Raw genomic sequence first — 47,578 nt, 5'->3', positions numbered from 1 at the left:
GACCTTCCAGCACGATCCGTATCTTCTCTTCCGCGCTATACTGTTTGCGGGTCGCTCTGCGGATATCTTTGACCACCGCTTGCGCGGGGGCTTTTGAGTGTTTTGGTTTCATTTCCGTTCCTTACAGTCACTGCAATGAAACCAAAACACTCACTTATTTTATGCAGCCAGTCTGTCTATTGAATGCTGACGGGGGACATATTACAAGTGTAAATACACCTTCTGCTTCATACATGGGATCCTCAGCAGCTTGCCGTGGGGCGATGGCTTGATCGATTGCTTCCAGATCCGATATTTCATATTCGCCTAAAAGCGACTCCGAAATCGTTCCGAATAAGGCGATATCGGGCACGACCTTGCGGATAGCTTCAAGTGGCTTGTTAATATCTTCGCCGGATAGAAAATGCGCCGTTTTTTATTCGCTGTACGGCAGCCATGGCTCGGGCACTATCAATTTCAACCAGGGGAACTTTTCGGACGGTCTAGCGTTTGTTGGTAAGTACCATCATTGGGAGATTATTATGACCAAACAGCCCACAAATAATGTTTCCGGGTCTGGAGACAAAGATATCGGACACCATGAATATAAATTGCCTGCAGATATTGTTACTGATCCCGATCTTGATAAAGTTTCCAAACGAAAAATGCTTGTAAGCTGGAAAACCGATATCGATAATCGTCTCATAGCCGAGGGCGAGGGCATGAGTGCATCCAATCCAATATCAGCCAAGAAGGAGGCAAGTTTGGCAGACCAAGAACGATTAGTTAATGAGGCTTTGGAAATGTTGGATAAGCAATAGCTATTGGTACATTTATCGAGCATCGACATTAGCGGATTTCGTTTTAGGTTTTCGCAATAAATAGCGATAAACCCCAAATATATTGATCCCCAGCAAAACCAGGTTTTGGGTAGCCAGTGGATTATTACCATCAAGCAGTGCAGCCACAATCCAAACTATCGACGAGCCGGTGAAAATAACGAATCCAAAGCCTGTAATTTTCGCGCTGGCATTCAGCGCCACCAGAACTGCAGCGACCATTCCCGAAATGCTGGCTGTCCAGCGCAAGATTTCCATCTCACTTATCACTTCAAACTCCATAATTTGGGACAAAAATTGGTTTGCGAGACGAAATACCTGATCCAAGCTATTGGATGCTGGCTTTGTTACATAAGGAAACCGCTTTTTCGCTATCTCTGATTAACATGTGTTTCTTAGCTGGAGTTTTCATGGGCTCTCCTTTTCGATCTTAATGGCTAACGCTCGAAAAACTGAATTGGTTCCCAGTCAAAAACTATATGCTTGGTTTTGCGCGCAACAAGGACCGTACGCTCATGCATATTATCGAAACCGCCGAAACATTCTAAAGAAAGATGTCAGCATGTTTTTTGACAATGATGGGCGCAATATCGGCTGCCGCGGTCCGAGTGGAAGATACAGCCTTCAGATGGTTTGCGCAGGCTCACTGCCATATCCACAGCCCAGATCGCCTGATCCTGCTTGATCCCTATGCAGATGAAGGACTACGGCGAGGTACAACCACCCCTCTGCGGTCAACACATAACTGATATCGCCGACCCATTTGCGGTTCTGCGAGTCAGCGGAAAAGTTTCCCTCCAGCATGTTCGGAGCAATAGCCAATGATGGTTGCTGTTGGTAGTTACCTTCCTACACGGCGCTCGTTAACATCGAGGTGGGCCTCTATTAAGTTCCATTGTCATCCTCGGTCTGACGTAACTGCTAAGGCTGAGGCCATACTACTCACGGATAAGTCTTGTGCGTAATCGTTTCTGAAGGACCCGCAACGAGAAGGCACAAGGGTTGCTGATCAAATGGCCGGTTCCGGGAAGCAGCTTCTCTGGCGGAAATGACTTGAATTGGAGCGCTCCTAGAATTGTCGCTTTTTACGTTTCGTTGCCAAAGGCTTTCTTCTAGGATTGCTCTCCTTTAGCGTGCAATTTTCTGCACGTCTCGAACCGGAGCGGGTGTCGCGTTCGCGTATCTATATCGGATGTATCGCATCTATATTGGCGCGCCGTCATTGCGTTGAATGGCAATCACGGATGGGCGCGGAGGTATTCCTGGAGAAAAATCTGGCCATCCGGTTAGTGCTTCACCGACATTCATCGCCTTTTCCGAGGGGTGCTGAATGGACAGGAACATCGTCCTACCATCCGGCGTGAAAGCGGGACTGCAGCATTCAGCCTGAATCGGCGGTGTATAAAAGAGGCGCGGTATCGGGGCAGCCGTACCGTGCGTGTGCATGGCCCAAAGGCCGTCCATCTTGCGCGAACCGGGGCCGTCGCTACATATCCATAGTCGTCCTGCCGGATCGAACCCGATATTGTCGGGTTCGACAAACCAACCATTTGCCGATGTGGCCGGATGAAAGTCGGCACCATCGGATGCGTTTTCCGGATTTCCGCATAGCAGGAAGACATGCCAATCGAATTGTTCCGCTCCATGATCGACTTTGCCGCAGACCATCGGGGGCACTAACTCCAGTATATGACCATGTTTATTGGCCGGTCTCGGGTTGGCACAATTGATCTCACTCACCTTGCGCTCCTCATTGCCGGTTAAGGCGATAAAAACATGGCCGCTAATCGGGTCCGGTTCAAAGCCCTCTGGCGAATCCATCGGGGTCGCGCCCATCAAATCTGCCGCGCGACGGGTGTAGAGCGAGACATCGGCTTGATCGGCAAAGCCGTTGTCAGGGGTCAACGGACCCTGTCCCCAGACCAGCGGCAGCCAGCGCACTGTGCCGTCGGTGTCGAACCGTGCGACGGACAGAGTGCCATGATCGAGTAGATCTCGGTTGGCAGTTCGGTTCACTGGGTTGACCCGTCGGTCACTGACGAAGCGATAGCAATATTCATATTCCCAATCGTCGCCTAGATAAACAACGACGCGCCCATCCGCAGTGAGGGCGCAATGCGCGCCTTCATGAGCGAAGCGACCGAGCGCTGTGCGCTTTACCGGTGGAAGATCGGGATTGAAGGGATCGATCTCCACCACCCATTCGAAGCGATTGGGTTCATTGGGCTCGGCATTAAAATCGAAGCGCTCGTGAAAACGCGCCCAGCCATAACGGCCATAGGCTGAACTCTCATAATGATTGCGCTTCATATGCGCTCGATCCGGATGTCGATCGACATTGCCGGCAAAGAAATCCGCTGAACCTTCTTCACAGGTCAAGATAGTGCCCCAGGGGGTCAGCCCGCCATTGCAATTGTCATGTGTGCCCGACACACGTGTCCCCTGAGGATCGGCGCTGGTTCGAAGCTTCTCGTGACCGGCCACAGGCCCTGAGATATTCACTGGCGTGCCAGCCGTGATCCGGCGATTATAGGCGCTCGCCGTATCGACCTGCCACGCGCCACCGCGTTGGCGGACTTCCATTATCGAGACGCCGCAAGACGTCATGCAGATGTCAACCTGTTCGCGACTAATGGAGTCAGCGACCTTATCAGCATTTAAATCCGGGAACATCAGCTGCGGCAGAGGATACTCATGATTGATGACCAAAAGGCCATGATCTGAGCGCTCCGAGCCAAAGGGCAGAGGTATGAAGGCGGTATAATCATTATTATAGCCGAACTGCCGGCGCGCCCTTTCCGCGGTCTGCCCAGTGAAATCGAAGCCGTGCGCGTCAGCGAACAGCGGATCGCCCCACCGGATCACGATCTGTCGTTCATAGCCGGGCGGCAATCGGTCCTGGGACGCCGCAATCGCTGCGATCTCTTCAAACGCGAACGGTGGCGGTTTGGCAGCGCCATATGCTCGGTCGGTAAAGGGGACTATGCTGGTCACAGCGACTGCGGCCGCGGCCCTCATCAGCAGCTGCCGACGATCGATAAGAGCTGAAAGCGGCAGCGCTTTAGCTGGTGAACGCGCTGCGACCCGCCCGCATTTGTCGTTGCGGACAAATGCGGGCCAATATGAGGGATCGGTGTCGGTCATGTCATTCAAAACGAGGCGTTGATACCGAAAGTTATGGTCCGCCCGGTATAGGTTGCGCCCTCCAACAGCCGGCTGCCCTTGCCATAACGCTCGTCCACGATCGGATCTTTGCCAGAGTTCAGCACGTCGACGGCGTTCACGAACAATTTGAACTGCGAGTTTACCGCATAGCGGATCTGACCGTCGAGTGAACCATAAGGCTCTTCCACAATCCGTATGTTGTAGCTTGAGAAACGCACAGCTTGCCGATCCCGCCAGCTATATGCCAATGTTCCCTCAATCCCGTATTTCTGATAAGTTCCGGCAGCAGTGAAGATAATATTTGGAGCATTGAAGAAGTCATCCTTTGAGACATCCTCGATACCGGTATCGGCCTTGCTGCGCTGAAAAGTGGCATTGGTATAAATGCCCAGCCCGCCTAGCGCGCCGGGTAATTCGGGGAATTGGCGGACAACGTTGAGTTCGATACCATAGATTTCCGCGCTTTCGCCATTGGTATAGGTGGTGACATCGTCAATCACCTTGCCCACCAGCCGAGGATCATTTTCAAATCGCGCGCGGTCGCCCTCCGTTTCCGGGGCAATACCGCTGAATATGAAGCGATCAATCTTCTTGTAGAACAGCCCGCCGGAGATGAGCCCGACTGATCCAAAATAGCGTTCTACGCTGAGGTCAAAATTTTTGGCATAGGCTGGCTTCAGGTCCGGGTTGCCTAGAGTCACATCCACTTCTCCATCATCTTCCTCAATCTCTGTTGCTCCAGAGATATAGAGTGGTTCAGGTCTTGCGATTGAGGTGTAGAAGGCGCCCCGCAGCACAAGATTGTTTGATGCGCGATAGTTAATCTGCAAACGCGGCAAGACGCTGGTGTAGTTCGCCTTGCCCTTTACCCTATTATATATGGGATCCTGGCCTTCCAACTCTAACAGCTCGAAATTATCCGACGAGATGCGGGTGTGATCGAGGCGAACGCCGCCGATGACCTCCAACTTGTCCCATACACCCTTTGCCATGATATAGCCGGCATAAATATCCTCGTCGCTGGTGTAGCTATCCTCGTCCTGCGGAATAGCGCCGTCCTCGACATATTCGTTCTCGAAACCCGGGCTGCCATCAATCAGGCCCTGTGCATAGTTTTTCCAGTCCTTGAGATTAGCGATATTAAACGAGAGATAGGGTGCATAGGGCGCGCCAACCACACCTGTGTCCACGAGTTTTCCGGTGCCGAATTGACTGAGTGTCAGCGGCCCACTCAGTTCCATGACATTGCCCTCGAACAGGGTTCGGCTCGAACGCTCGACCTTTACACCGGCCTTGATTGTCCGCAGCCACGATGAGGTCGGCTCATAAGTAAGGTCCAGATGCGCTGCATAGCGGGAGTTTTCCGATGTATCGATGTCAATATCATTATAGCCTAGCTCATAACCGTCCGGATCGGCGATAGCGGCGATATCGGCCGCCGACAGGTTTGGCCGCGGAAACCGGCCGGAGAAATCATAGCCGAACAGGTTGCTGTCCAGCTCCTTGGTGAAGGCTATTTCGTTGTCAAATGGCTCTTCCCGCTTGCCTGTGGAATAACCGATCCCATAATCGAAGGTGAATGCACCTGTCCGGGTGACGCCGTTCAGCACATAGCTTTGCTGGGTCAGTTCAGTCTCTTCATATTGGTTGAAGACATTCGCAGTGCCCGGTTCGGTCAGGATCAGATTACCATCGTCGTCATAATCCTCCGTGCCACCTTCGAAATAGAGCGCGCGGCTTAATTCCTTGTCGAACAATCGATTGAAGCTGCCCTTGAAGGTAAATTCGGTAGTATCCGTCGCAGCCCAGTTCAGCGCGATATTGGCCGAGACATTCTCGCGATCATTTTCATATTCGGTCAGATGATATTGGAGCGGGGTGACGCCACTCGACGGATCGTCCTCGACAAAGCTCAGATAATCTTCGTCCTGATAAAAAACAAAGCCCTTGGTCTCGCGTTTCGACCAAGCGCCAGAGACGAGAATGCCGAATCGATCATCCGCACCGAATTTGGTTGCCAGTGTGGCCTGAACCTGTGGCGAGAATTTGTTTGCCAGATCATGGTAAAAACCGGCCACGGTTATATCGATCACAGGCTTACGGTAATCGAATGCTGTTGCTGTCTCCAGCACCACTGCGCCGCCGATCCCATCCGCTTCTTGGTCCGGCAGCAGCGTCTTATGTACAGTGATCGAAGAGAGAGCGCTGGTCTGGATCATGTCGAGCGGAACGCGCCGGTTTTCTTTTTCCAGCTGCGCTGCGTTCATCCCGTTTACCTGTGTGTTGTTTAGCCCGCTATCGAGACCACGGATCGAGATGTAACGACCCTCACCGCCAGCGACCTCGCGTTGCACAGAGACGCCGGGCACGCGGCGTAACGATTCTGCTGCGTTGAAATCGGGGAAACGTCCGGCTTGATCGGCCGACACGACGTTGCGGACATTGTCCGATGCGCGCTGTTTGCTTAATGCTTTCGCCTGTGCCCCGCGTTGACCGATCACCAGGATAGTGCCGCTCTCATTCTCCCCTAGCTTAATATTCCAACCGGTATTGCCACTTGCGACAGTGACCCGTCCGGTGCGTGTAGGATAGCCGATATAGTCCACACTTACCGTGTAGCTGCCGGGTTGAATACCTCCGAAACGATAGAAGCCTTGATCGTCGGTGACAGCAGTTTGCCCGGTCTCTTGGATGGTTACGACTGCGCCGGAAAGCATCGCTCCGCTATCGGCCTGCGATATCTTGCCAGAAAGCACTGTGTTGGGAGATTGTGCCAAGACAGCAGTGAATGGTGCCATAACAGAAAGAGCCGCCGCTCCCCCGATCAAAGTAGACCTAAGACGCGTAACGTAGATTAATTCAGAACGCATAATTTCTCCCTCGCCCCGGCAAGACGACAGGGCAGTTGATGCAGATAACCGCAGTTTAGTGAATGGCAGCCTCTAAGCCCTGGTTCGCGTTATTCGCCCTGTCGCTCGCTTGGGGAGCGGATAGGATGGGCGGACGCACGGAAAGTTGCCGGCAAGCTGTAAAAAGCTTGTTAATAGCGATCTAGGTCGTTTTTGTTACAATGTGGGGTTTATCCAGAACCAACTAGATCAACCAGGTGCCGGAGCTTGTGATGGTACGATCAGCGCCTAGCCCTGTCTCGTCTCTGTCATCATCAGTCTAGCCTAGCTAACTCAATTTAGTAGGAAGGTCTCCGACCCGAAATAGCAATAAACGGGGGAACCTCGCAAACTGGGGCGTAAACAGTAATTGTGAGGCCCGATGACCCAATGCCCGATTTCAAGCCTAGTTTTCCAAAACCCAGAAGTCCGCAATCAGCCCAGTTGCGCAAATTTATATTGGCAACTGAAGTCACGGTGAAATTTCGACATAACCTTTATTATTCCGGCAAAACAACTGAAATTTCCCAATGATTTGAGTGCCCATTATTATGATGTCGAGTGCACCAATCCTTCTTTCATTCTTAACCGCGCATCGCCGTATCCAGCAATTCTGACGTGATGGGATATCCTCGCCCTTCTGGAATGCACAAATGCATTCCATCATCGCGCTGCTCGACCGTAGGAGATACCATCGATACAGGATATTGGCGGCTATGTTCCACAGCCTCTGCAAAAGATCCAAATTGTGCAAGCCGTTCTAGATTGCGTCTGGTCGGGAAGATGATTTTTATTTTTCCGGCATCAGCCTTTCCCAGCACGGCCTCTGCACTGTTCCAGAACAGATTGTAATTTTCAGTTTCGTCGACAGTGGCCTCTGCGCCGTGATCGTCATGGGCAATGAGGTAGAAACGCGTATCAAAAATACGGTGTTCGGCAAAAGGTGGACACCAGCGAGCAAATGGGAGCAGCTTGTCCAGACTTAACTGCCAGTCAAACTGGTTACATATATCAGCCAAAACCGTGCCTTCATGCAGCGCGGCGCGGGCGTCAATGATCCGACGCGGTGCGATGTCACCATCCACCGCAACCGCTATACCGGTTTCTTCAATCGATTCACGGATTGCGGCAATGCGTGCGCCATATTCATCGATATCGTCATGGCCCAAATCTTTGGCAAAAACATAATCGGCTTCATCGATCCGGCCACCAGGAAACACGGCTGCTCCCGCAGCGAAGGCCATTTTGGGCGAGCGTTCCACCATCAACAGGTCCGGAGCCGCGCTACCCGGTTGATCGCGAAATATTACCAATGTTGAGGCTGGAATCGGTTTTGACATTGGTTTTCCGGTTAAGGCATCCACTCTATTCGGCTTATTTTTATCAGTCATGTTTGTATATGAACAGCATGGCTGGCGAATGTAAACCCATAGCGCAAGTGATCGCCACCGTGTCGCGATTTGCCAACGGGCGCCGATCGTGGCAATCAACAGCCATGGGAATTATCGAAATTCTGGGATTGGCTGGTAGCGTAAGCCTTTTATCTGGTTGGCGACTATATTTGACGGTCTTTGTGACCGGCCTTGCTATGCGATTACATTGGATCAGCCTGCCCGAAAATCTACAAATGCTCGACGCTTTGGCCAATCCGTGGGTTCTTGGTATCAGCGCTCTGGGCGCGTTGGCGGAATTTTTTGCGGATAAGATATTATGGCTGGATAGTGTCTGGGACACAATTCATACCTTTATCCGGCCATTAGGCGGCGCGCTGCTGGCACTGGCTGTCGTCGATTCTGGAGACCCCGCATGGCAGGTCATTATTTTCCTGTTAGGTGGCGGCGCGGCGTTGATCAGCCATGGCGCGAAAGCCGGCGCGCGGGCGATTGTAAACACCAGTCCCGAACCCGTCAGCAATGCCGTCGTTTCAACCGGCGAAGATATTGCGGCTGGCGGATTGCTCATCCTCGCGTTCACTAATCCGGTCGCGGCGCTGATCATCGCGTCCGTGCTGCTCATCCTCTGCCTGTTTCTGGTTTATAAAGGCTATCGGCTTTGGCGAAAAATTGTTTCGAGCGGTAATTAGCGCTCATCCGATTTCCGCCCAAGCGGCGTAAATTTCTGAGATCATCTGATGCGCCGCACGGTTATTTCTTATCTGGTTGTCCGCATCTTTTGCGGCGATTAATTCGCGGACCTGTCCATAAAGCCGGTGCAGGGTCATTGCCAAATTGCCGCCCTTTTCGAAATCCAGACTGACCATCAACGAATCCACAATGGTCAACGCCATGGCTTGCTGATCCGGTATGGCGCTGGATTTATCACGCTTATGGATCACCAGAATCTCATCCAGCAAGTTAATCAATTCGTCGAACAAAAAGGCGATTAATTCATGGCTATTAGCATTTAGCACCCGCGCTCTTTTTCCGGCTGATGCGTAGCTGGATTGGGCAAAGCTCATATTATACATCACCATATTCCTTCACGGAGGGGCTAGTTATCGCTGTTATTCCAGATCGCAATCTGCTGGGTCAAATAGCTTTGCGTAGCGTTGAGCAGAACCAACTGACGGTCCATCGTCGCGAAACTGCGCCGCAACTGAATCTCATATTGCTCGCTATCTTCGTTCAGCTTTGTCCAAGCGCTCGCCAGGTTTTCCTTAATCTTGTCTAGTCGTTTTTTTGACGTTTCGAGCGCGCCATTTTCATCCTGCAACCGGTCTCTGATGGCTTGTAACACCCCTGATATTCCAGGATTGCTTGCATCCTTCACTAACGGATCGAGCATGTTGGAGACCGCGTCGGAATCATTTGCGAGTACCGCATCCAGCCGGACCTTATCTATCGAAAGCGTTCCGTCGCGGTTGGTTTTTACACCAATGTCGGACAAGGTCCGATAGGGGCCGCTGCTTGCCAATGTAGCTGTATTAATTTGCCCCAGCGACCGCAACATCTCCCTAATCCCGGCATCACCAGCCAGAGGCCCGGAAGTGTCGCTGCTCGCCCCCGCCGCAGTTGCGTCGTTCAGGGCCGTGCGCAACTGATTATAGGCATCGACAAATTCGGAAACCAGATCAGCCACAGTGCTGGTCGGCCGGTCTCCGCTTATATGAATTGCGGTCCCCGGCGATGCGGCATTCAGATTAATCGACACGCCCGGAATTGCGTTTTCAATAAGGTTGCTGCCATAGCGCAAATCCAATCCATCGATATTGATAAGGGCATCGGCGGCCTCGCTCATCAACGTCATTGTACCGCCGGGCGGATAGTTAAAATCGGTAAAATCACCGCTAACTTCAAAGGTTTGATCGCCCCCTACCGGTCCCTCTAACACCAGACGGGCACCGGCATTATCCGTGATAACGGAAGCGGAAATACCCGATGCCGCACCGTTGATCGCCGCGGCCAGATCGGCAAGGCTATCGGTACCGGCGGTCAATATAACATCGAAACTTTGACCGCCATTGGTGATAGTCATTGTCCCGGGACCGACCGAAACATTGCTATCCGTTACCGGCTGTGATGCCAGTCGGCGTGCAGAGGCGATTTGGTTTATTTTGAGCGTTGCAGGAAGTCCCTGCGGGCGGGTGCCGTCAATGAAGTTCACACTGGCCAGCGACGGTTGGCTCGACGTCAGATCACCGGCAAAGGCGCGGCCATCCAACAGCGCGCTTAACGCAGCCGCAAATGTATCAAGCGAAGATGCGGCCGACGCCAAAGCGGATATTTTCAGATTATTCGCATTTTCGCGTCTCTGTAAAACGGCTTCCTTAGGTTCGCGGGTAGCGGCGAGTAGGTCAGCGACAAGCTGGGCGCTATTCACGCCGGTGCCGGAACTGATCAGATTGGATATTGAATCAAACATGTTCCTAAGTACGACAGCTGTTGGAATAGGTTTAGATTAGCGATCTGGCTTTTGATTTCCGTTGCTATCAAAATGCAATTCCTCCGGTAGATCGACATGGGGCCGGTCCTGCTGCTCGGCCATTTGTGCATCGAGCCGGAACAGAAATGCGAGCACCGTGGCAACCGCAACATATAGCCGCTCGTCAATCATACCGCCGACCGGTGTTGTAAAATAAATGGCGCGCGTCAGCATTGGATATTGCAGCATCGGCACGGACCTTTCTTCGGCCAATGTCCGGATAGCATCGGCAGCTTCCCCCCTGCCCCGCGCGACAACGATAGGGACCGCATCCATCCCCGGACGATAGCGCAAAGCCACAGAAAAATGGGTTGGATTATTAAGGATCACCGTCGCCTCTTCCATCGCCTTGCGCGCAGAACGAGACAGGGTTTCCTGCTGTTTTCGGCGCATGGCGGATTTCAGTTCTGGCGACCCTTCGCTATCCTTATACTCGTCTTTCACCTCTTGCTTCGTCATCCGCAGCCGGTTTCCACGCTGGAATATTTGGGCAGGCACATCAATGCCCGCAATGACGAAAAAACCGATGGCCATGAACATAATGATCATGATGAAAAGATCACCAAATTGCCCGACTGCCAATCGGATATCCTGACTGCCCAGTGCGAACATATAGGGCAGATTGGAATAGACCAGCCAAAGCCCGATACAACCGAGCAGGATTACCTTCGCCAAGGATTTCGCCAGTTCGATCAACCCGCGTGTGCCGAACATCCGTTTAAGCCCATTGAGCGGATTCAGCTTGTCCCCTTTCGGTTTTATCGCGGACCAGCGGAAGCCTAGTGAGCCAAGAAGCATAGGTGTCGCAATGGACGCCACTATCGTTATTCCAAACAGGCCGATAAACGGCAGAATGATTTTGGCAAGATGGCGATAGGCTTGATCAGCAGGATTGAAATATTCGATATCGCTGCGTTCTATGGCCAAACCGCTAGCGACCATCTGTGCCAGCGCATCCATTAAAATCCCACCCATCATCGCAAAGCCCAAAGCGCCCGCAGCGACAATCATCGCCCCGCCCAATTCTTTCGATTGCAGGACATCACCTTTTTTCGCACTGTCCTGAAGCCGTTTGGATGTTGGCGCCTCGGTTTTCTCACCGCCGCCGGATGGTCCCTCTGTCACTATCCGCCCCTTGCCAGATCATCGCTAAATTGCAGCGATTGGCTGAGCGATTGCGCGATGCCGTCGATCATCAAGGGGGATGCCATCGCCAGCATAACTAGACCCAATGTCAAAGTTGCCGGTAATCCCACCGCGAATAAATTCATCGACGGCGCGGATCGTGCGAGCAAACCCATGATGATCTGCACCAATATCAATGCTGACCCCATCGGAAAGGCAATGGCCAGCCCCGCAACGAACAACGACCCACCAAAATTCGCTAACCGAAACGCGGCATCAGCCGACATCAGGCCGCTACCCGGCGGCAAAAATTCGTAACTGCGGACGATGGTGGAGGCGAGGATCAAATGGCCATCCATCGCGAGCAAAATCAGTGTTGCGATGATCGATAAAAACTGGCCAATGACGGGCGTCGACTGACCGGTTTGCGGATCAGACATAGACGCGAAGCCAAGACCCATCGCGTTGCTGATGGTTTCCCCCGCGACGAATGCAGCGGCATATCCGATCTGGACCGCAAATCCGATAGCGAGACCGATGAGCAGCTCTCCCAAGATAAGCACAAATCCTGAAATGCTCATAAGCCCGTCAGCGGGCATTTTAATCTGGCCGCCGCCAATCGCCGCGATGCCAATCGCCAAAGAAACGATCAGCCGCAATTGGACTGGGACCAACTTTGCCCCCGTAACCGGCGCGGCAAAGAGCGCTGCGCCGGGCCGGATCATCGCAAAAAGCCACAACCAGAGCTGTTCCTCCAATCCTGCAAATCCCGGAGCGATCATATCGGCAAATTAAACCAGCAGCGCCGGAATCCGGTCATAAACATCACGGGTAAAATCGACGATCAGATATAATATCGATCCGCCAAAAATGCCCAACATGACGGCTACGATGAGGAGCTTGGGAACAAAGCTCAACGTCGCTTCGTTGATCGAAGTCGCGGCCTGAATCATGCCCATCAGTAATCCACCGAGCAGGGCCGGAACCAATATCGGCGCAGCGGCCAGCGCGGTTATCCAAAGTGTTTGCTGCGCCATGCCAATTAGAAATTCGCTACTGTCTGTCATGTTCGCCTCCTTGCGCTAAACCGCAAATGATCCAGCAAGCGTCCCCATCGTCAGCGCCCATCCATCCACCAGAACAAAGAGCAGCAGCTTGAACGGCATAGAGATGATCGTCGGTGACAACATCATCATGCCAAGCGCCATCAGGGTTGAAGCGACCACCAGATCAATGATGAGGAACGGTAAAAATATCAGGAAGCCGATCTGGAAGGCGGTCTTTAATTCGCTGGTCACAAAGGCGGGTAACAGGATTGAAAATGGAATATCGGCTGCACGCGCGATGGGCGGGGACTGCGCCAGTTCCATGAAGAGTTTCAAATCCGATTGTCGCGTCTGTTTCATCATGAAGCCGTGGAAGGCGTCGCCTGAACGGCTGATCGCTTCTTCAATCGGGATATCCCCTTCCCCATAAGGCGAATAGGCGTCGACGTTGATCGTATCGATCACTGGCCGCATGACAAAGAGCGACAGGAATAATGCCAGCCCTACCAGCACCTGATTAGGGGGCGTTTGTTGCAACCCCAACGCCTGACGCAAAATGGATAGAACGATGATGATCCGGGTGAAGCTGCTCATCATCAAGATCATGGACGGCAAAACCGTGAGCAGGCTCATCAACAGCAAAATCTGCAGCGATAGGCTGAGCGGCCTACCGTCACCGGAAATATCGCCAAGCGCCTTGCTCAATGCCTCACCGCCGCCTTGTGCAAACGCAGGTTCGGCCAAACCCAGAAACAAAGTCGCAATGGCACCGATAAAGAACAATAGTCGGCTCATGATGCCTCGGTCTTTTCAGCGACCCGTTCCACCCGCCCTCGTGTTGCAGAAAGCAGGATCTCCCGCCCGTCAAATTCTATCAGAACCAACCGCCCGAAAGTTCCAATCGGAAGCGTTTCCAGTATTTTCATGCTGTGAACATTGTGCCTGCTGAGAAGCCTTGGTTGATATTTGCGATAGGACCATAAGGCCGCATATATCAGCCCGCCCATAAGGGGCATGAAGACCAACAGCTTGATAATATAGGCGGTCATGATCATCGTCTTTCCACAGCTGGATAAGCCATGTCTTGATCGGCCAGTTCCGCGATACGGACGCCGAAGCGGCCATCAATAGTAACGACCTCCCCCTTGGCAACCAAAGTGCCATTGACCTTGATGTCGAGCAGGTCGTCGGACTGCCTGTCGAGCTCGACAACTTCGCCCTCATGAAAAGCCATAATATCCGCAAGACGGCGGGACACCGAGCCCACTTCGACGGAAAGCCTGACCGGAATGTCGGATAATAGCCGGAAATTATTGTTCTCGGGATCAGGCCCCTGCTTGGCCGGTTTGATGTCTTTTGCCGTTGGCGCTGCTTTGGAGTCACTCATCGCGCGTTCCTTCGTTCCATATGGTCTATCTTAAATGCGGCACAGCCGTTTTTCTCACCCAAAGTGCCGGTCGCGAATTTATGATTGGCAACAAACAGGGGCGGCTTTGCCCACGGTGTGATCGGGATAATATCACCCGGCTTCATCGCGAATACTTCCGGCAATCGCATGGTTGGCTGCGCTAATATTGTGCGCAGAGGTAGATGGATTTGTTGCAGCGCACGGGACCATTGCTGCTGCCATTGCGGATCGGATATTGCAGGTATCTCGGCATTGCCGTTTTGGATTAACTCGATCAGACTGTCTGAGGCTTCTGCTGAATAGACAAGTTCAACAGGCCATGCGTTATCTGCATCCATCACGATCCGGAACGGCTGACACATGACCTGTTCATTGGCCTTAAAGCCGGTGACATATGACGGGCTGGTTTCATGCCCTAACATCGCCGATTTCATCAAACCAAGATCCGACAAATGAGCGCAAAACTGTTCCACAACCGATTGTACAAGCCGTTCTATCAGCTGCCATTCAGTCTCCCAGAAACCATTTTTCAGGCGCTTCACTCCGGGGCAAAGAGCGCCGCCGAAATAGAGATTGACCAGGCTGTTGATCATCGATTCTTCCATATGCAAAATGATTGACCCGCGCAGCGGCAATAGCCGGAAAACCGATAGGCTGGATAAGGGCCCCAGAGCCTGCGCCCACTGCGAGTAGGTCTTGAACCCGATTGGTTTCGCACTGGCCTTCGCCGCCTGCCCGATCACCTGTTCAATAGCCGTTTCGATACGCACAACAAACCGGTCTGATATCCGTTGCAGGGGCGACATATCAGCCGGACGATGGGCAGTTTTTTCTGCAAAACTATGAGGCTTTATCTTCGGCATTATTGCACCACAAAGCTGGTGAAATAAACATTATTCACGCCGCCAAAGCCAGTCTTTTCATCAAGCACTTTATTAATCGCATCGGTCAATAATTGTTGCAGATTTTCCTTGCCCTGATGCGTGGCCAGCGCTTCCATTTCCTGATCTGCTAAGGTGAGCAAAATGGCGGACCTAAGGGCCGTCTCATGCTCCTTGATATTTTCCAGCACCCGCTCGTCATAATAAGTGGTGATAGAAAGAGAGATCTGCGCGAAATGGTTGCTGTTTTTCAAGTTGGATGTGAAGGGAGTTTTAACGGGATAATAGCTTGCCTGAAGCGCCGTTTCCGCAACATTGGGGTTTTGTGTTTCACCCGTCAGCCCCGCCAAAGTCGTAGCAATGGCATCGGCCTCTTTTGACACGAGTTGGGGCTTGTTTAAATCAGCTTCGGTCTCTTTATCCTTATGGATACCGCCAGCCGCGAAATAACCGGCAGCAGCTCCGCCACCACCTAGCGTCATCAGTAGTAATATCCCAACCGACAATTTTTTTATCCGCCCACGCTTTTTCGGACTCTCGACTATGGAAGCCAAATCTTCAGCCATTTACATTCTCCAATATTCTATGTGCTGGTTCAGGCGTATCGCGCGCCGGTTTCGCCGCGATTTTCCGCAGCCTCGTTTTTCGCAGATAAACTCTGTTGCGGCGAATGCTCCTGAAAATAATTGTTTCGATCCCGCCCCGATTCCGTCCCGCGCTCCTGTGCGCCCGAACCGCGCTGGTCCGAATGCGTCCCCGCATTATCGTGCAGAGCGACATCGACCCGCGCCAGTTTCATTCCCGACAACCGGATGTCATGCTCCAGCCGGACCTGCGATCCGATGATCCATGTCTTTGCATTTTCGCTCTCGGTTTCCAGTCGGACTATGTCTCCGGTTGGATCGGTTGAAATCTCCACATGCAACTTACCCAGATGCTGCGGTTTTAACTGGAAGGTCAGCGTCGATTTATCGCCTGATATTTGTCCCAAGTCCTGAACCAATCGGGAAACCCATTGCGGGTCTTCCTCGACATTCAAGACAGGAGTCGTAGAAGTTGTGGGCGCTGAGTTCGCCAAGACTGTTATGGGCGGAGCTGCCAGTGGCACCATATTCACGGTTGGCGCGGCCGCTGATATTGGCGCAACGTCACCGGTGGGTCGCGCTTGGGAAATCTGTTGGGGCGCTTCAGAAGATGGCACGCGCCCTTCCACCGAACCGCTTGCCCTCTCCGGCACTTTTTCGTTTGGCCGCGAAAATACAACTTCCGAATTCTCCTCGTCAACGGTCGCGATTGCCTTTTCCTGAATTGGTCGAAAAGCATCCTTGTCCAGACGATCTGGGGAAGGCAGCATGGGTAGCTGCGCCTTGCCGTTCATCACCGGACCGGCTTTCACACCGTCCACCTGTAAGGGCTCTGCCCCTATTTCCGCGGCTATGACACCGCGTGAAATCATATTGGACTTTTGGGTGGCTTCATCAGAAGGCGGCGTTTCTTCTGTCTGTGGTTCCATATTCTGGGGCCAAACCACCCCGATAAATTCCGCGTTTTCGGCTATGGGAATTTCAATTCCGTCGGACTTTGGAAACCCGATCTGAAATGGCTCCGATTCGATTGTCTCCAATTCGGATATCTCCGGCTTCTCTTCGTCTGAATCCGGGCTATCGGAAATGGCGGCTTCTATCTCGTCACCCTCCATAGATGCGAAAGCATCCACAAAATCCGATATAAACTGATCACCTGTAATCAAGCCCGACATGCTTTCCAAAGGCTGCTTGATGGGACTAGAATCGATAGGCAATGCCAAATGAATAATGCTATTCATAGCATAATTCCTTTCCTCAATTTTTGCCCCGGACGAACATGGTTCAAAAATCCAAACCGTTTCCCGGGATCGCCGTTTTCTGCCTGTTTTTTTGCTTTTCGGAAATCCTGCTCCACCCGCTCCACCCTTCGCGCGGTTAAGCGAGCCGCCGACTGCAACCGGATGGCCGCCTGCCGGCCTTGCACAATTTTGACTTGTTGAAGACCCGCAAGCCGGATCAAACGATGCCCAAATTCAAGCTTCGCGGACAGCAATGCTGCGTGCATAGCGCCTCGGTTTTCCAGCATTTGGTCCGCCATCACATCAAGCTGGTCCCGTGATATTTCCAGCCTCGCGATATTTTTTTCCGCACCCAGATAGTCACGCTGCGCCAATTTTTGCTGCAATTTACAAATGTTCAAAAGCCGCTTTTGGCTGTCTATATTCTTGCTCATTCGCCAAACTCCTGCACAAGGTTTTGGATCGAAACGCCAAGGCCGATTTTCTCGTCTACCTGTTGTTTTAGAAAACATAGCTGGTCAGCGCGTCTCACAATGGCCTGATCCAGATGTTCATCGCTTCCGGCGCGATAGGCACCCATAGTAATCAGATCGCGATTTTCCGCGTAACGGCTCCACAAGGACCGGAAATTTTGCAGCGCTATCGCATGCTGCCCCCCGATAATATCCTGCGCTACCCGGCTAACGGATTTCCCGATATCTATGGCTGGAAACACACCCTGCTCGGCCAATTCTCTCGACAATATAATATGCCCATCTGCAATGGCGCGCGCGGCATCGACGATCGGATCGTCAAGATCATCGCCGTCGGCAAGCACCGTGTAAAAGGCTGTGATAAAACCACCCGTTTCCGAGTCCGGTCCGGCACGCTCCAAAAGCTGCGGGATCAATGCAATCGCGCTGGGAGGATAGCCTTTTGCAGTCGGTGGCTCTCCAGCGGCGAGCCCAATTTCTCGCTGGGCATGCGCAATGCGGGTCAAGCTGTCGATCATCAGCAAAACGCTTTTGCCCTGGCTTCGAAAATATTCCGCAATGGCAGCCGCACGCCGCGCCGCTTTTATCCGCAATATCGGGCTATGATCTGCGGGAACGGCCACCGTGATCATTTTGCCTGCTATTCCGACATCCTGACTCGCGGCAACAAAATCGCTCAGTTCACGGGCCCGTTCGCCAATTAATCCGACCACGATAATATCCGCCTGCGTGCCGGATACAAGCTGCCGCATCAACACGGTTTTCCCGACGCCAGATCCAGCGATCAACGCGACGCGCTGCCCACATCCGATGGGAAGAAGGGCGTTAATCGCCTGAACCCCGACATCCAACGGCTCGGTGATCCGGCCTCTATGGAGAATATTGGCCTTTTTGCCCGACAGCGGCCATTGAGCGCCAGAACCTACTGGCCCCTTGCCATCAAGTGGATGTCCCAAGGGATCAATGATCCGCCCGACCAGCATCGGACCAACATCCACTTGCGCGCTATCCAATCTAGGCTTCACGACAGCATCCATCCGTATTGCGGCATGTTCGTCAAACGGGGCAAGCGTCGTCATGCCGCCGTCAAAACCGACCACTTCCGCACCGATGTCTCGCCCATCTGCCAACGTTATGGCTGCACCGAAGCCAATCGGATAATCAAATCCGCTCACATGGATTAAACCGGCGGAACAAGCCTTCACTCTTCCCCATTTTTCGGGGGCCGCGGTAATTGTTCCGGTCTCGATCAATATCCGGGAAAGCCGATCGTAATCCAAATTTAACATGATGGATTCCCCGCCGATATAATCCGACTTTCCAACGCTTGCACCATAGGCAGGCTACCGGATATAATTTGCCCCGAAGGATAGACGAGCTGCACAGCACCGGGGAGTAATTCAGATGTGGCTATGATCGGGATATCGCAATCATAGCCCTGCAATATTTTGGCATCGCTTTCGGCGACATGCAGGCAGGCTCCAACAGTGTCCCCTTTCAGCATATCCAACGCGGCTTGGCATCTCTGCTCCAGAAATATTCTGTCAATTTTTGCGTTGCCAACGGCCTCTTGAAACAGGGACAAGACCGCTTCCAAAAGCTTTTTTGTGAGCATTTTATCGTCGCTGGTTTTCAACCGGTTTAGGGCTTCAGCCAAGCCATCTTCCCGTTGCAGATGTTCGTCCGCGTGGACCATCGCTGCCTGCTGTCCGTTGAGATAGCCTTGTGTATAAGCATCGGATATTCTCTGGTTTAACGCGTCATCGGGTGACGCAATATTCTCATCCCTATCATCCGGTTCTATCGCATTTGTTCTAAGCTCCAAATTCGCAGTATATTTGGGAAGGAAACCCGTATCCTCAAACCGGAAAGGGCTGGGTATGAAAACGGATATGCTATCATCCAGCGGTGAGAACCCTTGGTTAGACAAATTCATCACCCTGTCCTCCCAACACTATTTTGCCCTCTTCCGCCAATATCCGCGCCTGAGCGACGATATCCTTTTGGGCAGCAATCACATCTTCTTTTGAGACTGGGGCCATTTCGGCAATTTCATCCTGTATCGATTGCGCCGCGCGTTTTGACATGCAACTGAACATCTTCACGGCAAGATCCGCAGTCGCGCCCTTTAGTGCCAAAACAAGCATGGCATTGTCGATGGACCGAATAATCGTACCCAGACTTTTATCTTCGAGATCAATAAGGTCCGTAAAGACAAACATCTCTTCTTCGATGACCCGCGCAATGGCTTTATCGCGTTTCGCCAATGCTTTAATGATGCGCCGCTCGGCCTGTTTTTCGACATTATTCATGATCGCTGCGGCTTCGCTTGTCCCGCCTGTTTTCGGACAGATCACGACGTCCGGCTTTTGCACCTGACGGGATAATAAGGTTTCGATATCTGCAAAGGCAGCCGCCGGGATAGAACCCATGGTAGCGACGCGAAAAATAACATCATCCTGAATATCGACAGGCAGCCGCTGAAGCGTATCACCGGCCATTTCCGGGTCGAGAAAGGATAGAACCACCGCCATCATCTGGGGATGTTCCTCGGCAATCATTGTCGCTATTTCATCGGCCGACATCCATTTAAGCTGGTCAAATTGAACATGTTCCTTTTGCGGGATAATCCGCGAAAGCATGGTCGCAGCGCGATTGGTCCCCAGCGCCTTGTCGAACATGCCCTTGATCTGCCGGTCTGCGCGATAGCCGATTGTCGTACGGCTGCGGGCTCTTTCGACGAAACGATCAAAGACCAGATTCACATCTTCTTCGCTGACATTGCGGATCGCAAACATCGCTTCGCCCAGGCTTTGCACTTCTGCGGGCTGGAGCCTTGTTAGTATATCCGCGGCTTCGTCTTCTCCGAAAATCATCAATAATATCGCGGCCGTTTCGCGGCCCGACAGATGTTCGTCGACGCTAGATTCAACAACAAGCAAAGCGTTTTTTGCTGTTCCATTATTAGGCACGGTATTAGCCCCATTATCGGTCACGCCATCAACCATTGACGGGCTCCGCATCCAACGGCGCGTCGGCCAGCAATTCTTGCACGGTCAGCGCGGCATGGTCGGGATTTTGCCGGACAAAATTCTGGATGAGCGCCGCGCGCTCTGAATAGCCGTTTGCCGAACTGATCATATCGAGGGAGACCGGGCGAACCGGCTCTTTGCCAACTACGCCGGACCGACCAATTTCCTGATCAATATCGGATGCCAGCCCCGATGCTGCTCCGCTGGACAGCTTTGCCCGGTCAGAGCGAATTTTCTTCAACAAGGGTCGACCCATTCCGAAGATCAAAGCCAGCGCAACCAACAGCGCCGATAGATTGCGGACGAGCAATGAAACCCATCTAGCTTCCCACCAGTTTTCCACAGTTTCTTCCACAGTTATGAATTCGCGCGCCTCAATCGCCACGACGTCGCCTCGTACCGCCTGAAACCCCACAGCACCCTTTACCAGTGCCGCAATGGCTGCCAGCTCTTCCTTCGAACGCTGTTTTTTTCCCATAGGAGAGCGCAGCGCAACGGCGACCGACAATCGGCTGAGCGAGCCGGATGGTTCTTTCGTCACCGATATTTCGCTGCCTAATTTAAACTGGCGGGCAAAATTCTCTGACGTCCGGCTGCTATTCTTTTTCTCTTCCTGACCATCATTACCATTAAATTCGTCGCTCAACGTTGCGTCTTCTGGCGGGCGGTTAGCCAAAGCGCCGGGAATGCCATAGCTTGCTTTCTCGCCGGGTTCGTTCGACCAGCTTCCTTCTTCTGACCCGATCCGCGCATCTTTCTCGGGAAAGCTTTCCCGGGTTGCCTGATTTTCGGAAAAATCAATGTCGGCCGTCACTTCAGTGGTAAAATTATCAGCCCCTAACATGGGGGTCAGCAAAGATACGATCGTACGGCGATAGCGGTCCTCGATCCGGGATTGCACCATCAGATGCTGCTCCGCCTGATCTGTAGAACTATTACCGCCAGTGCCTGACATCAACCGTCCGTTCTGGTCCACGATGCTAACGGCATCGGGCGAAAGGCCGGGGACAGAACTTGCCACGAGATGGGTGATCGATTGTACCTGTGCGTCCGAGAGAATTTGTCCGCCAACGAGGTTGAGCATAACCGACGCGGACGGCTGTGACCGGTCTCGCACAAATATGCTGGGTGCTTCGACTGCAAGATGCACGCGGGCCGAAATGACCGTATCTATGGCCTCTATTGTACGGGCCAAATCCAGTTCCCGTGCGCTGCGCAATTTTTCATTTTCTACTGCCCGGCTCGCTCCCATCGGCATGGCGGAAATAAGGCTGTCTCCATCCGGTGCCGATTTGGGCAGGCCTTGCGCCGACAGGGATAATTTGGCCTGATGATAATCATCTTCCGAAACCGTCAGCGCGCCCGTTGCGTTATCAATATTATAACCGATATTTGCCTGTTGAAGTGCCTCGGCAACGGCGGCCTTGTCGGAATCAGGCAAAGCGCGGAATAAATCACGCTGGGGCGGTTCGCGCAGTGCCAACCACAAGCTACCCGCAAGCACCGCGACAGCAAGCAAGCCCAACAAGGGAAGCGCACGTACAACCGCCGGTTGCCGGACCGCTGCACGCAAACGGTTACGCCAATTGGCATTGGCGACAAAATCCTGCTTGGTGCCATGCATAGGGATTGCGGGCGTTAGATCGCGTATGGGTTCGCTGACCTGCTGATCTGCGGTGAGGCTCAGTTCGTTCATATCAGACCGGCATGGTCATGATGTCTTGATAGGCGTTCATCAGCTTGTTCCGGACTTGCAGTGTCAGCTCGAAACCGAGTGACGCCTTTTGCTTGGCCATCATCACGCCCGCAATATCGTTGGTTTTTCCCATCGTATAATCCCGGGCGAAATCTCCGGCGGCATGCTGTGTTTCGCTGATCTGGGCAAAGGCCGATGCCAATGCAGCACCAAATTCGGGTTGTGGCGGGGCGACATTATTGACGGCAATAGATGCCGCTTTTTTAAGCGCCTCGTTTTGCGCGATTATATTCTCGCGCATCGCCATGACTTGGGAGCTATTGATGATATTCATGCGCTTTTCCTATCGGTCAATTCCGCTGCACATTGTTCCGGCACCGGTGGGGTTAGTAGTAAACCCGGATCAATGCGCAGCGGGTGACCATTGCTCTCCCGGACCAGACGGGAGGAACGCGAAATAGGGTTAATGATAGACTCGCGACATTTGGCCCCATTGCCTCCACGTTTAATATCCGCACCTGTGTGGGAATAAATTTGGCGCGCATATTGTCCCGTAGACACAATGGGTAACCGAAGACATCCCAGCCAATTTTTAATTGGCCTAAGACCTGTCCGGCGAACATCGCTTGATAATATTTTGGTCATCATCTTCCCCAATTTCTGGTCCTGAAAAGCCGCGTAAATAAAGGGAGATCGCGGCTCATCTTACAGTTCGCAAATGCTGTGCCAGTTTAGGGAATTTTATATTTTCTATATTTTTCAGTTAGTTACATATCGTGGATCTATAGAGAGCCAATTTTCTGACTCGGGTTCGCCAAATCACTGACGCACCGCCATTTTAATGGCGCGCCAAATTCTCCGCTAAACCAATTCCGACCCAATCCGTTTTTGTGGGATGAGACCGCCACCGTCCGTTTCGTTGGTGACTCATTCGCTTTTGAAAGGAAGAATATATGACAATTATCGGAACCAATGTTGCCGCAATGCGCACCAACCATGCTGCCAATCAAGCGGACGCAAGCCTAGCGCGATCAATCGAACGTTTATCAACGGGTCGCCGTATCAACAGCGCCAGCGATGATGCTGCGGGCCTTGCCATCTCCACACGAATGACATCCGATATTCGCGGACTCAACATGGCGACCCGCAATGCCAATGATGGTATATCACTGACCCAGACCGCCGAAAGCGCCATGGGTGAGATTAACAACATGCTGCAACGTATGCGTGAATTGTCTGTCCAGTCTGCCAACGGAACGCTTTCAGCGGGGGATCGCACCAATCTGCAAACCGAAGTAACCGCTCTTATTGCCCAGATTGGTGATGTTGCATCGCGGACAGAATTTAATAATGTCGCTTTACTGGATGGCAGTTCCCCTACTGTCAATATCCAGACAGGTTCCGCTGCCGGTGAAACCGTCGTTATCACTTTGACCGATGTTACGGCAGCCACTTTAGGCGTCGATACGCTTGATATTAGCACGGAAGCAGGGGCTACTGCGGCTCTAACGGCGCTCGACACCGCGATGGATACGGTAACCACCGCGCAGGCGGCTTTGGGTTCCTCGCAAAACCGGTTGAAGACGACAGTAGCCAATTTGACGAGCCGCGTGACCAACATCACGGAATCGCGTTCGCGCATTGAAGATGTCGATTTCTCTGGCGAAACCACCGCGCTCGCCAAGGCCCAGATATTGAGTCAGGCGTCCACCGCGATGCTCGCGCAGGCCAACCAGTCTCAACAAGGTGTCCTTAGTTTGATCCGCTAAGCATCTGGTCCTGCTTTTCGAGGTCAAAAGACTCCCGGCGCGTATCAGCTCCCACTGCTGGCGCCGGGGGTTATCTATATCTGCACAAAGCCTCCACTCCGCTTTCGCTTGCCTTTTGAAGGCGATAAATTAGCGTGTACAAGCTCAAAGGAGTGGGATCATATGGCCGCGCAACATATTTTGGTGATTGACGAAGGTACGACATCAACACGTGCGATACTTTTTGGTTTCGATGGAAAACTGCAAGCATCACAACAAGAGGAATTGCAGCAATTTTATCCCGCTGCCGGTCTCGTCGAACATGACGCAACAGAGATTTGGGACAAGACCCTGCGCTGCTGCCGAAAGATAATCGAAAAAGCGGGTGGTGCAGAAAAAATTGCCGCCATTGGCATTACCAACCAGCGGGAAACCGTCGTTGTCTGGGACAAACGCACCGGCGAACCGTTGAGCAAGGCCATTGTCTGGCAGGATCGCCGCACAGCTCCGATGTGCGATAATTTAAGGGCCCAAGGGCTGGAGCCGATGGTTCAAGCCAAAACCGGTCTATTACTCGACCCCTATTTCTCCGGCAGTAAGATAGGATGGATGTTGGAGAACGTACCGGAGGCTGCTGCGGCCGGTGACAATCTGGCCTTCGGAACAATTGAATCCTATCTTATTTTTCGCCTCACGGGTGGGCATCATATCACCGATGCCAGCAATGCCAGTCGCACCATGTTGGTGACCTTGGACGGGAATAATTGGGATGATGAGCTATTGGGCCTGTTCAAAATTCCGCGCAAGACATTGCCCACTATCGTCGATTGCGCGGGAGATTTAGGTAAGACGTCAGCGGCTTTATTCGGCACCGCTATCGCCATTTGTGGGTCCGCCGGAGATCAGCAGGCCGCAACTATCGGGCAAGGTTGCCTAACCGTCGGTCAAACCAAAGCCACTTTCGGCACGGGCGCGTTTATCCTGACCAATAGCGGAGCCACACCGCCACGATCAAACCATCGCCTGCTTTCCACCATATTATATCAATTAGATGGCAAGCGTATTTATGCACTGGAAGGGGCGGTCTTTGTTGCAGGCAGCCTGATACAATGGCTGCGTGATGATGTCGGCTTGATCACCTATGCCGGTGAAAGCGAAGAACTAGCGCGGTCAGTCGAGGATAATGGTGGGGTCTATCTCGTTCCTGCCCTGTCAGGATTGGGCGCTCCACACTGGAAAGCAGATGCAACAGCGACAATTTCCGGTCTCAGCTTCTCCGCGACTAAAGCGCATATCGTGCGCGCAGCGCTAGAGGCAATGGCACATCAATGCCATGATCTGAAAACGGCTTTTTCCGCAGATGGTACGGACTGGCAAAGCCTACGGATTGACGGAGGCATGGTCGCCAATGATTGGATGGTACAGGACCTTGCCGACATATTGGAGATACCCGTCGAACGGCCCGAATTTTTCGAAACGACTGCACTGGGGGCTGCTATGCTCGCCGCCGTTGGTTCTGGAATATATGACACGCTGGAAGATGCGTCGGTGATGATATCGGGGCTAGAAATTTATCATACCACAATGATAAATTCACAACGCGAGACCCGTTTAGCCGGATGGAAGAAGGCTGTGGAAGGGGTCTTGGATAGCTGAGCAAGCCGCAGCTATTTTCTGTTGAAGCCAGGCCGTTTAGTGGACACCGCCCTGTCAAATCCTATCCATACATGACCATTGTCTTTTTTCGAGAGAAAATGTCCTTTGCGATTTTCCGATCCAAAATTGAATTGATCAATATCAATGGGTTGATCAAATTGCAGGCCGAATTCTTTATCCGTTACCCAGCGCACCGTCCCACGGACTTTCCCGTAGCCTTCCTTCGTCACCGCGATGGATTGCCCGCGCTGCAACTTTACTGGTGAAGTGGCGCGGATTCCGAATGTGGAGATATTGCGGATAAATGAATCATGCGGCCCGGTATTATCAACAAACAATGTTATCTTGACGAGTTTGCGTATCCGCGGCTCCCGAAAGACAGCTTGGTCTTGTTCAATATCCTTTTGGTCAAGTGTGTCATTCATTTTGGCGGTCCGATTTCCTTAGCTCACCATCTAATAACGGGAAATTTCCCCGAATATTAAGGCTCGCTGGCTAACCGACCGCCAATCGACATATGTCGCTCCACTTTCAAATCCACGACCTGCAGACAAAAAAAGGCCCACCAAATGGCGGGCCTTTCAAAATCTATATATGTGAAGCGCTTACGCTTCTTTTTTCTTTTTCTCTGCTTTCACATCCGCCCAGATTGTCTTGTAAGACAAGAACCCAAGGATTGTTGCAATCAACAGGAAAGCCAGAACAGCCCAACCGGTTTGCTTCTGTTTGATCAGCGAAGGTTCGGCGGTCCAGATCAGGAATGCAGAAACATCCTCAGCCATCTGGGGCACAGTCGCCTTTGTACCGTCTGAATAGCTCACTTGATCAGTACCGGTAAGCGGAGGGGCCATCGCAAGGTTCAGGTTCGCAAAATAAGGATTATAATGCAGTCCTGTTCCAGGACGATTTGCTTCGGGCAAATTCGCAGGCGGGTCGCTGTAACCGGAAACCAGCGAATAAACATAAGCTGCGCCGCCTTCCCGTGCTTTGGTGATCAGCGAAAGATCAGGCGGAATAGCATTATTATTAGCTGCACCTGCCGCAACATCATTGGCGAAAGGCTTAGGAAACTTGTCCGCAGGAATAGGAGGACGAGTTGCCGCTTCACCGGTGTCTGGATCAATCGATGGAGATTCAATCGACCAATTTGCGGCAATGGCCTTCACTTCATCTTCGTTATAGCCAAGCTCTTCCAAGTTGCGGAAGGAAACCAAACGAATGGAGTGGCAGGCAGAACAAACTTCTTTGAAAACCTGAAAACCACGTTGCAGCTGTTGTTTGTCAAATTTCCCAAAAGGACCATCACTCTTGAATGATACCTCTTTAGCCTCTTTGTGAAATTCATGTTCGACAGTTTCGACGGGCGGATTGGAAATATACTCCACTGCGCCCCGTCCAAATGAATAGAACAGCATTCCAGCAAAGAACAGCCCAATCAATATTCCGAAAAATCTTACCATTACTCAGATCCCTGTTTCTTAGCTGGCTTGTTTTAGTGGTTTGCCGGTCACCGATTCGGTGATCGAATTCGGCAACGGCTCTGGTTTTTCCAACCGAGAAAGCAATGGCAATATGATCAGGAAGTGCGCGAAATAATAGCCGCCCGCAAACTGACCCAGCATCACAAAAGGCTCTTCTGCCGGTGCGCCGCCGCAATAACCAAGAATGGCGACACATGGGATAAGACCGAACCAGAAGAACTTCTTGAACCGAGGACGATAATCACCGGACCGAACGGGTGATTGGTCCAGCCAAGGCAGGAAGAACCATACCAATATGGCAGAGAACATCGCCAGCACGCCCAGCAATTTCGCTGGAATGAAGAAGAAGTCAAAGGTGAAGGCGCGCAAGATTGCGTACCATGGCCAGAAATACCATTCCGGAACAATATGAGCCGGTGTGGAAAGTGGGTTAGCGGGTATATAGTTATCCGCATGACCCAGAGCATTTGGCATGAAGAACATTAGGGCGGTGAAGAACATTAACGCAAGGCCAATGAACCAGCCATCTTTCGCTGTATAGAAAGGATGGAAAGGCACGGTGTCCTGTGGTCCTTTCACATTCACGCCGGTTGGATTGCTCGATCCCGGAATATGCAGCGCCCAGATATGCATGATGATGACACCAGCAATAACGAACGGCAACAGATAGTGGAGTGAAAAAAACCGGTTCAAAGCCGCGTTATCCGGTGCAAAACCACCAAGTAACAATTCCTGGATCGGCTTACCGACCACCGGTATTGCCTCAAACAGCCCGGTAATCACCTTCGCGCCCCAGAAGCTCATCTGTCCCCAAGGGAGAACATAACCCATGAATGCAGTCGCCATGGCGAGGAGATAAATAACCACGCCTAGCAGCCAGATCATCTCACGAGGCGCTTTATACGAGCCATAATATAGCCCGCGTCCGATATGGAGATAAATGGCGATAAAGAAGAAGCTTGCACCGTTGGCGTGAGCATAACGGATCATCCAGCCACTATTGACGTCGCGCATGATATGCTCGACCGAATCAAAAGCGATGTTCGCATTGGCAGCATAATGCATCGCCAAAATGATACCGGTAACGATCTGGACCACCAAGAAAACGCCAGCAAGCGAGCCGAAGTTCCACATATAGTTCAAGTTACGGGGTGTCGGATAACCAGCACCAAGGCTGTTATAGACCATACGGCCTATTGGAAGTCTGTCATCCATCCACTGACCAAATTCAGTGGTTGGTTTATATTGATTTGCCCAAGGAAAACTCATTATTCTTGCCCCTACCCGATTTTCACGACGGTATCTGTGAGGAAACTATATTCCGGTACTGCTAAATTGGCTGGTGCCGGCCCTTTACGAGCACGTCCTGCCGTATCATAGTGCGAACCATGGCATGGGCAGAAATAGCCGCCAAATTCACCCTTAACTTCGCCCTGAGCGGCACCAAGCGGCACACAGCCCAAATGGGTACAAACACCCAGCGTAATCAGCCAGTTTTCTTTGCCTGGCTGTGTCCGTTCCGCTAGCGTCTGCGGATCACGAAGGCTTGATATGTCGACTTTATTAGCAGCGTTAATTTCTGCAGTCGTAAGGTTGCGAATGAAAATCGGCTGCTTGCGCCAGCTGGTTTTAATCGCCTGCCCCGGTTCGATTCCGGAAATATCAACTTCAATCGATGACAGCGCCAGAACGTCGGCGCTGGGGTTCATCTGATTCACCAGAGGAAAGACGGTAGCTACGATGCCGACGCCGCCGAAGCTCACTGCTGCTATATTAATGAAATCTCGACGACGAACGCCACCAATTTCAGGTTCCGAAACAGCGGAATCACTCGGTTCAACTGCGGTATCAACACTTGCCATGCAAACCTGCCCTTAAGTTTGTTTAGTATCCCTGTCTGCCAGATCGAACCTAATCTCTCAATCAGTTTCAAACAGCAGCAATTTGCGCGCCTGATAGCCGCGAAGACTATGGTTTGCCAACAGTCAATTTTTGATTGACCGAACATTATAAACAACGCCATGCTGGAGACCTGATGAGAGTAGCCCTGTACCAACCCGATATAGCCGGAAATTTAGGAACGATTTTAAGGACATGCGCGTGCTTTGACATAGCTGTTGATATCATCGAGCCTTGTGGATTTCCATTTAGCGATCGCAGCCTGAAACGCGCAGGAATGGACTATTTTGACCATGTCGATTTCACGCGGCATACAGACTGGGACGCATTTTTAACTTTTGTTGATTCCCAATCGAGCAGGATCATATTGTTGAGCAGCAAGGCCGAAACAGCTTATCATGAATTTATATTCGAACCGGATGACATATTGTTATTTGGATCAGAAAGTTCAGGCGTGCCCCTTGATGTCAATCAACGCGCCGACGAGCGAATCACTATAAAGATGAAAAACGGCATGCGTTCATTGAACCTTGCTGTTTCTGCAGGCATGGCGCTCGGCGAAGCGCTCAAACAAACGGGACAATTTTCCAAATGACGGCACAGCCTCCGATCCGCAAAAATGACAATCCTCTCGATGACCAACAATCATGCGCACAGACATGGTTCGCTAAATTGCGCGACGATATATGCGCTGAGTTTGAGGCAATTGAAGCCGAAGCGGGTAGTGATGCACGTTTTGATTACCTACCATGGGACCGGAAAAATCCGGATGATAGCCCTGGCGGCGGCGGCGTTCGCGGCCTGATTAACGGCAAAGTTTTTGAAAAAGCGGGCGTTAATATCTCGACGGTCGATGGGACCTTTAGCGAGGAATTCGCCAAATCGATTCACGGAGCCGCTGAAAATCCGCATTTTTTCGCAACAGGTATTAGCCTCGTCGCCCATATGGCGAACCCCCACGTGCCCGCGGTACATATGAACACCCGATTTTTATGCACCACTAAGCGCTGGTTTGGCGGAGGTGCCGATCTTAACCCGCCCATCCCCTATGAAGAAGATACAGCAGAATTTCATGCCCGCCTGCAACAGGCCTGTGATTCGCATGATCCAGACTATCACGCCAAATATAAGAAATGGGCCGATGACTATTTTTATATCCCCCACCGGCAAGTTCATCGCGGCGTCGGCGGCATTTTTTACGATCATCTTGAGCTCGAGTCGGATAGTAGTTTTGACAAGCATTTTGCCTTTACGCAGGACGTTGGGCGGGCATTTCTGGACGTTTTCCCGAAACTGGTCCGGCGGCGGATGGGATTGCCCTGGACCGATGATGAAAAAGAGCAGCAACTGGTCTGGCGTGGCCGCTATGCGGAGTTTAATCTTGTCTATGATCGCGGCACCACTTTCGGTTTGAAAACCGGCGGTAATGTGGATGCGATATTGATGAGCCTGCCTCCAGAAGCGAAATGGACATAATAGGAGGCATGACCGAGATAGATGTCCCTAATGGCAATCTTGCTGTGGTCATCACCCATTTTGAAATGCTACAGAAGCCATCTGGTTTCGAAGATTCCTCGCACTTGACCTTTACGACCTGGGAACACCCGAATCTGAACGAATATCGGGCATTATTTCATACCGTCGGTGATGATTGGCTGTGGTTCGGGCGCCTAATGCAAACGGATGGCGAGCTGGAAGCCGCACTTTATGATGATGCAACCGAGATATTCAAAGTCAAAGACGATGAAGACACTGTCGGATTTGTCGAGCTGAGTTTCCGTGATCCGGAACATTGTGAAATAGCCTATTTTGGTTTAATACCGGCAATGAACGGCAAAGGTTTGGGCCGTTCCGTAATGGCTGAAGCACTCAAACGCGCGTGGCGACCGGGCGTCAAACGGGTGTGGCTGCATAGTTGTACTAATGATTCTCAGCGCGCACCCGCTTTTTATCAAAATGTCGGCTTCGTCGCCTATAAGCGCCAAATTGATATCCATCCGGACCCGCGTCTGAGCGGCCACCTGCCCATGGATGCGGGACGCCATATTCCGATTATTCCGCCGTTTAGCTGAATATCTCAGCGGAAAACTTCGTCGACTTCCGAACCTTTTCCGGTTAGTTCATAATAAATGGACGCGATAATCACCGTAATCAAAACCTGCACAGCCGCACCGCCTAGTGCAGAAACCAGATTATCGATCAGCGGCCACCCTGCCCCGCCGGTGGCAAGGCCGGTTACGACTCCGACGATCATCTGGATAACGGCCACGGTTATGGCGCTGAGAATCGCGATCATGAGGACAAGCAAAAGAATCGAAAAACCATTGCCTATTGTATTATTCCAGCTTTCCTTAAGCGCTGTGATCGGATTTCTTTCGCCATGGTCTGCAATGATAATCGGTACCAAGATCAAACGGCAGGCGACATAAAGGCCGGGGATGATCAACAGCATCAAGCCCGCAAATGTCACCAAACCAGTAAGAATATTCGCAACCAAAAAGATCAGGAAGAGGCGCCGCGCGGTACCTAAATTCTCCGCCACCGTCCCGTTATGCGACGGAGCGACCGTCAAAAAAATCGCGAAGCCGCCAAAGCTGATCAGCAGGTTAGACAAAATGACCGGCACAGCATTTTCCGAGAAAAATGTGGAGTAAGCGGCTGTGATCGCATTTAAATCTGCGGCCCCTTCCAAAGGAGGTTGTCCGACAAATTGCGCCATTAACAAAGTAGGCAGAAACACGAAAACCCCCACTATAGCCAGAATCGCTTCCTTGTGGTCACGCAAAATTACCATCGCGCCGTTCCAGCATTCCATATAATTAAGCTTCATTCACCTGACTTTCGGGTTTGGATTTCATTATGCGCACTCTTGCCACCGGCGCGGCAATTGTGCACGGGAATTTTATGAGCAAATTGTCTGACATTGAATGGCGCACTAGCGATGCGAAAATTTCCTATCCCGAGGCTCTGGCTGAAATGGAGCACCGCAATTTAGCTGTTTATCTTGGCAAAGAGCCCGAACTCATCTGGCTGCTGGAACATCCGCCCCTTTATACCGCAGGAACCAGCTCTAATCCTGCCGAATTGCTCAGTCAGGAATTTCCGGTTTTCGAAACCGGTCGCGGTGGTCGGCATACCTATCACGGCCCCGGCCAGCGGGTCGGTTACATCATGCTCAACCTCAAAAAACGGCAGGCCGATGTCCGCAACTTTGTACACGCGTTGGAAGATTGGGTCATCCGAGCCTTAGCAGAATTCGGAGTCAGTGCCCGCGCCGTAGAAGGCCGCGTGGGAATCTGGTGCGATACGCCGCAGGGCAAAGAGGCAAAAATCGGAGCCATTGGCATTCGCATCCGTAAATGGGTGACGATGCACGGATTTTCCGTCAATATCGATCCCGACCTTAACCATTTTAACGGTATTATTCCCTGCGGTATCAGCGAATATCCGGTGACCAGTCTGAAACAATTGGGCATCGAGGCGACATTGCATGATTTTGATACGGCGCTTAAAAAAAACGCCCCCGATTTTCTGGCGGCAATTGATAAACAAGCGTAACGCGATATGCTTCCGATTGACTAGAAACAGGATTAGGAAAATAATGACGCAATTGATCAAATCTTCCGCATTAGCTATTTTTGCTTTCTCTATGACAGCTTGTTCTAGTGATCCGGCAGCACCGGAAGAAAATGTGGTGACCGAGACCCGCATGGACGAAGTTGACGTGATTGATGGTACCATCAGCGACGATATGGTCGATGTCGATGCCGTTAAAACCGGCGACGACATGGTGGAGGAAGATAAATCCGCTGACGAGACATCGGACAACGAAAGCGATGATACGGATGATGAAACCGATCAATCATCCGAAACCGAAGAATAAAGGCTTAGGCTAAGCCCAAAATCTTATGCGTTTGCAGAGATAGGCGCCACTGGGGATGGGATTGCACAAAGGCAATCGCCTCCGCCAGATTGGCATCATTCGCGGCTTGATCGAGACGCGCGTCCATTGGCTGCAGCAAGTGGTTAGCAAAATCCCAATCCTGCATCGCTTCCCAATCGCTGCCCGATTGCGGCCAGACCAGCTTAAGCTCATCGCCAGAGCGTTGCACCGTTTCGCTGCCTGCTTTCGGGCTGATACAAATCCAGTCAATCGACCGCGGCACAGGGAGTGTCCCATTGGATTCAATTGCAATTTTAAAGCCTGCCTCGTGGAGTGCGTGGATCAGTGCATCATCCACTTGCAGCATCGGTTCTCCACCCGTGAGCACGACGAAGCGTGCCGCCTCCCCCTCACCCCATTGGGCCACGACCGCATCGGCAAAAGCCGCAGCATCCTGAAATCGCCCGCCGCCATCACCGTTCATCCCGATAAAATCCGTATCACAAAACTGACAGACAGCCATCGCGCGGTCTTTTTCGAGGCCCGACCAAAGATTGCATCCGGCAAACCGCGCGAAAACTGCACGGCGGCCAGCATGAACACCTTCGCCTTGTAGCGTCACGAACATTTCCTTGACCGCGTAGCTCATGACGTCACGGCATAGCGGGTGGGGTCGACTATTCCAGCTTCCTCAAACCCCTTTTGACGGAGGCGGCAACTATCACAATAGCCGCAATGCAAATCGCCTTCCGCTGGATCATAGCAGGACCAGCTAAGCGCCGGATCAATGTCCAGTCGCTGCGCTTCCTTAGCAATATCCGCTTTCGTCATATATTGGAGCGGCGTTTGAATCGTGAAACCACTGCCTTGATCCCCTGCCTTGGTCGCAAGATCAGCGAGCCTTTCAAACCCTTGGATAAATTCAGGGCGGCAATCGGGATAGCCGGAATAATCCAGCGCATTGACGCCAATGAAAATATCCCTCGCATCGCGGGCCTCTGCTAATCCCAAGGTTAGCGAGAGAAAAATTAGATTGCGCGCAGGCACATAAGTCACAGGAATATCGTCCGTGACACCAGTTTTGGGCACATCAATATCATCTGTCAAAGCAGACCCGCCAAAACGGCTGAGATCGAGCGGCAGGACGATATGCTCACTGACATCGAGTTTTTCTGCAATACGCACAGCAGACTGAAGCTCGATTTTATGGCGTTGGTTATAGTCAATAGTCAGGGCGATAATTTCATAGCCCTGTTCCCGCGCCAAGGCGGCAGATACCATGGAATCGAGTCCACCCGACAGGAGGACTATAGCTTTTTTGTGATCCTGAGACATGCCCGCCCCGCTAATCCCCTTCGCGGCGACAAGCAAGTCCTAGCAGCTAGGATTTATAAAAATTGAGCCGCAATTCCATCGGAATGCGGCCCAGTAGGGTTTCTAGTTCAAACCCGAAAGAAGAAAGTCATGTCGAAACATGATGTTCTTTGTTTACGGCTGATATGATTAACATTTTACTAACGGCCAAAATCCAAAGCAAATGAGTTTAGCAAGGGCCGGTACGACGTCCCTCAACATTGAAAGAAAATGGAGCATTGGCCTTGATGCCCTGTGACTGGATTTGCACCAGTCCACTGGATTCGCGCTTGATCGTCGTCACGCCATGGTCTGCGCTTCCGCATTTATAGCTGACGCGTAAGTTTGTGGGCGTATCTTGAATGACATAACGTGAACATGTCGTTCCATTATGTTGAATTTGCAGCAATTTTGTAGGATCACCCAAGCAAATTTTCTTGCTGGCATCGTCGGAACCACGCGTTTTTAGCGTCCATTCCCCTTTTTGCAACCCAGCAAGAAGTACCATTTCAGGAGCCTGCGCCGGAGCCGAAACAGAAAATGTCAAGATTGCAGCAATCGATGCGCTGACAGTCTTGATCAATGTGATGCCCTTCATTTTCAGGTTCCTTTTTTTCGTCGATAATATACGGATAAACCGCCAGTCTGCTAAGCTAGCAAAAGATTATGGCCAATATCGCGCCGAATTGCGGCGGTGAATTGTATAAATTGGACAGACTGTGCAAATTTTTCTGCAATTTTCTTCCAAATTCAATTATTTAAGCTTGCACTGGTGATAGTGAACTTCTTGCTACAAAACGCACAATCAATGGAAATGGTTCCATCGTCCCCGACCATATTTTCCTTATCCTCTTTCGGAAAACGTGCGATTACGTCCCGGATATGATCTTCATTACACCGGCAACCCTTAACCAACGGTTTACCGCTCATAACCCTCACTTCGTCGCTCTCACTAAATAGCCGCCACAATAAGTCTTCTAGCGGCAAGTCGGGATTCACCAGTTCCTCATCTTTGGCACTGCTGCCCATGATCGCGACATGCTCCCATTCGGGATGGTTCATTCGGACATGCAGGCGTTCTTTACCATCTTCGCCATCTGGCAGATGCTGCACCAGCAATCCGCCCGCAATGGTGCGGTCACCCTCTATTTCAAGCGCAACGCGAATAACGGTCGGTATCTGCTCCGACTGCATGAAATAATTCTGCACGGCTTCCGAAAGACTACCGCCTTCCAAGGGAACAATGCCTTGCGACCGTCCACGCGGCGCGGGATGGTCAAAGGTAATCGCGAGATAGCCCTTTCCGAACAAAGCCATCAGGCTGGGCTCAAGCGGTTGGGCCACAAGGCGCTCGGCATCAAATTGCACATAACCACGCACGTCGCCGTCTTTATAATCACAAGCCAGCAAGCTGATAACACCGCTTTCCGTCTGGGCCTGCAATGTCAGCTGCGCATCTTCCTCTTTAAGAAGTGCACCTAATAAAGAAGTCAGGCATACGGCCTCAGCCAGCAATGACTTTATCTGCGGCGGATAATTATGCGCAGACAAAATATCATCGAGCAATGGCCCCAATCGGACCGCCCTGCCCCGGCAATGTTTTGCAGGAATCGAAAAGGACAGGTTTTTGTCAATCAGCGTTGGAATATCTGGATTGCTGGCCATTAAATATGACCAAAAGCCCAGAGCAGGACCGATTTCTGGGCGTGGATACGGTTTTCCGCTTCATCCCAAACCAGCGACTGCGGACCATCGATAACGGACGGCATAACTTCTTCGCCGCGATGGGCGGGAAGACAATGTAAGAACACCGCATCGGATTTAGCTTGCTCCATGATCACATCATTGACCTGAAACGGCATCATTGCTTCGATCTTGGCATCGGCATGATCTTGGCCCATTGATACCCAAGTGTCAGCCACGATAACATCGGCCCCGGCTGCCGCTTCCATCGTATCACGATACAGCGTGACATTTGCGCCCGCTGCCTGCGCTGCCACAATGAAATTCTGGTCGGGATCATAACCTTCCGGGCAAGCAATACGGACGTTAAATTTCATCAGGCCCGCGGCTTCGACAATGCTGTTAAGAACATTATTACCGTCACCAAGCCATGCGACTTCCAGTCCGGGCAATGCCTTTCCATGCTCGATCAGCGTCAGCAAATCGGCAACAATCTGGCAAGGATGCGATAAATCGGTCAATCCGTTAATAACCGGAACGCTGGAATTAGCCGCTAGTTCTTCGATTTTGGAATGATCGTCTGTACGGATCATGATAGCATCGCACATGCGCGACAATACTTTGGCCGTGTCATCCACTGTCTCACCGCGCCCTAGTTGCATGGACCCGCTATCCATCACAATGCTGGTCCCACCCAATTGGCGTATCGCCATATCGAAAGAGACACGGGTTCGTGTGCTGCTTTTTTCAAAGATCATCGCCAGAACATGGTCGGAGAGCGGCGCATCCGCATCCACCTTCCCTTTCGGCCAAGTCTTGCGCGCTTGTTTGCGGTCGATTGCATCATTGAGCATCGCAGCAAGGGCGTTGCCACCTGCATCAGAAAGGTTCAGAAAATTCCGGGTCATGTTTCAGATGCCTCATAATCAGCCGCACCAGCGGACAGTTTCTCGATAAACGTCGCGACGTGGCTTTCGTCAATGTTCAGTGGCGGCAATATCCGCAATGTATTATCCCCCGCAGCAACCGTCAGCAGCCCGTGATTATCGCGCAAATGGGCGACAAAATCACGAGTTTCCTGCGTCATGGTAATACCCAGCATCAAGCCTTTCCCCCGCACACCGGTAAACAGGGCTGGATAGTTACCGATAAACTGCTCAATCGCTGCGCGCAGTTTATCGCCTATATTGCGGACATGTTCCAGAAATTCATCATTTGCGACCACATCCCAGACGGCATTACCCGCCGCCATGGCCAACGGGTTGCCGCCATAGGTGGAGCCATGTGTGCCCGGAACCATGCCGCGTGCCGCTTTTTCCGTTGCTAGGCAGGCACCCAAAGGAAAGCCGCCGCCAATGCCTTTTGCACTGGCGATAATATCGGGCGTGATACCGTAAAGCTCGTGCGCATAAAGCGCTCCGGTCCGCGCGACGCCGCATTGCACTTCGTCCAATATCAACAGCAAGTCATGCTCGTCAGCCAGATCACGAAGCCCCTTCATAAAGGCTTGTGATGCAGGACGAACGCCGCCTTCGCCCTGAATAGGCTCTACCATAAAACCTGCCGTCTTGGGACCAATGGCGGCCTTTGCGCCTTCCAGATCATCAAAATCAACATATTTAAAACCATTGAGAAGCGGCGAAAATCCGTGATGCATTTTCTCTTGGTTCGAAGCAGAAATGGTCGCCATTGTCCTTCCATGAAACGCATTTTTAAACGTGATGATTTCAAACCGGTCGCTACCTTGCGACTGGTGATAGACCCGCGCCGTCTTTATCGCGCATTCAACCGCTTCGGCTCCGCTATTGGTGAAAAATACGGTATCGGCAAAGGTGGTATCAACCAGCCTTTGTGCAAATTTCTCACCCTGCGGGCTGCCATAAAGGTTCGACACATGCATCAAGGTCGCGGCCTGATCTTGTATCGCTTTGGTCAAATGCGGATGACCATGGCCTAAAATATTCACCGCGATACCGCTGGCAAAATCTAATGCGCGGCTACCATCTTCGGAAATCAGCCAAGCGCCTTCACCTCGGACAGGACGAAAACCACACCGAGGATATACAGGCATCAATGGGGTAATCGTCATGATCGACTTCCTTTCGTAAAAAACAGAAAAGGCGACCCGATTGGCCGCCTCTCGAAATGAGGCCGTCTTATATGCGCGTTGATCATGGGGGTCAATCACCGGTAGATTCACGTATTCCTATCGCACTAGTGATTGGCTTAATTGAAAAAGCCGGTCAGACAGACCGCCTTAATTCGTTTATCCCACTATAGGATTTGCGGTACAAAGATCAAAGGTGCTCAAACCTAGAGAGTAGCACCAGAAAAAGGAGATATTCCAATGGATATGAAACCCGACGGTTGCCCAATGGGCTTTGATGGCGGCGTACGCGGACTTCTCGGCCGACAGAATCGCGATTGGTGGCCCAACCAGCTTCAACTCGACATCCTGACCCAAAGCGGCGTTTCCCCCAGCCCCATGGCTGCTGATTTTAATTATGCCGAGGCCTTTCAATCAATTGATTATCAAGCCCTGAAGAAAGACCTTCACGCGCTTATGACCGATAGCCAGCCTTGGTGGCCCGCCGATTATGGTCATTACGGCCCGTTTTTCATCCGGATGGCTTGGCATGCGGCAGGAACCTATCGCACGGCAGACGGGCGCGGCGGTGCCGGTGAAGGGCAACAACGTTTCGCCCCGCTCAATAGCTGGCCCGATAACGCCAACCTCGACAAGGCACGCCGCTTGCTTTGGCCCGTAAAAAAGAAATATGGCGAAAAAATTAGCTGGGCTGACCTTATCATCCTGACTGGTAACGTCGCAATTGAATCCATGGGCGGGCCAATCTTTGGCTTCGGCGGCGGACGCAATGACAGCTATGAGCCGCAACGAGATATTTATTGGGGCACAGAAGATAAATGGGTCAATACCGGTGCAGAAACCCGGATTGCAGAAGACAAAGTCCTAGAAAACCCGCTCGCGGCAATTCAGATGGGCCTGATCTACGTCAATCCAGAAGGACCGGGCGGCAATCCTGATCCGGCACTGTCGGCCCGCGATATTCGCGAAACTTTTGATCGTATGGCCATGAATGATGAGGAAACCGTCGCACTCACTGCCGGCGGCCATACTTTTGGCAAATGTCATGGTGCTGGTGATGCTGCGCTACTCGGTCCTGACCCCGAGGGCGAAGATATTGCGGCGCAAGGCTTCGGCTGGAACAGCAAATATGAAAGCGGCAGCGGCGGTCACGCTATTACTTCAGGGCTGGAGGGCGCATGGACCCCGACGCCCATCCAATGGACGATGAACTATTTCCACATGCTACTCGATTACGAATATGAACTGGTAAAAAGTCCTGCGGGTGCCCAACAATGGCAGCCCATTGATCAAAAGCCAGAGGATATGGCACCTGCGGCTGATGATCCATCGCGGAAAGTTCCGACGATGATGACGACTGCTGACATGGCGATGAAGGTCGATCCCGCATATCGCAAAATTTCGGAACATTTTCGTGACAATCCGGCTGCGTTTGCGGATGCCTTTGCTCGTGCGTGGTTCAAATTGTGCCACCGCGATATGGGACCAAAGGTCCGCTATCTTGGTCCAGAAGTACCGCAAGAGGATTTGATCTGGCAGGATCCGGCTCCCGCCGGTACCATGCCTAGCGCCAGCGACGTCGCGGAACTTAAGGCCAGCATCCTTGGTAGCGGCCTAACCGTTGGCGAACTGGTAAAGGCGGCTTGGGCGTCTGCCTCGACCTATCGCGCATCCGACCATCGCGGCGGTGCCAATGGCGCACGTGTGCGTCTAGCCCCGCAAAAAGACTGGGCGGTCAATGACCCGGACGAGCTTTCCAAAGTCCTTTCCAAACTGGAAGAGATCAAAGGCGGCCGGACTATTTCTATGGCTGACATGATCGTGCTTGGTGGAACCGCAGCGGTTGAGAAGGCAGCAAAAGACGCTGGCTTCGCCATTGAAGTGCCGTTCACCGGAGGTCGCGGAGATGCGAGTGACGCAATGACCGATGCCGATAGCTTTGATCCGCTGGAGCCCAAGGCCGATGCGTTTCGTAACTATCTGTCGACCAAGCATTCGGTGCCGACGGAAGAACTGATGCTCGACCGCGCCTCGCTGATGCAGCTCAGCCCGCCGGAAATGACCGTGCTAATCGGCGGACTGCGGGTGCTTGGTGCCAATAGCGGCAACAGCGCGCACGGCAAGCTAACGAATCGGTCCGAACAGCTGACCAACGACTTTTTTGTCAATCTGCTTGACATGAAAACGGCTTGGAAAGTCGTGGACACCAGTTCAGACGAAGAGTTTGTCGGTACTGATCGCGAGACCGGTGAGCAACTATGGACCGGCACGCGGACTGACCTCGTCTTCGGGTCAAACTCGCAACTGCGCGCATTGTCTGAAGTCTATGCAGAAGACGGCCATGAAGAGAAGTTCGTGACAGACTTTGTTGCCGCTTGGACCAAAGTGATGAACGCAGACCGTTTTGATCTGGCGTAAAAGGGGCTGAATGGACCGAGAAAAGGCCCGCTAGAGAAATTCAGCGGGCCTTTTTATTTATGTTCGTCATGGTGAAAATGCTAGGCCAGCTTTGCTTTAGCCGCTTCCCAATTTTGTCCATCAAATTTAGTGATCGCCGGCTTCAACCCGTGCCCTTTATCAAGGCAATTATAATTCACGCTCCAGCCATTCGGATGGGATCGCGGCTGATAGAAACTTTTCACGCCGCAATTTTTACAAAATAAATGCTCTGCCTGCTTGCTACCGAATTTATAGCTGGTCAGATCATCCCCGCCTTGGACCAGAGTGAAATCCTTGTGCGGTACGATCAAATGCAAAAAACCAGTCCGCGCACATATTGAGCAATTACAATCAAGCAACGCCGGTTCCGCTTCGGCAATAGCCGTAAAACGAACAGCGCCGCAATGGCAGCCACCAGCAATTTCGGTCATGCACGCACTTCCAATGTGTGAATATCAATGCGGTTCTCAAGCGTTTTGTGAACCGGACATTTTTGGGCAATTTCTAGCAGTTTTTTCCGCTGCTCGTCCGTTAAGTCACCGCGGAATATAATAGAACGATCAATCACATCAATCCGGTTGTCGTCATTATTACAGCTGGTGCAATCTTCAACATGCTCGCGGCTATGCTCCAGTTCGATATGGACGCCTTCAAGAGGGATGCCCTTGCGATCCGCATACATTTTTATCGTCATCGATGTGCAACTGCCCAGCGCGGCGAGCAGCAAGTCATAGGGTGACGGACCACTGTCCGTACCGCCAAAGGACTCTGGCTCGTCAGCAGGGAAGACATGTTTACCAACCTGAACTGTCTGCTGAAACTTTCCGTTAGCGGTCTCGACCGTGACGAGTGAAGGATTTGTAGCCATGATTACTCCACGGTGACCGATTTCGCCAGATTGCGGGGCTGGTCAACATCCGTGCCCTTGGCCACTGCTACATGATAGGCCAGCAATTGCACAGGTACAGCATATACCAGCGGCGCGATCAATGGATGGACCTTTGGCATTTCGATGGTAGCCATGCACCCCTCACCCGCTTCGGCAATGCCCTCGGCGTCAGAGATCAGTAAGACTTTCCCTCCTCGAGCCATGACTTCCTGCATGTTCGATACAGTTTTCTCGAATAGCGGGCCGGATGGTGCCAGCACGATGACCGGTACGGCTTCGTCAATCAACGCGATCGGTCCGTGTTTCATCTCGCCTGAAGCATAGCCTTCGGCATGAATATAGCTGATTTCTTTCAGCTTGAGCGCACCTTCCAGCGCCAGCGGATAATCAGGGCCACGGCCAAGATAGAGCACATCGCGCGCCGGAGCGATGAAATGCGCCATATCCGCAATATCGTCATCATGGGCCAGCGCCGCATTCAACGCCGCCGGAGCTTCGGTCAAATGCTTGACCACGTCGCGTTCTTCGTCGCGTGTCATCTTGCCTTTGACCACCGCGAGATGCGCGGCAAGCGCCGCCAAAACGGCCAATTGACAGGAAAATGCCTTGGTCGACGCCACTCCTATTTCCGGACCGGCGTGAGTAGGCAACAACAGATCGGCTTCGCGTGCCATGCTGCTGGTCGGAACATTGACGACTACCGCGATTTTTTGACCGTTTTCTTTGGAGTGGCGTAGCGCCGCCAACGTATCGGCAGTCTCGCCAGACTGGGAGATGAACAGCGCCAGTCCGCCCGGTTCAAACACCGGATCACGATAACGGAATTCCGAAGCGAAATCCAAATCTACGGGCACGCGGGCAAAAGTCTCAAACCAATATTTGGCAACCATCCCGGCATAATAGCTGGTGCCACAGGCCACGATGGTGATCCGTTTGATATCGCGCAGATCAAAATCCATCTGCGGCAACGCCACTTGCTGTTCCAGTGGCCGGATATAGCTTTGCAGGGTTTGCGCGACCACCGTGGGTTGCTCGAAAATTTCTTTCTGCATGAAATGGCGATAATTGCCTTTTTCAATCGCAGCTGCAGACACACCGGATATGGTGATTTCACGCTCTACCGGAATATTATCTTTATCATAAATAACGGCGCCTTTGCTTGTAATGACAACCCAGTCGCCTTCGTCCAGATAAGCAATTTTCTGGGTCAAGGGTGCCAGCGCAAGCGCGTCAGAGCCCAGATAAGTCTCCCCATCACCATAGCCCACTACCAGCGGGGAACCGAGCCGCGCACCGATTAACAAATCCGGCTGCGCACGAAAGGCGATAGCCAGAGCAAAAGCGCCGCGCAATTGCGGTAATATATTCTGCACGGCCTCTTTCGGAGATTTTCCGCTTTCAACCTGTTCACTCACCAGATGCGCGACCACTTCTGTATCGGTCTCGCTTTCAAACTTACGCCCGCGCGCGCTTAATTCTTCGCGCAGGCTTTTGAAATTCTCGATAATACCATTGTGGACAAGTGCGACTTCAGCAGTGGCATGGGGATGCGCGTTACTGGTGGTCGGCGCGCCGTGCGTTGCCCAACGGGTATGCGCAATGCCGATATTGCCAGCCGCGTCGTCTGTTTTCAGCACGTTTACCAGATTGGCAAGCTTGCCCTCTGCACGGCGGCGAATCAGTTGACCATCCTGCACGGTGCAAATACCGGCGCTGTCATAGCCGCGATATTCCATGCGTTTCAGGCCATCGACCAGACGATCCGAGACAGGTTCCTTGCCAACTATTCCAATAATTCCGCACATAGTTTTCGGGCTTTCTTCTAAAAATATTTAGCTCTCAGGGTAGCCAGCATCTCTGCCAGGAAATCTTTTATATTTATATCAGGATAAGCTTCACTTTCCCGCTTTTTTCTTCGTCATCGCCTCACGAAACTTCTTCGCCCATCCCGTTTTGCTTGTCTGCTCGGCGCGTACTAACGCCAGATCATCTGCTGCGACATCCTTGGTCAAGGTTGCCCCCGCCCCCACAATGGCACCGTCGCCGATATTTACCGGAGCAACAAGCGCAGAGTTAGACCCAATAAACGCGCCTTTCCCGATCACGGTTTTATATTTGAAAAACCCGTCATAATTGCAAGTGATCGTACCTGCGCCGATATTCGCGCCCTCGCCCACTTCAGCGTCGCCGAGATAGGTCAGGTGGTTTGCTTTCGCACCTTTACCGAGTGTGGTTTTCTTCATCTCGACGAAATTGCCGACTTTTGATCCTTCTTCCATCACCGAACCGGGGCGCAACCGCGCAAACGGGCCGACATTGGCGTTCGGTCCAATGGTTGCACCTTCAATATGGCTGTGCCCGTAAATAATAGCGCCCGATGCGATGGAAACACCGGGGCCGAATACCACATTAGGTTCTATCACCACATCTGAAGAAATATCCGTATCATACGAAAACCAAACAGTTTCTGGAGCAATCAGGCTCACTCCATCTGCCATCGCTTTGTCGCGGCGGCAGGCCTGCCATTCTGCCTCCACAGCCGCCAGTTCGGCGCGGCTGTTCACGCCAGCGACTTCCGCCGGGTCATCCACTTCGATCACCGCGCTGGCCTGTCCGGGCAGCATTACGATATCGGGCAGATAATATTCGCCGGCCGCATTATCATTACTGATTTTATCGAGCAGAATGAATAAATCAGTCGAGCGCGCTGCCATCAGGCCGCTATTGCACAGGGTCACCGCACGTTCTTGATCGCTTGCATCCTTATATTCGACCATTTTGTCAATTTCGCCCTGATCGTCTGCGATAATCCGGCCATAAGCGCCCGCATTATCGGGCCGAAAGCCTAACACCACGGCGCGCGGGTCGGTCCCATTGTTCAACCGGAAGATCATATCCCGCATCGTGTCTGCGCTCACCATCGGAACATCGCCATAAAGGATCAGCACATCGCCCGCGAAACCTTTCAGCGCGTCACGCGCCTGTGCAACAGCATGACCAGTGCCAAGCTGGTCTTCCTGCACCGCGATGGCGACGTTCCGCCCTTCAACGCTCGCTTCAATCTGTTCCCGACGGGCACCGACCACCACAACAGTCCGCTCAACGCCGATGGAATCGACTGTATCCAATAAATGATGCAACATTGGCTTGCCCGCGATCGGATGGAGCACTTTATGCTTTTCCGATTTCATCCGCGTGCCTTGTCCGGCGGCTAAAATAATGGCTGCTAAAGGACGGTCACTCATGCAAAAAACTCCGAATATCTGTTCTACACGCTGAATGTGCGCCCCATGCCATGATGCGGTTGCATATGCCAGCAAGATCGGTTCTATGCACTGCTATGACAAAAATTTCTTTCGATATCATTGGCTTTGATCTGGATGGCACCTTGCTGGATACCAGTATCGAACTGGCTGCATCACTAAACCATGCGCTCGACAGTGCGGGACGGCCACAAGTGGACGCACAATCTGTTCGATCACTGGTAGGAATGGGCGCGCGGCATATGCTCGACATGGCGCTGGAACAATCAGGCGGCAGCGACAATGACTTGGTCAAGCGCTTGCTTCCAGTATTGATCGAACATTATGAGGCTAATTTGGGATATGATTCCCCTACATTTGACGGCTTGATCCGCGCAATGGATGTCTTGCAGAAATATGGCGTGAAACTGGCGGTGGTTACCAATAAATTTGAGCATCTTGCGGTAAAACTGCTTACCAATGTCAGCATGATCGACCGTTTCAACACCGTCATTGGCGGTGATACGATGGGTAAGGGTAACAGCAAACCCAAACGTGACCCGATTGACGAGATGATCCGGCGCTGCGGCGGCGTAGTCGATCAAACCGCCGCTGCATTTATCGGTGATAGTATTTTCGACATAAAGGCCGCCCAAAACGCGGGTATCGCCAATGTCGCGGTAAGCTTTGGCTTTTTGCATCAGCCCGTTGAAGATCTGGGTGCCGATGCAATTATCGATCATTATGACGAGTTGATCCCGACATTAGTCAAATTGGGAAAATAACGATTATCCCTTGCGCCATTTCGTCCACAAATGGCGGGCGAGCATGAGCGGCGGCATTCGCAGCCAATGGGACCGGATATAAAAGGATTGCCGCGTAAATGGCCGCGTCTGACGCCCCCAACCATCTCTCGCCAGCAAACGGCGGATATAAAGATAATCGGCAAATTTGGTCCGGCCAGCGCGATATTTATAAACGGGTGTGTTATAAAGACGGACCGCCAGCCGCAATGCGCGCGCGAGATGCGGCGCCAATTGATGCAATTTGGCGCGCGACCCCAGTTCCGTCCAGAAGTCTTCATCCGCTTCGGAAAATTGCCGGACCAGCCGGTCAATATCCCACAGGTTCCTAAGCCCGCCGGCCAGATCGCCATCAGCGAAAAGATGTGCAACCGAATGGAGCAGCATATCCGCCGGTGCCATCACATAAAGGCCGGAATCGAGCTGTGCCGCCGCATTAAGCATTGCATCGGCATTGGGCGTTGGTTTGGCTGTTAGCGGCAGGGTCGTATGATGCACATCAATCATCCGGTCGCGCTCGCGGTGAATGAGCGGCGGCAATTCATGCATATGCGCGCGGTAATATTCATCGTCATAAGGGTCGGGCTTCACCCATTCCCAGCCAGCATCCAATAGAACGTCTTCAACTGCAGGCAACTGGTCACGCGCAACCATGATGTCGAGATCGCCGATGCTGCGGCCAATTCCCGCATCAAGATCGGCGGCGACATAGGCCGTGCCTTTCATTAGCAGCACTTTACAGTGTAACGGTACGAGCGCCCTACGCGCGCAATCGGCCTCCCATAATGCTTGTAATCGAGCAAGATCAGTTGCTTGAATCGCATCCTTCAGAACAGGTTTAACTGCATCAGGTACCGCAACATCCGCCAAACGGTGTGCCAATGAACCAATAAGCGACTCTGCCCGAGCGATGCTGAACAGCTCCGTCCATCCTGCACTATCAAGCTGGAGAACTGTCTCCGGATCCCGCAAAGCATCTACCAAGGGCCGACCGTTGCGCATCATAGAATCTGGCTCCAGAGGCTATCGATAAACTCTTCTGCCTGATCGCCCGATTGATAGTCCATCGCTTTGACAGGAACTGTATCAACAAAACTGGTCAGTGCGCGAAATCCGGTTTCGCCTAAGGCCACATAGTTTGTCGATGCCTGGGTCAGGCGTACAAAAACCTCGCTCTTCCCCATATCCCGTAGGACCGGATCATATCCAAAGCGTGGAAACAGAAGCAAGGCAGGTTTGGCGGTGTCCCCCATCCTTTTCACCGCATCCAGCGGCGGAATGACATGGCGGATATCCCCTTTTGGTGTGTCTACCATCAATGGTCCGAACCGGTTTTCCGGCAATAGCGCCTGCATTGCGGCAATAGCTTGATTTTTCAAACTGATCAGGCGCGGGAAGCTGTGCACCATGCCGGTGTCCGGATTCAGCAAGGCAAATTCATCACCCATGAACCGCCAGCCTTTTTCGGCGAGCATCGCCGACAGCGTCGATTTTCCGGAACCGGACAGGCCGGTCATCAACAACGCTTTCCCGTCTTTTTCAACACTGCTGGCATGCAGCAACAAATGCCGCCGCCACCCGAGCGCCATTTGCAAATTCATTCCCATCTCCGCCGCCAACAGGCTCTGGCTCAGAGGCAAAGGCGCGGCATCGGGCAGCCAATAATCGCCTGATATGTGCACCGACGGGCGGATATAGCGTCGCCATGGCTTCTCAGGCTCTAGCCGGACAGTAAAATCGGCATGACCGTCATGCGATGTGGGATAATCCTTATAAAGCGCCGCCAGCTGGTCTAAAGGTTGCCGCCATGTGGACGCCACCCGAAAACGAGCGGGGCCGACAGTCAGATAAAGATGATGAAGCCCCGCCACCTACTCTAAACCCGTTCGACCAGACCGAGCGAGGAAAGCTCCATCAGCCGAGCCGCCACGATATCTTTAACATCGTCGCCACCCGCTAAATCATAGCTAGCGGAAAGCCGCCCAGCAATATCGTCAACGGTTACGGCATCCTTGGCCATAACCTCCAATATCGCAGGCACCGGATCGGTGACCATATGGGTAATCCCCGATGATTTCTGGAAAATCAGGGTCATACTGTCCAATGGATGCTGGATC

50 protein-coding genes and 1 pseudogene (1 of these 51 cut by a window edge) are annotated in these 47,578 nt (G+C 52.2%); 11 read left to right on the top strand and 40 right to left on the bottom strand.

The window, feature by feature from the left end; all coding sequences use genetic code 11:
- The first annotated feature begins 521 nt into the window (after window positions 1-521).
- Window positions 522-800, top strand: a complete 279-nt coding sequence (locus tag V7676_RS09970; protein WP_335659534.1) for a hypothetical protein — start codon at window positions 522-524, stop codon at window positions 798-800.
- 12 nt (window positions 801-812) lie between these two features.
- On the opposite strand, the gene V7676_RS09965 is transcribed toward V7676_RS09970, so the two are convergent.
- The 5 genes and pseudogenes from V7676_RS09965 to V7676_RS09950 all read right to left on the bottom strand — a co-directional run bounded on the left by V7676_RS09965 (window position 813) and on the right by V7676_RS09950 (window position 8,211).
- Complete coding sequence (locus V7676_RS09965) at window positions 813-1,100, bottom strand: hypothetical protein (RefSeq protein WP_335659533.1); 288 nt, start codon at window positions 1,098-1,100, stop codon at window positions 813-815.
- A 284-nt stretch (window positions 1,101-1,384) separates the two neighbouring features.
- Window positions 1,385-1,750 (bottom strand): annotated as a pseudogene (locus V7676_RS18840) (IS3 family transposase); the annotation flags it as partial.
- 271 nt (window positions 1,751-2,021) lie between these two features.
- The gene (locus V7676_RS09960; protein ID WP_335659532.1) at window positions 2,022-3,962 is read right to left on the bottom strand and encodes a PhoX family protein; all 1,941 of its coding nucleotides are present in this window, start codon (window positions 3,960-3,962) and stop codon (window positions 2,022-2,024) included.
- 5 nt (window positions 3,963-3,967) lie between these two features.
- On the bottom strand, window positions 3,968-6,853 hold the full coding sequence (locus V7676_RS09955) for a TonB-dependent receptor (RefSeq protein WP_335659531.1): 2,886 nt from the start codon (window positions 6,851-6,853) through the stop codon (window positions 3,968-3,970).
- A 602-nt stretch (window positions 6,854-7,455) separates the two neighbouring features.
- Window positions 7,456-8,211 (bottom strand): NUDIX hydrolase, encoded by a 756-nt coding sequence (locus V7676_RS09950; RefSeq protein WP_335659530.1) that lies wholly within the window; start codon window positions 8,209-8,211, stop codon window positions 7,456-7,458.
- Window positions 8,212-8,366: 155 nt separating this feature from the next.
- Here V7676_RS09950 and V7676_RS09945 point away from each other — a divergent pair, with 155 nt between their 5' ends.
- Window positions 8,367-8,954, top strand: a complete 588-nt coding sequence (locus V7676_RS09945) for a DUF4126 domain-containing protein (protein WP_335659529.1) — start codon at window positions 8,367-8,369, stop codon at window positions 8,952-8,954.
- A gap of 3 nt (window positions 8,955-8,957) precedes the next feature.
- Here the strand turns inward: V7676_RS09945 and V7676_RS09940 are convergent, their stop codons facing one another.
- From V7676_RS09940 to fliE, 17 genes are read right to left on the bottom strand one after another with little or no spacing between them, the layout of a single operon-like run.
- Entirely contained in the window at window positions 8,958-9,338 is a 381-nt protein-coding gene (locus V7676_RS09940; RefSeq protein ID WP_335659528.1) for a flagellar export chaperone FliS, read from the bottom strand.
- A gap of 23 nt (window positions 9,339-9,361) precedes the next feature.
- Window positions 9,362-10,732: a flagellar filament capping protein FliD gene (fliD, locus tag V7676_RS09935; RefSeq protein WP_335659527.1), complete on the bottom strand. Its 1,371-nt coding sequence runs from the start codon at window positions 10,730-10,732 to the stop codon at window positions 9,362-9,364.
- 36 nt (window positions 10,733-10,768) lie between these two features.
- Window positions 10,769-11,917 carry an EscU/YscU/HrcU family type III secretion system export apparatus switch protein gene (locus V7676_RS09930; protein ID WP_335659526.1) on the bottom strand — a complete coding sequence of 383 codons (1,149 nt, stop codon included), beginning with the start codon at window positions 11,915-11,917 and terminating at the stop codon, window positions 10,769-10,771.
- A complete protein-coding gene (gene fliR / locus V7676_RS09925; RefSeq protein WP_335659525.1) occupies window positions 11,917-12,699 on the bottom strand; it encodes a flagellar biosynthetic protein FliR in 783 nt (260 codons plus the stop codon). Before fliR ends, V7676_RS09930 begins: the two co-directional genes overlap by 1 nt.
- 9 nt (window positions 12,700-12,708) lie before the next feature.
- Window positions 12,709-12,984, bottom strand: a complete 276-nt coding sequence (locus V7676_RS09920) for a flagellar biosynthetic protein FliQ (protein ID WP_335659524.1) — start codon at window positions 12,982-12,984, stop codon at window positions 12,709-12,711.
- 15 nt (window positions 12,985-12,999) lie between these two features.
- The gene (gene fliP, locus V7676_RS09915) at window positions 13,000-13,758 is read right to left on the bottom strand and encodes a flagellar type III secretion system pore protein FliP (protein WP_335659523.1); all 759 of its coding nucleotides are present in this window, start codon (window positions 13,756-13,758) and stop codon (window positions 13,000-13,002) included.
- Window positions 13,755-14,012 carry a flagellar biosynthetic protein FliO gene (locus V7676_RS09910; RefSeq protein WP_335659522.1) on the bottom strand — a complete coding sequence of 86 codons (258 nt, stop codon included), beginning with the start codon at window positions 14,010-14,012 and terminating at the stop codon, window positions 13,755-13,757. Before V7676_RS09910 ends, fliP begins: the two co-directional genes overlap by 4 nt.
- Before the next feature lie 2 nt (window positions 14,013-14,014).
- On the bottom strand, window positions 14,015-14,350 hold the full coding sequence (gene fliN / locus V7676_RS09905) for a flagellar motor switch protein FliN (RefSeq protein WP_335659521.1): 336 nt from the start codon (window positions 14,348-14,350) through the stop codon (window positions 14,015-14,017).
- Window positions 14,347-15,234, bottom strand: coding sequence for a FliM/FliN family flagellar motor switch protein (locus V7676_RS09900; protein WP_335659520.1), 888 nt, complete (start codon window positions 15,232-15,234; stop codon window positions 14,347-14,349). Before V7676_RS09900 ends, fliN begins: the two co-directional genes overlap by 4 nt.
- On the bottom strand, window positions 15,234-15,818 hold the full coding sequence (locus tag V7676_RS09895) for a flagellar basal body-associated FliL family protein (protein ID WP_335659519.1): 585 nt from the start codon (window positions 15,816-15,818) through the stop codon (window positions 15,234-15,236). Before V7676_RS09895 ends, V7676_RS09900 begins: the two co-directional genes overlap by 1 nt.
- A gap of 29 nt (window positions 15,819-15,847) precedes the next feature.
- Window positions 15,848-17,077 (bottom strand): flagellar hook-length control protein FliK, encoded by a 1,230-nt coding sequence (locus tag V7676_RS09890; RefSeq protein ID WP_335659518.1) that lies wholly within the window; start codon window positions 17,075-17,077, stop codon window positions 15,848-15,850.
- A complete protein-coding gene (locus tag V7676_RS09885) occupies window positions 17,074-17,511 on the bottom strand; it encodes a hypothetical protein (protein ID WP_335659517.1) in 438 nt (145 codons plus the stop codon). Before V7676_RS09885 ends, V7676_RS09890 begins: the two co-directional genes overlap by 4 nt.
- Window positions 17,508-18,839, bottom strand: coding sequence for a FliI/YscN family ATPase (locus tag V7676_RS09880; protein ID WP_335659516.1), 1,332 nt, complete (start codon window positions 18,837-18,839; stop codon window positions 17,508-17,510). Before V7676_RS09880 ends, V7676_RS09885 begins: the two co-directional genes overlap by 4 nt.
- On the bottom strand, window positions 18,833-19,486 hold the full coding sequence (locus tag V7676_RS09875) for a hypothetical protein (RefSeq protein WP_335659515.1): 654 nt from the start codon (window positions 19,484-19,486) through the stop codon (window positions 18,833-18,835). Before V7676_RS09875 ends, V7676_RS09880 begins: the two co-directional genes overlap by 7 nt.
- The gene (gene fliG, locus V7676_RS09870; RefSeq protein ID WP_335659514.1) at window positions 19,473-20,558 is read right to left on the bottom strand and encodes a flagellar motor switch protein FliG; all 1,086 of its coding nucleotides are present in this window, start codon (window positions 20,556-20,558) and stop codon (window positions 19,473-19,475) included. Before fliG ends, V7676_RS09875 begins: the two co-directional genes overlap by 14 nt.
- A complete protein-coding gene (gene fliF, locus V7676_RS09865; RefSeq protein ID WP_335659513.1) occupies window positions 20,551-22,278 on the bottom strand; it encodes a flagellar basal-body MS-ring/collar protein FliF in 1,728 nt (575 codons plus the stop codon). The genes fliG and fliF overlap by 8 nt, the downstream gene beginning before the upstream one ends.
- A gap of 1 nt (window position 22,279) precedes the next feature.
- On the bottom strand, window positions 22,280-22,612 hold the full coding sequence (gene fliE / locus V7676_RS09860) for a flagellar hook-basal body complex protein FliE (protein WP_335659512.1): 333 nt from the start codon (window positions 22,610-22,612) through the stop codon (window positions 22,280-22,282).
- A 619-nt stretch (window positions 22,613-23,231) separates the two neighbouring features.
- On the opposite strand from fliE, the gene V7676_RS09855 reads away from it, so the two are divergent.
- Together V7676_RS09855 and glpK are read left to right on the top strand one after the other, a co-directional pair.
- Window positions 23,232-24,047, top strand: a complete 816-nt coding sequence (locus V7676_RS09855) for a flagellin N-terminal helical domain-containing protein (protein ID WP_335659511.1) — start codon at window positions 23,232-23,234, stop codon at window positions 24,045-24,047.
- 162 nt (window positions 24,048-24,209) lie between these two features.
- A complete protein-coding gene (gene glpK / locus V7676_RS09850; RefSeq protein WP_335659510.1) occupies window positions 24,210-25,682 on the top strand; it encodes a glycerol kinase GlpK in 1,473 nt (490 codons plus the stop codon).
- An 11-nt stretch (window positions 25,683-25,693) separates the two neighbouring features.
- Here glpK and V7676_RS09845 read toward each other — a convergent pair whose 3' ends face one another.
- From V7676_RS09845 to petA, 4 genes are all read right to left on the bottom strand, one after another.
- Window positions 25,694-26,107 (bottom strand): PilZ domain-containing protein, encoded by a 414-nt coding sequence (locus tag V7676_RS09845; protein WP_335659509.1) that lies wholly within the window; start codon window positions 26,105-26,107, stop codon window positions 25,694-25,696.
- A 180-nt stretch (window positions 26,108-26,287) separates the two neighbouring features.
- On the bottom strand, window positions 26,288-27,142 hold the full coding sequence (locus tag V7676_RS09840) for a cytochrome c1 (RefSeq protein WP_335659508.1): 855 nt from the start codon (window positions 27,140-27,142) through the stop codon (window positions 26,288-26,290).
- 18 nt (window positions 27,143-27,160) lie between these two features.
- Entirely contained in the window at window positions 27,161-28,432 is a 1,272-nt protein-coding gene (locus tag V7676_RS09835) for a cytochrome b (protein WP_335659507.1), read from the bottom strand.
- Between the two features lie 11 nt (window positions 28,433-28,443).
- Complete coding sequence (petA, locus tag V7676_RS09830) at window positions 28,444-29,025, bottom strand: ubiquinol-cytochrome c reductase iron-sulfur subunit (RefSeq protein ID WP_335659506.1); 582 nt, start codon at window positions 29,023-29,025, stop codon at window positions 28,444-28,446.
- 173 nt (window positions 29,026-29,198) lie between these two features.
- Between petA and V7676_RS09825 the strand changes: the two genes are divergently transcribed.
- The 3 genes from V7676_RS09825 to V7676_RS09815 are packed head-to-tail and all read left to right on the top strand — an operon-like array spanning window position 29,199 to window position 31,134.
- Window positions 29,199-29,657, top strand: coding sequence for a tRNA (cytidine(34)-2'-O)-methyltransferase (locus tag V7676_RS09825; RefSeq protein ID WP_335659505.1), 459 nt, complete (start codon window positions 29,199-29,201; stop codon window positions 29,655-29,657).
- The gene (gene hemF, locus V7676_RS09820; RefSeq protein ID WP_335659504.1) at window positions 29,654-30,538 is read left to right on the top strand and encodes an oxygen-dependent coproporphyrinogen oxidase; all 885 of its coding nucleotides are present in this window, start codon (window positions 29,654-29,656) and stop codon (window positions 30,536-30,538) included. Before V7676_RS09825 ends, hemF begins: the two co-directional genes overlap by 4 nt.
- A gap of 8 nt (window positions 30,539-30,546) precedes the next feature.
- Complete coding sequence (locus V7676_RS09815; protein WP_335659503.1) at window positions 30,547-31,134, top strand: GNAT family N-acetyltransferase; 588 nt, start codon at window positions 30,547-30,549, stop codon at window positions 31,132-31,134.
- 5 nt (window positions 31,135-31,139) lie between these two features.
- Here the strand turns inward: V7676_RS09815 and V7676_RS09810 are convergent, their stop codons facing one another.
- Window positions 31,140-31,892, bottom strand: a complete 753-nt coding sequence (locus V7676_RS09810) for a hypothetical protein (RefSeq protein ID WP_335659502.1) — start codon at window positions 31,890-31,892, stop codon at window positions 31,140-31,142.
- A 74-nt stretch (window positions 31,893-31,966) separates the two neighbouring features.
- Between V7676_RS09810 and lipB the strand changes: the two genes are divergently transcribed.
- On the top strand, window positions 31,967-32,620 hold the full coding sequence (gene lipB / locus V7676_RS09805) for a lipoyl(octanoyl) transferase LipB (protein WP_335659501.1): 654 nt from the start codon (window positions 31,967-31,969) through the stop codon (window positions 32,618-32,620).
- A gap of 43 nt (window positions 32,621-32,663) precedes the next feature.
- Window positions 32,664-32,945, top strand: a complete 282-nt coding sequence (locus V7676_RS09800; protein ID WP_335659500.1) for a hypothetical protein — start codon at window positions 32,664-32,666, stop codon at window positions 32,943-32,945.
- Window positions 32,946-32,949: 4 nt separating this feature from the next.
- On the opposite strand, the gene queE is transcribed toward V7676_RS09800, so the two are convergent.
- The 6 genes from queE to V7676_RS09770 form a co-directional block, all read right to left on the bottom strand.
- Complete coding sequence (gene queE, locus V7676_RS09795; RefSeq protein ID WP_335659499.1) at window positions 32,950-33,594, bottom strand: 7-carboxy-7-deazaguanine synthase; 645 nt, start codon at window positions 33,592-33,594, stop codon at window positions 32,950-32,952.
- A complete protein-coding gene (gene queC, locus V7676_RS09790; protein ID WP_335659498.1) occupies window positions 33,591-34,280 on the bottom strand; it encodes a 7-cyano-7-deazaguanine synthase QueC in 690 nt (229 codons plus the stop codon). The genes queE and queC overlap by 4 nt, the downstream gene beginning before the upstream one ends.
- Before the next feature lie 208 nt (window positions 34,281-34,488).
- Entirely contained in the window at window positions 34,489-34,896 is a 408-nt protein-coding gene (locus V7676_RS09785) for a hypothetical protein (protein ID WP_335659497.1), read from the bottom strand.
- Window positions 34,897-35,048: 152 nt separating this feature from the next.
- Window positions 35,049-35,963 (bottom strand): Hsp33 family molecular chaperone HslO, encoded by a 915-nt coding sequence (hslO, locus tag V7676_RS09780; RefSeq protein ID WP_335659496.1) that lies wholly within the window; start codon window positions 35,961-35,963, stop codon window positions 35,049-35,051.
- Window positions 35,963-36,889: an ornithine carbamoyltransferase gene (gene argF, locus V7676_RS09775; RefSeq protein ID WP_335659495.1), complete on the bottom strand. Its 927-nt coding sequence runs from the start codon at window positions 36,887-36,889 to the stop codon at window positions 35,963-35,965. Before argF ends, hslO begins: the two co-directional genes overlap by 1 nt.
- Window positions 36,886-38,070, bottom strand: a complete 1,185-nt coding sequence (locus V7676_RS09770; protein WP_335659494.1) for an aspartate aminotransferase family protein — start codon at window positions 38,068-38,070, stop codon at window positions 36,886-36,888. The genes argF and V7676_RS09770 overlap by 4 nt, the downstream gene beginning before the upstream one ends.
- A gap of 258 nt (window positions 38,071-38,328) precedes the next feature.
- Between V7676_RS09770 and katG the strand changes: the two genes are divergently transcribed.
- Window positions 38,329-40,506: a catalase/peroxidase HPI gene (katG, locus tag V7676_RS09765; protein ID WP_335659493.1), complete on the top strand. Its 2,178-nt coding sequence runs from the start codon at window positions 38,329-38,331 to the stop codon at window positions 40,504-40,506.
- An 80-nt stretch (window positions 40,507-40,586) separates the two neighbouring features.
- Here the strand turns inward: katG and V7676_RS09760 are convergent, their stop codons facing one another.
- The 4 genes from V7676_RS09760 to glmU all read right to left on the bottom strand — a co-directional run bounded on the left by V7676_RS09760 (window position 40,587) and on the right by glmU (window position 44,661).
- A complete protein-coding gene (locus V7676_RS09760; protein ID WP_335659492.1) occupies window positions 40,587-40,958 on the bottom strand; it encodes a GFA family protein in 372 nt (123 codons plus the stop codon).
- Window positions 40,955-41,395 carry an OsmC family protein gene (locus tag V7676_RS09755; protein WP_335659491.1) on the bottom strand — a complete coding sequence of 147 codons (441 nt, stop codon included), beginning with the start codon at window positions 41,393-41,395 and terminating at the stop codon, window positions 40,955-40,957. Before V7676_RS09755 ends, V7676_RS09760 begins: the two co-directional genes overlap by 4 nt.
- A gap of 2 nt (window positions 41,396-41,397) precedes the next feature.
- On the bottom strand, window positions 41,398-43,221 hold the full coding sequence (gene glmS, locus V7676_RS09750) for a glutamine--fructose-6-phosphate transaminase (isomerizing) (RefSeq protein WP_335659490.1): 1,824 nt from the start codon (window positions 43,219-43,221) through the stop codon (window positions 41,398-41,400).
- Between the two features lie 90 nt (window positions 43,222-43,311).
- Complete coding sequence (gene glmU, locus V7676_RS09745) at window positions 43,312-44,661, bottom strand: bifunctional UDP-N-acetylglucosamine diphosphorylase/glucosamine-1-phosphate N-acetyltransferase GlmU (RefSeq protein WP_335659489.1); 1,350 nt, start codon at window positions 44,659-44,661, stop codon at window positions 43,312-43,314.
- 95 nt (window positions 44,662-44,756) lie between these two features.
- On the opposite strand from glmU, the gene V7676_RS09740 reads away from it, so the two are divergent.
- Window positions 44,757-45,443 (top strand): HAD hydrolase-like protein, encoded by a 687-nt coding sequence (locus V7676_RS09740; RefSeq protein WP_335659488.1) that lies wholly within the window; start codon window positions 44,757-44,759, stop codon window positions 45,441-45,443.
- A gap of 3 nt (window positions 45,444-45,446) precedes the next feature.
- On the opposite strand, the gene V7676_RS09735 is transcribed toward V7676_RS09740, so the two are convergent.
- The 3 genes in view from V7676_RS09735 to V7676_RS09725 are tightly spaced (at most 5 nt apart) and all read right to left on the bottom strand, a layout consistent with a single transcriptional unit that may run on beyond the window.
- Entirely contained in the window at window positions 45,447-46,463 is a 1,017-nt protein-coding gene (locus V7676_RS09735) for a nucleotidyltransferase domain-containing protein (RefSeq protein ID WP_335659563.1), read from the bottom strand.
- A complete protein-coding gene (locus tag V7676_RS09730; protein ID WP_335659487.1) occupies window positions 46,463-47,332 on the bottom strand; it encodes an HprK-related kinase A in 870 nt (289 codons plus the stop codon). Before V7676_RS09730 ends, V7676_RS09735 begins: the two co-directional genes overlap by 1 nt.
- Before the next feature lie 5 nt (window positions 47,333-47,337).
- Window positions 47,338-47,578: the 3' portion of an HPr-rel-A system PqqD family peptide chaperone gene (locus V7676_RS09725; RefSeq protein ID WP_335659486.1), read on the bottom strand. Its footprint extends 38 nt past the window's final position; only the last 241 of its 279 coding nucleotides appear in the window; the start codon falls outside the window, past its right edge — the gene reads right to left on this strand; it ends in the stop codon at window positions 47,338-47,340.

The organism is Parasphingorhabdus sp., from assembly GCF_036963805.1.
GTDB lineage: Bacteria > Pseudomonadota > Alphaproteobacteria > Sphingomonadales > Sphingomonadaceae > Parasphingorhabdus.
This window is presented reverse-complemented; position numbering and strand designations above follow the sequence as displayed.

Excerpts from the sequence above, each read along its gene's own strand:
- V7676_RS09970 (WP_335659534.1), top strand. The coding sequence starts at position 522 with ATGACCAAACAGCCCACAAATAATGTTTCCGGGTCTGGAGACAAAGAT.
- V7676_RS09965 (WP_335659533.1), bottom strand. The coding sequence starts at position 1,100 with ATGGAGTTTGAAGTGATAAGTGAGATGGAAATCTTGCGCTGGACAGCC.
- V7676_RS09960 (WP_335659532.1), bottom strand. The coding sequence starts at position 3,962 with ATGACCGACACCGATCCCTCATATTGGCCCGCATTTGTCCGCAACGAC.
- V7676_RS09955 (WP_335659531.1), bottom strand. The coding sequence starts at position 6,853 with ATGCGTTCTGAATTAATCTACGTTACGCGTCTTAGGTCTACTTTGATC.
- V7676_RS09950 (WP_335659530.1), bottom strand. The coding sequence starts at position 8,211 with ATGTCAAAACCGATTCCAGCCTCAACATTGGTAATATTTCGCGATCAA.
- V7676_RS09945 (WP_335659529.1), top strand. The coding sequence starts at position 8,367 with ATGGGAATTATCGAAATTCTGGGATTGGCTGGTAGCGTAAGCCTTTTA.
- V7676_RS09940 (WP_335659528.1), bottom strand. The coding sequence starts at position 9,338 with ATGTATAATATGAGCTTTGCCCAATCCAGCTACGCATCAGCCGGAAAA.
- fliD (WP_335659527.1), bottom strand. The coding sequence starts at position 10,732 with ATGTTTGATTCAATATCCAATCTGATCAGTTCCGGCACCGGCGTGAAT.
- fliR (WP_335659525.1), bottom strand. The coding sequence starts at position 12,699 with ATGATCGCTCCGGGATTTGCAGGATTGGAGGAACAGCTCTGGTTGTGG.
- V7676_RS09920 (WP_335659524.1), bottom strand. The coding sequence starts at position 12,984 with ATGACAGACAGTAGCGAATTTCTAATTGGCATGGCGCAGCAAACACTT.
- fliP (WP_335659523.1), bottom strand. The coding sequence starts at position 13,758 with ATGAGCCGACTATTGTTCTTTATCGGTGCCATTGCGACTTTGTTTCTG.
- V7676_RS09910 (WP_335659522.1), bottom strand. The coding sequence starts at position 14,012 with ATGACCGCCTATATTATCAAGCTGTTGGTCTTCATGCCCCTTATGGGC.
- fliN (WP_335659521.1), bottom strand. The coding sequence starts at position 14,350 with ATGAGTGACTCCAAAGCAGCGCCAACGGCAAAAGACATCAAACCGGCC.
- V7676_RS09900 (WP_335659520.1), bottom strand. The coding sequence starts at position 15,234 with ATGCCGAAGATAAAGCCTCATAGTTTTGCAGAAAAAACTGCCCATCGT.
- V7676_RS09895 (WP_335659519.1), bottom strand. The coding sequence starts at position 15,818 with ATGGCTGAAGATTTGGCTTCCATAGTCGAGAGTCCGAAAAAGCGTGGG.
- V7676_RS09890 (WP_335659518.1), bottom strand. The coding sequence starts at position 17,077 with ATGAATAGCATTATTCATTTGGCATTGCCTATCGATTCTAGTCCCATC.
- V7676_RS09885 (WP_335659517.1), bottom strand. The coding sequence starts at position 17,511 with ATGAGCAAGAATATAGACAGCCAAAAGCGGCTTTTGAACATTTGTAAA.
- V7676_RS09880 (WP_335659516.1), bottom strand. The coding sequence starts at position 18,839 with ATGTTAAATTTGGATTACGATCGGCTTTCCCGGATATTGATCGAGACC.
- V7676_RS09875 (WP_335659515.1), bottom strand. The coding sequence starts at position 19,486 with ATGAATTTGTCTAACCAAGGGTTCTCACCGCTGGATGATAGCATATCC.
- fliG (WP_335659514.1), bottom strand. The coding sequence starts at position 20,558 with ATGGTTGATGGCGTGACCGATAATGGGGCTAATACCGTGCCTAATAAT.
- fliF (WP_335659513.1), bottom strand. The coding sequence starts at position 22,278 with ATGAACGAACTGAGCCTCACCGCAGATCAGCAGGTCAGCGAACCCATA.
- fliE (WP_335659512.1), bottom strand. The coding sequence starts at position 22,612 with ATGAATATCATCAATAGCTCCCAAGTCATGGCGATGCGCGAGAATATA.
- V7676_RS09855 (WP_335659511.1), top strand. The coding sequence starts at position 23,232 with ATGACAATTATCGGAACCAATGTTGCCGCAATGCGCACCAACCATGCT.
- glpK (WP_335659510.1), top strand. The coding sequence starts at position 24,210 with ATGGCCGCGCAACATATTTTGGTGATTGACGAAGGTACGACATCAACA.
- V7676_RS09845 (WP_335659509.1), bottom strand. The coding sequence starts at position 26,107 with ATGAATGACACACTTGACCAAAAGGATATTGAACAAGACCAAGCTGTC.
- V7676_RS09840 (WP_335659508.1), bottom strand. The coding sequence starts at position 27,142 with ATGGTAAGATTTTTCGGAATATTGATTGGGCTGTTCTTTGCTGGAATG.
- V7676_RS09835 (WP_335659507.1), bottom strand. The coding sequence starts at position 28,432 with ATGAGTTTTCCTTGGGCAAATCAATATAAACCAACCACTGAATTTGGT.
- petA (WP_335659506.1), bottom strand. The coding sequence starts at position 29,025 with ATGGCAAGTGTTGATACCGCAGTTGAACCGAGTGATTCCGCTGTTTCG.
- V7676_RS09825 (WP_335659505.1), top strand. The coding sequence starts at position 29,199 with ATGAGAGTAGCCCTGTACCAACCCGATATAGCCGGAAATTTAGGAACG.
- hemF (WP_335659504.1), top strand. The coding sequence starts at position 29,654 with ATGACGGCACAGCCTCCGATCCGCAAAAATGACAATCCTCTCGATGAC.
- V7676_RS09815 (WP_335659503.1), top strand. The coding sequence starts at position 30,547 with ATGACCGAGATAGATGTCCCTAATGGCAATCTTGCTGTGGTCATCACC.
- V7676_RS09810 (WP_335659502.1), bottom strand. The coding sequence starts at position 31,892 with ATGAAGCTTAATTATATGGAATGCTGGAACGGCGCGATGGTAATTTTG.
- lipB (WP_335659501.1), top strand. The coding sequence starts at position 31,967 with ATGAGCAAATTGTCTGACATTGAATGGCGCACTAGCGATGCGAAAATT.
- V7676_RS09800 (WP_335659500.1), top strand. The coding sequence starts at position 32,664 with ATGACGCAATTGATCAAATCTTCCGCATTAGCTATTTTTGCTTTCTCT.
- queE (WP_335659499.1), bottom strand. The coding sequence starts at position 33,594 with ATGAGCTACGCGGTCAAGGAAATGTTCGTGACGCTACAAGGCGAAGGT.
- queC (WP_335659498.1), bottom strand. The coding sequence starts at position 34,280 with ATGTCTCAGGATCACAAAAAAGCTATAGTCCTCCTGTCGGGTGGACTC.
- V7676_RS09785 (WP_335659497.1), bottom strand. The coding sequence starts at position 34,896 with ATGAAGGGCATCACATTGATCAAGACTGTCAGCGCATCGATTGCTGCA.
- hslO (WP_335659496.1), bottom strand. The coding sequence starts at position 35,963 with ATGGCCAGCAATCCAGATATTCCAACGCTGATTGACAAAAACCTGTCC.
- argF (WP_335659495.1), bottom strand. The coding sequence starts at position 36,889 with ATGACCCGGAATTTTCTGAACCTTTCTGATGCAGGTGGCAACGCCCTT.
- V7676_RS09770 (WP_335659494.1), bottom strand. The coding sequence starts at position 38,070 with ATGACGATTACCCCATTGATGCCTGTATATCCTCGGTGTGGTTTTCGT.
- katG (WP_335659493.1), top strand. The coding sequence starts at position 38,329 with ATGGATATGAAACCCGACGGTTGCCCAATGGGCTTTGATGGCGGCGTA.
- V7676_RS09760 (WP_335659492.1), bottom strand. The coding sequence starts at position 40,958 with ATGACCGAAATTGCTGGTGGCTGCCATTGCGGCGCTGTTCGTTTTACG.
- V7676_RS09755 (WP_335659491.1), bottom strand. The coding sequence starts at position 41,395 with ATGGCTACAAATCCTTCACTCGTCACGGTCGAGACCGCTAACGGAAAG.
- glmS (WP_335659490.1), bottom strand. The coding sequence starts at position 43,221 with ATGTGCGGAATTATTGGAATAGTTGGCAAGGAACCTGTCTCGGATCGT.
- glmU (WP_335659489.1), bottom strand. The coding sequence starts at position 44,661 with ATGAGTGACCGTCCTTTAGCAGCCATTATTTTAGCCGCCGGACAAGGC.
- V7676_RS09740 (WP_335659488.1), top strand. The coding sequence starts at position 44,757 with ATGACAAAAATTTCTTTCGATATCATTGGCTTTGATCTGGATGGCACC.
- V7676_RS09735 (WP_335659563.1), bottom strand. The coding sequence starts at position 46,463 with ATGCGCAACGGTCGGCCCTTGGTAGATGCTTTGCGGGATCCGGAGACA.